Origin of the sequence: Micromonospora sp. CPCC 205561 (assembly GCF_036906775.1) — a bacterium.
Taxonomy (GTDB): Bacteria; Actinomycetota; Actinomycetes; order Mycobacteriales; family Micromonosporaceae; genus Micromonospora.
The window spans coordinates 1-56,805 of sequence record NZ_JBAKHV010000020.1 but is presented as its reverse complement, the minus strand read 5'-3'; the positions used below and the strand labels follow the sequence as shown (position 1 = coordinate 56,805).

The 56,805-nt window shown below is 74.3% G+C and carries 53 protein-coding genes and 2 pseudogenes (1 of these 55 only partly in view); 36 read left to right on the top strand and 19 right to left on the bottom strand.

What is annotated here, in order from left to right; all coding sequences use genetic code 11:
• Positions 1-315: the beginning of a RecB family exonuclease gene (locus V6V16_RS13320; RefSeq protein WP_334562316.1), read on the bottom strand. The gene continues 600 nt to the left of window position 1, outside the view; only the first 315 of its 915 coding nucleotides appear in the window; its start codon is at positions 313-315; its stop codon lies beyond the left edge, outside the window.
• Between the two features lie 177 nt (positions 316-492).
• On the opposite strand from V6V16_RS13320, the gene V6V16_RS13315 reads away from it, so the two are divergent.
• The 3 genes from V6V16_RS13315 (at position 493) to V6V16_RS13305 (ending at position 3,206) form a co-directional block, all read left to right on the top strand.
• Positions 493-1,548 (top strand): M50 family metallopeptidase, encoded by a 1,056-nt coding sequence (locus tag V6V16_RS13315; RefSeq protein ID WP_442934081.1) that lies wholly within the window; start codon positions 493-495, stop codon positions 1,546-1,548.
• Positions 1,545-2,552 (top strand): tRNA (adenine-N1)-methyltransferase, encoded by a 1,008-nt coding sequence (locus V6V16_RS13310; protein WP_334562315.1) that lies wholly within the window; start codon positions 1,545-1,547, stop codon positions 2,550-2,552. The genes V6V16_RS13315 and V6V16_RS13310 overlap by 4 nt, the downstream gene beginning before the upstream one ends.
• A gap of 81 nt (positions 2,553-2,633) precedes the next feature.
• Positions 2,634-3,206: a hypothetical protein gene (locus V6V16_RS13305; RefSeq protein ID WP_334562314.1), complete on the top strand. Its 573-nt coding sequence runs from the start codon at positions 2,634-2,636 to the stop codon at positions 3,204-3,206.
• 70 nt (positions 3,207-3,276) lie between these two features.
• Here V6V16_RS13305 and V6V16_RS13300 read toward each other — a convergent pair whose 3' ends face one another.
• Positions 3,277-3,573, bottom strand: coding sequence for a ferredoxin (locus V6V16_RS13300; RefSeq protein ID WP_334562313.1), 297 nt, complete (start codon positions 3,571-3,573; stop codon positions 3,277-3,279).
• 177 nt (positions 3,574-3,750) lie between these two features.
• Here V6V16_RS13300 and arc point away from each other — a divergent pair, with 177 nt between their 5' ends.
• From arc to V6V16_RS13255, 9 genes are all read left to right on the top strand, one after another.
• A complete protein-coding gene (arc, locus tag V6V16_RS13295) occupies positions 3,751-5,532 on the top strand; it encodes a proteasome ATPase (protein WP_334562312.1) in 1,782 nt (593 codons plus the stop codon).
• Between the two features lie 163 nt (positions 5,533-5,695).
• On the top strand, positions 5,696-7,213 hold the full coding sequence (gene dop, locus V6V16_RS13290; RefSeq protein WP_442934080.1) for a depupylase/deamidase Dop: 1,518 nt from the start codon (positions 5,696-5,698) through the stop codon (positions 7,211-7,213).
• Between the two features lie 106 nt (positions 7,214-7,319).
• On the top strand, positions 7,320-7,535 hold the full coding sequence (locus tag V6V16_RS13285; RefSeq protein ID WP_088993750.1) for a ubiquitin-like protein Pup: 216 nt from the start codon (positions 7,320-7,322) through the stop codon (positions 7,533-7,535).
• Positions 7,536-7,541: 6 nt separating this feature from the next.
• Positions 7,542-7,958 (top strand): endonuclease domain-containing protein, encoded by a 417-nt coding sequence (locus V6V16_RS13280; RefSeq protein WP_334562311.1) that lies wholly within the window; start codon positions 7,542-7,544, stop codon positions 7,956-7,958.
• Entirely contained in the window at positions 7,877-8,716 is an 840-nt protein-coding gene (gene prcB, locus V6V16_RS13275) for a proteasome subunit beta (RefSeq protein WP_334562310.1), read from the top strand. Before V6V16_RS13280 ends, prcB begins: the two co-directional genes overlap by 82 nt.
• Positions 8,717-8,778: 62 nt before the next feature.
• Complete coding sequence (gene prcA, locus V6V16_RS13270; RefSeq protein ID WP_442934079.1) at positions 8,779-9,600, top strand: proteasome subunit alpha; 822 nt, start codon at positions 8,779-8,781, stop codon at positions 9,598-9,600.
• A 545-nt stretch (positions 9,601-10,145) separates the two neighbouring features.
• Positions 10,146-11,504, top strand: coding sequence for a Pup--protein ligase (pafA, locus tag V6V16_RS13265; protein WP_334562309.1), 1,359 nt, complete (start codon positions 10,146-10,148; stop codon positions 11,502-11,504).
• Positions 11,505-11,570: 66 nt separating this feature from the next.
• The gene (locus V6V16_RS13260) at positions 11,571-11,756 is read left to right on the top strand and encodes a hypothetical protein (protein ID WP_334562308.1); all 186 of its coding nucleotides are present in this window, start codon (positions 11,571-11,573) and stop codon (positions 11,754-11,756) included.
• Between the two features lie 267 nt (positions 11,757-12,023).
• Positions 12,024-12,572, top strand: coding sequence for a carboxymuconolactone decarboxylase family protein (locus tag V6V16_RS13255; protein WP_334562307.1), 549 nt, complete (start codon positions 12,024-12,026; stop codon positions 12,570-12,572).
• A 144-nt stretch (positions 12,573-12,716) separates the two neighbouring features.
• Here the strand turns inward: V6V16_RS13255 and V6V16_RS13250 are convergent, their stop codons facing one another.
• Together V6V16_RS13250 and V6V16_RS13245 are read right to left on the bottom strand one after the other, a co-directional pair.
• Positions 12,717-13,802, bottom strand: coding sequence for a DUF3866 family protein (locus V6V16_RS13250; protein WP_334562306.1), 1,086 nt, complete (start codon positions 13,800-13,802; stop codon positions 12,717-12,719).
• Positions 13,803-13,852: 50 nt separating this feature from the next.
• Complete coding sequence (locus V6V16_RS13245; protein WP_334562305.1) at positions 13,853-14,512, bottom strand: cation diffusion facilitator family transporter; 660 nt, start codon at positions 14,510-14,512, stop codon at positions 13,853-13,855.
• Positions 14,513-14,674: 162 nt separating this feature from the next.
• Between V6V16_RS13245 and V6V16_RS13240 the strand changes: the two genes are divergently transcribed.
• The 8 genes from V6V16_RS13240 (at position 14,675) to V6V16_RS13205 (ending at position 21,632) form a co-directional block, all read left to right on the top strand.
• Complete coding sequence (locus tag V6V16_RS13240; RefSeq protein WP_334562304.1) at positions 14,675-15,673, top strand: helix-turn-helix transcriptional regulator; 999 nt, start codon at positions 14,675-14,677, stop codon at positions 15,671-15,673.
• On the top strand, positions 15,670-16,728 hold the full coding sequence (locus tag V6V16_RS13235) for a helix-turn-helix transcriptional regulator (protein ID WP_334562303.1): 1,059 nt from the start codon (positions 15,670-15,672) through the stop codon (positions 16,726-16,728). Before V6V16_RS13240 ends, V6V16_RS13235 begins: the two co-directional genes overlap by 4 nt.
• A gap of 10 nt (positions 16,729-16,738) precedes the next feature.
• A complete protein-coding gene (locus V6V16_RS13230) occupies positions 16,739-16,987 on the top strand; it encodes a hypothetical protein (protein WP_334562302.1) in 249 nt (82 codons plus the stop codon).
• A gap of 210 nt (positions 16,988-17,197) precedes the next feature.
• Entirely contained in the window at positions 17,198-17,518 is a 321-nt protein-coding gene (gene tatA / locus V6V16_RS13225; protein WP_334562301.1) for a Sec-independent protein translocase subunit TatA, read from the top strand.
• A gap of 18 nt (positions 17,519-17,536) precedes the next feature.
• On the top strand, positions 17,537-18,493 hold the full coding sequence (gene tatC / locus V6V16_RS13220) for a twin-arginine translocase subunit TatC (protein ID WP_334562300.1): 957 nt from the start codon (positions 17,537-17,539) through the stop codon (positions 18,491-18,493).
• Positions 18,494-18,938: 445 nt separating this feature from the next.
• Complete coding sequence (locus tag V6V16_RS13215) at positions 18,939-20,066, top strand: hypothetical protein (RefSeq protein WP_334562299.1); 1,128 nt, start codon at positions 18,939-18,941, stop codon at positions 20,064-20,066.
• A gap of 209 nt (positions 20,067-20,275) precedes the next feature.
• Positions 20,276-20,866 (top strand): response regulator transcription factor, encoded by a 591-nt coding sequence (locus tag V6V16_RS13210; protein WP_334562298.1) that lies wholly within the window; start codon positions 20,276-20,278, stop codon positions 20,864-20,866.
• Between the two features lie 163 nt (positions 20,867-21,029).
• The gene (locus V6V16_RS13205; protein WP_334562297.1) at positions 21,030-21,632 is read left to right on the top strand and encodes a response regulator transcription factor; all 603 of its coding nucleotides are present in this window, start codon (positions 21,030-21,032) and stop codon (positions 21,630-21,632) included.
• Between the two features lie 114 nt (positions 21,633-21,746).
• Here V6V16_RS13205 and V6V16_RS13200 read toward each other — a convergent pair whose 3' ends face one another.
• From V6V16_RS13200 to lanKC, 5 genes are all read right to left on the bottom strand, one after another.
• Complete coding sequence (locus V6V16_RS13200; RefSeq protein ID WP_334562296.1) at positions 21,747-23,528, bottom strand: ABC transporter ATP-binding protein; 1,782 nt, start codon at positions 23,526-23,528, stop codon at positions 21,747-21,749.
• The gene (locus V6V16_RS13195) at positions 23,525-25,255 is read right to left on the bottom strand and encodes an ABC transporter ATP-binding protein (protein ID WP_334562295.1); all 1,731 of its coding nucleotides are present in this window, start codon (positions 25,253-25,255) and stop codon (positions 23,525-23,527) included. The genes V6V16_RS13200 and V6V16_RS13195 overlap by 4 nt, the downstream gene beginning before the upstream one ends.
• Before the next feature lie 72 nt (positions 25,256-25,327).
• Complete coding sequence (locus V6V16_RS13190; protein ID WP_334562294.1) at positions 25,328-25,447, bottom strand: SapB/AmfS family lanthipeptide; 120 nt, start codon at positions 25,445-25,447, stop codon at positions 25,328-25,330.
• Between the two features lie 38 nt (positions 25,448-25,485).
• On the bottom strand, positions 25,486-25,605 hold the full coding sequence (locus tag V6V16_RS13185; protein ID WP_089003486.1) for a SapB/AmfS family lanthipeptide: 120 nt from the start codon (positions 25,603-25,605) through the stop codon (positions 25,486-25,488).
• A gap of 6 nt (positions 25,606-25,611) precedes the next feature.
• Positions 25,612-28,212, bottom strand: a complete 2,601-nt coding sequence (gene lanKC / locus V6V16_RS13180) for a class III lanthionine synthetase LanKC (RefSeq protein ID WP_334562293.1) — start codon at positions 28,210-28,212, stop codon at positions 25,612-25,614.
• 213 nt (positions 28,213-28,425) lie between these two features.
• On the opposite strand from lanKC, the gene V6V16_RS13175 reads away from it, so the two are divergent.
• The gene (locus V6V16_RS13175) at positions 28,426-29,361 is read left to right on the top strand and encodes a diacylglycerol kinase (RefSeq protein WP_334562292.1); all 936 of its coding nucleotides are present in this window, start codon (positions 28,426-28,428) and stop codon (positions 29,359-29,361) included.
• A 166-nt stretch (positions 29,362-29,527) separates the two neighbouring features.
• Here V6V16_RS13175 and V6V16_RS13170 read toward each other — a convergent pair whose 3' ends face one another.
• Together V6V16_RS13170 and V6V16_RS13165 are read right to left on the bottom strand one after the other, a co-directional pair.
• Complete coding sequence (locus tag V6V16_RS13170; protein WP_334562291.1) at positions 29,528-30,238, bottom strand: TetR/AcrR family transcriptional regulator; 711 nt, start codon at positions 30,236-30,238, stop codon at positions 29,528-29,530.
• A gap of 60 nt (positions 30,239-30,298) precedes the next feature.
• Complete coding sequence (locus tag V6V16_RS13165) at positions 30,299-31,072, bottom strand: HAD family hydrolase (protein ID WP_334562290.1); 774 nt, start codon at positions 31,070-31,072, stop codon at positions 30,299-30,301.
• An 86-nt stretch (positions 31,073-31,158) separates the two neighbouring features.
• Here V6V16_RS13165 and V6V16_RS13160 point away from each other — a divergent pair, with 86 nt between their 5' ends.
• Together V6V16_RS13160 and V6V16_RS13155 are read left to right on the top strand one after the other, a co-directional pair.
• The gene (locus V6V16_RS13160) at positions 31,159-33,951 is read left to right on the top strand and encodes a DEAD/DEAH box helicase (protein WP_334562289.1); all 2,793 of its coding nucleotides are present in this window, start codon (positions 31,159-31,161) and stop codon (positions 33,949-33,951) included.
• A 164-nt stretch (positions 33,952-34,115) separates the two neighbouring features.
• Positions 34,116-34,994 carry an MHYT domain-containing protein gene (locus tag V6V16_RS13155; RefSeq protein ID WP_334562288.1) on the top strand — a complete coding sequence of 293 codons (879 nt, stop codon included), beginning with the start codon at positions 34,116-34,118 and terminating at the stop codon, positions 34,992-34,994.
• A 44-nt stretch (positions 34,995-35,038) separates the two neighbouring features.
• Here V6V16_RS13155 and V6V16_RS13150 read toward each other — a convergent pair whose 3' ends face one another.
• The 3 genes from V6V16_RS13150 to V6V16_RS13140 form a co-directional block, all read right to left on the bottom strand.
• A complete protein-coding gene (locus V6V16_RS13150) occupies positions 35,039-35,938 on the bottom strand; it encodes a 5'-3' exonuclease (RefSeq protein ID WP_334562345.1) in 900 nt (299 codons plus the stop codon).
• 73 nt (positions 35,939-36,011) lie between these two features.
• On the bottom strand, positions 36,012-36,239 hold the full coding sequence (locus V6V16_RS13145) for a hypothetical protein (RefSeq protein WP_334562287.1): 228 nt from the start codon (positions 36,237-36,239) through the stop codon (positions 36,012-36,014).
• Between the two features lie 212 nt (positions 36,240-36,451).
• Positions 36,452-37,831 (bottom strand): glycosyl hydrolase family 18 protein, encoded by a 1,380-nt coding sequence (locus V6V16_RS13140; protein ID WP_334562286.1) that lies wholly within the window; start codon positions 37,829-37,831, stop codon positions 36,452-36,454.
• Between the two features lie 234 nt (positions 37,832-38,065).
• Between V6V16_RS13140 and V6V16_RS13135 the strand changes: the two genes are divergently transcribed.
• From V6V16_RS13135 to V6V16_RS13125, 3 genes are all read left to right on the top strand, one after another.
• Positions 38,066-39,181 carry a M24 family metallopeptidase gene (locus V6V16_RS13135; protein ID WP_334562285.1) on the top strand — a complete coding sequence of 372 codons (1,116 nt, stop codon included), beginning with the start codon at positions 38,066-38,068 and terminating at the stop codon, positions 39,179-39,181.
• Positions 39,178-40,320 carry an acyl-CoA dehydrogenase family protein gene (locus tag V6V16_RS13130; RefSeq protein ID WP_334562284.1) on the top strand — a complete coding sequence of 381 codons (1,143 nt, stop codon included), beginning with the start codon at positions 39,178-39,180 and terminating at the stop codon, positions 40,318-40,320. The genes V6V16_RS13135 and V6V16_RS13130 overlap by 4 nt, the downstream gene beginning before the upstream one ends.
• Before the next feature lie 94 nt (positions 40,321-40,414).
• Positions 40,415-40,921 (top strand): Lrp/AsnC family transcriptional regulator, encoded by a 507-nt coding sequence (locus V6V16_RS13125; protein ID WP_334562283.1) that lies wholly within the window; start codon positions 40,415-40,417, stop codon positions 40,919-40,921.
• Here the strand turns inward: V6V16_RS13125 and V6V16_RS13120 are convergent.
• Together V6V16_RS13120 and V6V16_RS13115 are read right to left on the bottom strand one after the other, a co-directional pair.
• Positions 40,851-41,462: a histidine phosphatase family protein gene (locus tag V6V16_RS13120; protein WP_334562282.1), complete on the bottom strand. Its 612-nt coding sequence runs from the start codon at positions 41,460-41,462 to the stop codon at positions 40,851-40,853. The genes V6V16_RS13125 and V6V16_RS13120 overlap by 71 nt on opposite strands.
• Positions 41,463-41,652: 190 nt before the next feature.
• A complete protein-coding gene (locus tag V6V16_RS13115) occupies positions 41,653-43,062 on the bottom strand; it encodes a KamA family radical SAM protein (RefSeq protein WP_334562281.1) in 1,410 nt (469 codons plus the stop codon).
• 154 nt (positions 43,063-43,216) lie between these two features.
• On the opposite strand from V6V16_RS13115, the gene V6V16_RS13110 reads away from it, so the two are divergent.
• The 9 genes and pseudogenes from V6V16_RS13110 (at position 43,217) to V6V16_RS13070 (ending at position 53,483) form a co-directional block, all read left to right on the top strand.
• Positions 43,217-44,266 carry a zinc-binding alcohol dehydrogenase gene (locus tag V6V16_RS13110; protein ID WP_334562344.1) on the top strand — a complete coding sequence of 350 codons (1,050 nt, stop codon included), beginning with the start codon at positions 43,217-43,219 and terminating at the stop codon, positions 44,264-44,266.
• Positions 44,267-44,271: 5 nt separating this feature from the next.
• Positions 44,272-45,840, top strand: coding sequence for an amidohydrolase (locus tag V6V16_RS13105; RefSeq protein WP_334562280.1), 1,569 nt, complete (start codon positions 44,272-44,274; stop codon positions 45,838-45,840).
• Positions 45,841-45,901: 61 nt separating this feature from the next.
• Positions 45,902-47,488, top strand: a complete 1,587-nt coding sequence (locus V6V16_RS13100; protein ID WP_334562279.1) for a lysine 5,6-aminomutase subunit alpha — start codon at positions 45,902-45,904, stop codon at positions 47,486-47,488.
• A complete protein-coding gene (locus V6V16_RS13095; protein WP_334562278.1) occupies positions 47,485-48,261 on the top strand; it encodes an OAM dimerization domain-containing protein in 777 nt (258 codons plus the stop codon). The genes V6V16_RS13100 and V6V16_RS13095 overlap by 4 nt, the downstream gene beginning before the upstream one ends.
• Positions 48,258-48,650, top strand: coding sequence for a hotdog domain-containing protein (locus V6V16_RS13090; protein WP_334562277.1), 393 nt, complete (start codon positions 48,258-48,260; stop codon positions 48,648-48,650). Before V6V16_RS13095 ends, V6V16_RS13090 begins: the two co-directional genes overlap by 4 nt.
• Entirely contained in the window at positions 48,647-49,984 is a 1,338-nt protein-coding gene (locus tag V6V16_RS13085) for a glutamate mutase L (protein WP_334562276.1), read from the top strand. Before V6V16_RS13090 ends, V6V16_RS13085 begins: the two co-directional genes overlap by 4 nt.
• A 515-nt stretch (positions 49,985-50,499) precedes the next feature.
• A pseudogene (gene lnt / locus V6V16_RS13080) lies at positions 50,500-52,151 on the top strand (apolipoprotein N-acyltransferase).
• Positions 52,103-52,891 (top strand): polyprenol monophosphomannose synthase, encoded by a 789-nt coding sequence (locus V6V16_RS13075; protein ID WP_334562343.1) that lies wholly within the window; start codon positions 52,103-52,105, stop codon positions 52,889-52,891. The pseudogene lnt and the gene V6V16_RS13075 overlap by 49 nt, the downstream one beginning before the upstream one ends.
• 76 nt (positions 52,892-52,967) lie before the next feature.
• Entirely contained in the window at positions 52,968-53,483 is a 516-nt protein-coding gene (locus tag V6V16_RS13070) for an FxsA family protein (RefSeq protein ID WP_334562274.1), read from the top strand.
• Between the two features lie 69 nt (positions 53,484-53,552).
• Here the strand turns inward: V6V16_RS13070 and V6V16_RS13065 are convergent, their stop codons facing one another.
• Complete coding sequence (locus V6V16_RS13065) at positions 53,553-53,894, bottom strand: RNA polymerase-binding protein RbpA (RefSeq protein ID WP_046564157.1); 342 nt, start codon at positions 53,892-53,894, stop codon at positions 53,553-53,555.
• A 208-nt stretch (positions 53,895-54,102) separates the two neighbouring features.
• On the opposite strand from V6V16_RS13065, the gene V6V16_RS13060 reads away from it, so the two are divergent.
• Positions 54,103-55,584, top strand: a complete 1,482-nt coding sequence (locus V6V16_RS13060; RefSeq protein ID WP_334562273.1) for a peptide MFS transporter — start codon at positions 54,103-54,105, stop codon at positions 55,582-55,584.
• A gap of 70 nt (positions 55,585-55,654) precedes the next feature.
• Here the strand turns inward: V6V16_RS13060 and V6V16_RS13055 are convergent, their stop codons facing one another.
• Together V6V16_RS13055 and V6V16_RS13050 are read right to left on the bottom strand one after the other, a co-directional pair.
• Positions 55,655-56,245 (bottom strand): pyridoxamine 5'-phosphate oxidase family protein, encoded by a 591-nt coding sequence (locus tag V6V16_RS13055; RefSeq protein ID WP_334562272.1) that lies wholly within the window; start codon positions 56,243-56,245, stop codon positions 55,655-55,657.
• A 199-nt stretch (positions 56,246-56,444) separates the two neighbouring features.
• A pseudogene (locus V6V16_RS13050) lies at positions 56,445-56,805 on the bottom strand (hypothetical protein); the annotation flags it as partial.

The following is a 56,805-nucleotide window of genomic DNA, read 5'->3' as shown; positions in this document are numbered from 1 at the left end:
GGCGAAGAGCGTCGCCAGCTCCGGCTGCTCGGTGACCAGCCGGTCCCACTGCGGGGCCACCAGGTCGCCCGCCGCGGTCGGGGTGCGCCCGACGGCCGGCAGGTCGAACAGCCGCTCCAGAACGGCGTGCACCAGCGTGCCCCGGGCCTGCTCCATCGTGGGGCGTTCGGGCAGCCGGTCGATGCTGCGGAACCGGTAGAGCAGGGGGCAGGTCTTGAAGTCGGCCGCCCGCGACGGCGACAGCGAGGCCCGCACCGTCGCCGGCACCCCGGCCGCGGTCGAGGGCTGCTGCGTGCTCACCGGTTGCGCCGTCATGCCCGAAGGTTAGGACACCGGTGTGACACCGGCACGGTCGCCGCACCGGCACATGATCTCCCGCCGCGTAGCATCGAGCCGGTGGAGCAGACGAGGCGACCGCGGCGCCGGCCCGACGCGCGACCCGGCCTCACCGTGGGCCGGGTGTTCGGGGTGCCGCTGCACCTCAACGGCTCGATGCTGCTGCTCACCCTGCTGGTGACCGTGCTGTACGCCGAGTTCGCCCGCCGCCAGCTCGACCTGTCCCAGCTCGCCGGCTACCTGATCGGCTTCGGCTTCGTGGTCTCCCTGCTCGGCTCGGTGCTGCTGCACGAGCTCGGCCACGCCCTGACCGCCCGCCGGTACGGCATCGGTGTGCGCGGGATCACGCTGGAGCTGCTCGGCGGCTACACCGAGATGGACCGGGACGCCCCGACGCCCCGGATCGACCTGCTGGTGTCGCTCGCCGGCCCCGCGGTCTCCGCCGTGCTCGGCGTCGTCGCGGTCGCCGCCACCCTCGCGCTGCCCGACCGCACCCTCGCCAACCAGCTGGCGTTCCAGCTGGCGGTGAGCAACGTCATCGTGGCGCTGTTCAACCTCCTGCCCGGGCTGCCGCTCGACGGCGGCCGGGCCCTGCGGGCGGCGGTCTGGGCGGTGACCCGCGACCGGCACCGGGGCACCGAGGTCGCCGGTTGGGTGGGCCGCGCCGTCGCCGTCGGCACCGCCGCGCTGGTCGCCCTGCTCACCCTCACCCGCCACCTGGCGCCGCTGGCGTTGCCGCTGATGCTGCTCGTCGCGTTCACCCTGTGGCGCGGCGCCGGACAGTCGATCCGGATGGCCCGGATCAGCCGCCGGTTCCCGCTGATCGACCTGTCCCGGCTGGCCCGCCCCGTGCTCGCCGTGCCCACCGGCACGCCGCTGGCCGAGGCGCAGCGTCGGGCCGCCGACGCCGCCCCGGGCGTCGCGCTCCTGGTCACCGACGCCGCCGGCCGGCCGGTCGCCCTGGTCGACCCCGCCGCGGCGCAGGCCGTTCCGGTGGAGCGCCGCCCGTGGCTGGCCGTCGACGCGGTCGCCCGTTCGCTGGCCGGTCTGCCCGCGCTGCCGGTCGGGCTCGACGGGGAACGCGTGATGGAGGCGGTGCAGACCCACCCGGGCGCGCGGTACGTGGTGACGTCAGGCGAAGATGTCGTCGGCGTTCTGCACATCGCGGATCTGGCTCAGCTCCTCGAACCTCAACGGAAGATGAACACGTGACCGCAACTCCTCCCGCCGCCCCGGCCGACCAGGGCGCCCCGGCGCCCGCCGACACCCCGGCGCTGCCTCCCGTGCACCGCGGGCCGTTCCGGATCGGCGACCGGGTGCAGCTGACCGACCCCAAGGGGCGGATGCACACGGTCACCCTGGAGCCGGGCAAGGCGTTCCACACCCACCGCGGCATCCTGGAGCACGACGCGCTGATCGGCCTGCCCGACGGCAGCGTGGTGACCACCACCGGCGGCGGCACCGCGTTCCTGGCCCTGCGTCCGCTGCTGTCGGACTACGTGCTCTCCATGCCGCGCGGCGCTCAGGTGATCTACCCGAAGGACTCCGCGCAGATCGTCGCCATGGGCGACATCTTCCCCGGCGCCAAGGTCCTGGAGGCCGGCGCCGGCTCCGGCGCGCTCTCCTGCTCGCTGCTTCGCGCGGTCGGCACCGGCGGCGAGCTGCACTCGTTCGAGGTGCGCGACGACTTCGCCCAGATCGCCCGGCGCAACGTCGAGGCGTTCTTCAACGGGCCGCACCCGGCGTGGCACCTGCACGTCGGCGACGTCGCCGGGTGCGCCGAGACCGGCTTCGACCGGATCATCCTCGACATGCTGACCCCGTGGGAGACCCTCGACATGGTCGAGCGGGCCCTGGTTCCCGGGGGCGTCTTCATCGGCTACGTGGCCACCACCCCGCAGCTCTCCGAACTGGTCGAGGCCCTGCGCGAGCGCGGCGGCTGGACCGAGCCGCGGGCCTGGGAGTCGCTGGTGCGCGACTGGCACGCCGAGGGCCTGGCCGTGCGCCCGGACCACCGCATGATCGCGCACACCGCGTTCCTGGTCTCCGCGCGTAAGCTCGCCCCCGGCGTCACCGCGCCGCCGCGCCGCCGCAAGCCCAGCAAGGGCGCCGAGGCGTACGCCGAACGCCGCCAGGCGCTGCGCGAGGCGGAGGCGGCCCGGCAGGCCGCCGAGGCGGCCCGGCAGGCGGCGGCCGGAGACACGGACCAGCCGTGACGTTGCGGCGGGGCGACGAGGAGTGAACGGACGGATCCCGCCCGCCGGCACGGGCCGGCGGGACGGGCACGGGGAGGTGGCATGAGCCGGCCGGGCTTCGGCGGTGGTGACCTGCCGGCGGTGTTCCCGGACTGGTCGCCCTACCAGGATCTCGAATCGGCGGCGCGGGCGTACCTGCGGGACCCGGACGTCGCGCTGGAGGCCCTCGGCGGGGTGCTGCGCGGGGCGTCCGTGCTGGGGTTCACGCTGGAGCGCTTCGTCAACGAGGTCAACGGCGTGTGGCAGGAGGTGGTGGTCTGCGACGGCAGCCGGCTCGTCCTCTGGCACGGCGAGGACGTGCCGCCGGGGGAGGGGCCGCCCGGGTCGATGACCTCGTCGCTGCGGGTGGTGCCCGTCTCCACGGTCACCGAGGTTGGCTGCCGGCGCCGGCTGACCCGCGCCGAGGACGGTGGGATCCGCGTCGACAGCATCGACGTCTACCTGCTGCTGACGTCGCTGGACGAGGCGCCGCCCAGCGACGAGGCGGTCGGCGCGCCCCGGCACGACGCGCTGCGCTTCGGCAAGACCCTCGACGACGGCGGTGCCGGCCAGATCGCCCGGCTGGAGGAGTTCGCCCGGCTGGTCGCCTCCGTGGTCGGCCGACCGCTGCTCTGAAGCCGTACGCCCCGCGCGGGCGCACTCCCGCGGGCCGCTGCCGCACTCCCGCAGGCGGGCGTGCCGGCCGTCAGTCCTCCTCGGCCTCCGGGCCGGCCACCTCGACGCCGTCGCTGCCGCGCACGACGTGGATGCACTCGCCCGGGCACTCCCGCGCCGAGTCGATCACCTCGAGGCGCAGGTGCTCCGGCACGTCCACCCGGCTGCCCGCCGCCATCCGCAGCTCACCGTCGGGGCCCTTGACGTACGCGAGCCCGTCGACGTCGAATTCGAAGACCTCGGGCGCGTACTGCACGCAGAGCCCGTCGCCCGTGCAGAGATCCTGGTCAACCCAGACCTGCAACTGGTCCGTCACGACCTCCGCCACGGCGCACCCCCCATGTTCTCCCGTCCCACGCCCCGACGGTACCCGAACGCCCGGACCTCCCCCCGGGGCCACCCTTCGCGATCAAGGTTCGGTGACGAGCGCGTTGCGTGGGACCGAATCGGCCTCATAGCGGCTAGTGTTAGGGCAGAACGTTCAAGCCCCCCGGGGAGGTGGGACGTGGCACGCAGCGACGACGCGGACTCGCGCGCCGCACGGTGGGAGAAGGAGGCCCACGATCTCTCCACGCAGGTCGCGTTCCTTCAAGAGGAACTCGCCCTGGTGCGGCGCAAGTTGACCGAAAGCCCCCGACACGTCCGGCAGCTCGAAGAGCGGCTGGCGGCCACCCAGGCACAGTTGGCGCGGCTGACCGAGAACAACGACCGGCTCGTGAGCACCCTCAAGGAGGCTCGCGCGCAGATCGTGACGCTCAAGGAGGAGATCGACCGCCTCGCACAGCCACCGAGTGGCTATGGCGTCTTCCTCGCGGGGCACGACGACGGCACGGTGGACGTCTTCACCGGCGGGCGCAAGCTCCGCGTCGCCGTCTCGCCCTCGCTGGACGTCGCCGAGTTGCGGCGCGGTCAGGAGGTCCTGCTCAACGACGCGCTCAACATCGTCGACGCGTTCGGCTACGAGCGGGTCGGCGAGGTGGTGATGCTCAAGGAGATCCTGGCGGGCCCCGACGACGGGCCGGGTGACCGGGCCCTGGTGGTCTCGCACTCCGACGAGGAGCGCATCGTGCACCTGGCCGAAACCCTGATCGGCTCGCCGATCAGGGCCGGCGACTCGCTCATGATCGAGCCCCGTTCGGCGTACGCGTACGAGCGGATCCCGAAGAGCGAGGTCGAGGAACTGGTCCTGGAGGAGGTGCCCGACGTCGACTACACCGACATCGGTGGCCTCCACTCGCAGATCGAGCAGATCCGCGACGCGGTGGAGCTGCCCTTCCTGCACGCCGACCTGTTCCGCGAGCACCAGCTCCGCCCGCCGAAGGGCATCCTGCTCTACGGTCCGCCCGGGTGCGGCAAGACGCTGATCGCCAAGGCGGTGGCCAACTCGCTGGCGAAGAAGATCGCCGAGCGGGAGGGCAAGGAGAAGCACACCAGCTTCTTCCTCAACATCAAGGGTCCCGAGCTGCTCAACAAGTACGTCGGCGAGACCGAGCGGCACATCCGGCTGATCTTCCAGCGGGCCCGTGAGAAGGCCGGCGAGGGCACCCCGGTCATCGTGTTCTTCGACGAGATGGACTCGATCTTCCGGACCCGTGGCTCCGGCGTCTCCTCCGACGTGGAGAACACCATCGTTCCGCAGCTGCTCAGCGAGATCGACGGTGTGGAGGGGCTGGAGAACGTCATCGTCATCGGCGCCTCCAACCGGGAGGACATGATCGACCCGGCGATCCTGCGCCCCGGCCGGCTCGACGTGAAGATCAAGATCGAGCGGCCGGACGCCGAGGCGGCCAAGGACATCTTCTCCAAGTACATCCTCTCCGGGCTGCCCCTGCACCCGGACGACCTGGCCGAGCACGGCGGCGACCCCCAGGCCACCGTCGCGGCGATGATCGACGCGGTCGTGCTGCGGATGTACTCGGAGACCGAGGAGAACCGCTTCCTCGAGGTCACCTACGCCAACGGCGACAAGGAAGTCCTCTACTTCAAGGACTTCAACTCCGGTGCGATGATCCAGAACATCGTCGACCGGGGCAAGAAGATGGCCATCAAGGAGTTCCTCACCTCCGGCCGCAAGGGCCTGCGCCTGCAGCACCTCCTCGACGCCTGCGTCGACGAGTTCCGCGAGAACGAGGACCTGCCCAACACCACCAACCCCGACGACTGGGCCCGCATCTCCGGCAAGAAGGGCGAGCGGATCGTCTACATCCGCACGCTCGTCTCCGGCGGCAAGGGCACGGAGGCCGGGCGGTCCATCGAGACCGCCAGCAACACCGGCCAGTACCTCTGACGGAAACCGCGGGGCCCGTGGCGCGTGCGCGCCACGGGCCCCGTGCCGTCCGCGCCCGCCCGGCCGCTCCGCCGCCCGGTCCGGCGCGTCCCCCTTCCGGCGCGTGGCGGACTACGCTCGACGTGACGGGGGACCGGGTCGGGCGAGCGAAGCGGGTAGGTCGATGAGCGTAAGACGGATCATGGGCACCGAGGTCGAGTACGGCATCTCCGTTCCCGGCCAGGCCGGGGCCAACCCCATGGTCACCTCCTCCCAGGTGGTCAACGCCTACGGGGCACGCCCGGAACTCAACCGCGGCGGCCGCGCCCGCTGGGACTACGAGGAGGAGTCGCCGCTGCGGGACGCGCGCGGCTTCACCTACTCGGGTGCCGCGTACGACCCGGCCGAGGCCCTCGCCGACGAGGACCTGGGCCTGGCCAACGTGATACTCACCAACGGCGCGCGGCTCTACGTCGACCACGCACACCCGGAATACTCCACTCCCGAGGTGACCAACCCGCTGGACGTGGTGCGCTGGGACAAGGCGGGGGAGCGGGTGATGGCCGAGGCGGCCCGCCGCGCCGCCAGCATCCCCGGCACCCAGCCGATCCACCTCTACAAGAACAACACCGACAACAAGGGCGCCAGCTACGGTTCCCACGAGAACTACCTGATGCGCCGGCAGACGGCCTTCGCCGATATCGTCGCGTACCTGACGCCGTTCTTCGTGACCCGGCAGATCGTCTGCGGCGCCGGCCGGGTCGGCATCGGCCAGGACGGCGGGCAGAGCGGCTTCCAGATCTCCCAGCGCGCGGACTTCTTCGAGGTCGAGGTCGGCCTGGAGACCACCCTCAAGCGACCGATCATCAACACCCGCGACGAGCCGCACGCGGACGCCGACAAGTACCGGCGGCTGCACGTCATCATCGGCGACGCGAACCTCTCGGAGATCTCCACGTACCTCAAGGTCGGCACCACGGCGCTGATCCTCACGATGATCGAGGAGAAGGCGCTCGGCCCCGACCTCGGCATCGCCGACCCGGTGAGCGAGCTGCGCGCCGTCAGCCACGACCCGACCCTGACGCACCGGATGAGGCTGCGCGACGGGCGGCGGCTGACCGCCCTGGACGTGCAGTGGGCTTACTACGAGCGGGTCCGCTCCTTCGTGGAGGGGCGCTACGGCGCCGACGCAGACGAGCAGACCCTGGACGTGCTGGACCGCTGGGAGGGCGTTCTGGACCGGCTCGGTCGCGACGTCATGCTCTGCGCCGACGAGCTGGACTGGGTGGCCAAGCTGCGGCTGCTGGAGGGCTACCGGGATCGCGAGCAGCTCGGTTGGGGCTCGCACAAGCTCCAGCTGGTCGACCTGCAGTACTCCGACGTGCGCCCCGAGAAGGGCCTCTACCACCGGCTGGTCTCCCGGGGCGCGATGAAGACGCTGCTCGACGACGAGCAGACCCGTACCGCCATGACTGAGCCGCCGGAGGACACCCGGGCCTACTTCCGCGGTCGCTGCCTGGCCCAGTACGCCTCCGAGGTCGTCGCCGCCAGCTGGGACTCGGTCATCTTCGACGTGGGCCGCGAGTCGTTGGTGCGGGTGCCGATGATGGAGCCCGAGCGGGGCACCCGCAAGCACGTGGGCGCGCTCTTCGACCGCTGCCCGAGCGCGAAGGACCTGTTGGAGACCCTCACCGGCGGCTGACCCGTCCCGGCGGCCGGCCCGTCGCGTGCCGAAGGCGGCGCGCGACGGGCTTTTCGTCGTCCGCGCGAGGTAAGTTGATCGCAGGGCGATCGTGGAGGAGGCAGCAATGGCCACTCGTGACAGCGGCGGGCAGTCGCAGTCGGGCAAGTCGCGGCAGGGCGAGGAAATCGAGGACGTCACTACGGAGGCGAACCCGGAGGTCGCGGAGCGGCACGCCGAGATCACCGAGGACGTCGACGACCTGCTCGACGAGATCGACTCCGTCCTCGAGGAGAACGCCGAGGAGTTCGTGCGCGGCTATGTCCAGAAAGGGGGGGAGTGATACTTCATGCCCGGTTCGCCTCAAGCGTCGGGCAAGGTACGCCCCCAGTGTGACCGATTGCTGCCCGCCGCCGAGTTCCACCGCAACCGGCGACGGGCGGACGGGCTCGCCTGTTACTGCAGGTCGTGTGCGGCGGCTCGCTCGACGGCGAGCCGCCGCAGGCGTGGCATCGGGCCGCCGAAGCGGTCGGCCACCCCTGTCGGCGAAGGGCTTCTCGACCACGACCATCGCACCGGGTGGGTGCGCGGGATATTGTGCTTCAACTGCAACGGTGGTCTCGGCCAGTTCCGTGACGATCAGTCGCGGCTGGCCGGGGCGATCACATATCTGAGAGGAACCACGTGGCAGCGGGTTTTGATCCATCCGGGCGTCTACCAGATGTGTTCACCAACGCGGGGACGTCCTCCTTCACCTCGTTCCTGAGCAAGGTGGCCCCCGAGATGCTGCCGGGCCGACGGCCGCTGCCGCCGGGGATGGCCGCCGACATGGCGCCGCACGCGACGACCATCGTGGCCATCTCGGCCGTCGGCGGTGTCGTGCTGGCCGGCGACCGGCGCGCCACCATGGGCAACCTGATCGCCCAGCGCGACATCGAGAAGGTCCACCCGGCCGACGCGTACTCCCTGGTCGGCATCGCCGGCACGGCGGGCATCGGCATCGAGCTGATGCGACTGTTCCAGGTGGAGCTGGAGCACTACGAGAAGATCGAGGGCGCGATGCTCTCGCTCGACGGCAAGGCCAACCGGCTCGCCTCGATGATCCGCGGCAACCTGGGCGCCGCCATGCAGGGGCTCGCGGTGATCCCGCTCTTCGCCGGCTACGACCTGGCCGCGAAGGACCCGGCCCGGGCCGGTCGCATCTTCAGCTTCGACGTCACCGGCGGCCCCTACGAGGAGACCGGCTACGACGCGATCGGCTCCGGTTCGCTCTTCGCCCGTTCGGCGCTGAAGAAGCGCTTCCAGCCGGGGCTCTCCATCGACGAGGCGGTCCGGCTCGCGGTCGAGGCGCTCTACGACGCGGCCGACGACGACACCGCGACCGGGGGCCCGGACCTGATCCGGCGGATCTACCCGGTGGTGATGACGGCGACGGCGGAGGGCACCCACCGGCTCACCGAGCAGGAGATGTCGGTGATCGCCGAGAGCGTGGTCTCCGGCCGGATGGAGAACCCGGGCGGTTGACCCGCTCCCGCCCGCACCAGTCAGCAGTCGCCAGCACAGCGCCCTGAAGGAGAACCGCCGCCGTGGCCATGCAGTTCTACGCCTCCCCCGAACAGATCATGCGCGACCGCTCGGAGTTGGCCCGCAAGGGCATCGCCCGGGGGCGCAGCGCGGTGGTCCTGAGCTACGAGGGCGGGGTGCTCTTCGTCGCGGAGAACCTCTCCAGCGCCCTGCACAAGGTCAGCGAGATCTACGACCGGATCGGCTTCGCGGCCGTCGGCCGCTACAACGAGTTCGAGAACCTGCGCCGGGCCGGGGTGCGGATGGCGGACCTCAACGGCCTGAGCTACGACCGGCGCGACGTCACGGGCCGCGCCCTCGCCAACGCGTTCGCGCAGACCCTGGGCGCCATCTTCACCGAGCAGTCGAAGCCGTTCGAGGTGGAGATCTGCGTGGCGGAGGTGGGCACCACCTCCGAGGACGACGAACTCTACCGGCTCACCTACGACGGCTCCGTCAACGACGAGCCGGGCCGGATGGCGATGGGCGGGCAGGCCGAGGCGATCACCGGCGTGCTGAAGTCCCACCACCGCCCCGACATGTCGCTGGGCGAGGCGGTGAAGGTCGCGATGCAGGCGCTGAGCAGCGTCGGGGGAGAGGGCGGTGCCGCGCGTACCATCGCCGCCAACCAGTTGGAGGTGGCGGTCCTGGACCGGCGTCGGGTGGGGCGGACGTTCCGTCGCATCACCGGGGCCGCGCTGACCGCGCTGCTCGACGGCGACAAGGTCGAGGAGGCGGTGCCGGCCCGCCCGGAGACGCCGAGTTCGCCGACCGAAGAGGCGAAGAAGCCCACCACGTCGGCGGGCTCCGCGGACCTGGAGGGCCAGGAGACCCCCGAGGCGTAGCGGACGCGCGTCCTCCCCGGGCACGCCGCGGGCGTCGGCCCGGGGAGGTTACGGCGTGCCGGCCGTCCGCGGCCGTCGCGGGCGAGGCGTGCCGGGAAAGCGGAGGCGACGATCAACGCCCGACGGCGCACCGCCCGGCCGTCGCACCGCCCGAGGCGCGGCACGCGACACGGCGCGCCCCGCGCGCCCGCCCGCCGCGCCGTTCCGGGTGCGCCACGCGGATCGGCGGCCGGCTCCCGACGCCGTCCTGGCGTCGCCGTGCGCCCCGCGCCGGCCGCCGGTTCCCGCCGGCCGCCGGTTCCCGCCGGCCGCCGGTTCCCGCCGGCCGCCGGCCGGATCCGCCGGGACCTGTCCGGGCACCCGTCCACCCGGGACAGCCGTGGCCGGCGACGCCCGACGGCCGCGTACGCAGGGCCGGAGCGTCCCACGACGGCGAGCGGCCGTCGGGCCCGCCCGGGTGGTGCGGCGTCCTCGCCGGGCGTCCCCGGGTGAGACGCCACCGTGTGCGCTGCCCATCTGGGGCCTCGGGCGGCTAATGTCTCATCATGGAGCGGCGAATCTTCGGCCTCGAGACCGAGTACGGCGTCACCTGCACCTACCGCGGGCAGCGGAGGCTGTCCCCCGACGAGGTCGCCCGGTACCTGTTCCGCCGCGTGGTGTCGTGGGGCCGGTCGAGCAACGTGTTCCTGCGCAACGGCGCCCGGCTCTATCTGGACGTCGGATCGCACCCCGAGTACGCCACCCCCGAGTGCGACTCGGTGGTGGACCTGGTCGCGCACGACCGGGCCGGCGAGCGGATCCTGGAGGGTCTGCTCATCGACGCGGAGAAGCGCCTGCACGACGAGGGCATCGCGGGCGAGATCTACCTGTTCAAGAACAACACCGACTCGGCCGGCAACTCGTACGGCTGCCACGAGAACTACCTGGTCTCGCGGCACGGGGAGTTCGGCCGGCTGGCGGACGTGCTCATTCCCTTCCTGGTGACCCGGCAGTTGATCTGCGGGGCGGGCAAGGTGCTGCAGACCCCGCGCGGGGCGGTCTACTGCCTCTCGCAGCGGGCCGAGCACATCTGGGAGGGGGTGTCGTCGGCGACGACCCGGAGCCGGCCGATCATCAACACCCGCGACGAGCCGCACGCCGACGCGGAGCGCTACCGCCGGCTGCACGTCATCGTCGGCGATTCCAACATGAACGAGGTCACCACGCTGCTCAAGGTCGGTACCGCCGACATCGTGCTGCGGATGATCGAGGCCGGCGTGGTGATGCGCGACCTGACGCTGGAGAACCCGATCCGGGCGATCCGCGAGGTCTCGCACGACATCACGGGGCGGCGCAAGGTGCGGCTCTCCTCCGGCAAGGAGGTGAGCGCGCTGGAGATCCAGCAGGAATACCTGGCCAAGGCGACGGAGTTCGTGGAGCGGCGCGGCGGGGACCAGACCGCCAAGCGGGTGGTGGAGCTCTGGGGCCGGGTGCTGCGCGCGGTGGAGACCGGCGACCTGGAGCCGGTGTCCCGGGAGATCGACTGGGTGACCAAGCTGCGGCTGATCGAGCGCTACCAGCGCAAGCACGACCTGCCGCTGTCGCACCCGCGGGTGGCGCAGATGGACCTCGCCTATCACGACCTGCGTCGCGGCCGGGGCCTCTACGGGCTGCTGGAGCGGCGCGGCGCCGTCGACCGGGTGACGACCGATCCCGAGATCTTCGAGGCCAAGGAGACCCCGCCGCAGACGACCCGGGCCCGGCTGCGCGGGGAGTTCATCCGGCACGCGCAGGAGAAGCGGCGCGACTTCACCGTCGACTGGGTGCACCTCAAGCTCAACGACCAGGCGCAGCGCACGGTGCTCTGCAAGGACCCGTTCCGGGCGTACGACGAGCGGGTCGAGCGGCTGATCGCCAGCATGTGACGGCAGGGCCCGGTGCGGTGCCGCCGCCGCCCGGGCCGGCCGGCCGGCCGGTAGGCTGACCGCGCGATGACGACTTCCGAACCTCCCGAGAGCGGCCGGCAGCGGCAGAACTGGGCCGAGCGCCGCCGCGAGAAGATCCGTGCCGAGATCGAGCGCAACCGGCGTGGGGAGTACACGGTGCCCACCTGGGTGCTGGGGCTCGCGCTGGTGCTGATAGTGGGCGCCTGGCTCGCCCTGATCTTCCTGTCCTGAGCCACCCGGCGGCGCCGCCGCTCCGAGGCGGTGCGGCTCCGCGCGGTCGCTGCGCGGCGGGTGCCGGCACGGCCCGCCAGCACCTTCCCGAGGTGGTGCCCGCCCCGCCGGTCTCTGTGCCCGCCGATGCCCGCCCGCGGGCGGTGCCGGTCCGCGATGCGCATTTTCGAAGTTGTCCCAGCCGCGCGCGGCTGGGACTGTGATGCCGTCCGGCGTTTCCGGTGACCGGCCGCGTACTCTGCGCGGTCGCGGCAGGAGGGTGACCGCGTGGCACACATCGACCTCGGCCTCGACGAGCGGGCGCATCCGGGCATCAACGGCCCGATGCTGTTCCGCCCCGAGACGGCGAAGCCGCTCAACGACCTGGCGGAGACGCTGCTGCGCGCGCCGCATCCCACCCTGACCCCCGGCGAGCGGGAGCTGATCGCGGCGTACGTGTCGGGGCTGAACGAGTGCCGGTTCTGCTGCGCCTCGCACTCGGCGTTCGCGGCGGCGCAGCTCCCGACGGGTATGCGGCTGGTCGACCAGGTCCGCGCCGATCTGGCCACCGCCGAGGTGAGCGACAAGCTGCGGGCGCTACTGGACATCGCCGGCGCGGTGCGGCGCAGCGGACGCGACGTCACGGAAGAGCTGGTCAAAGCCGCCCGTGGTGCCGGCGCGACGGATCTGGAGATCCACGACGCGGTCCTGATCGCGGCGGCGTTCTGCATGTACAACCGCTACGTGGACGGGCTGGGCACCCTGGCCCCCGAGGACCCGGCGGTGTACGAGAGGTCCGCCGAGCACATCGTGCGGCACGGCTACGGGGCCAGCTGACGACGGGACGTCGTCGAGGCGACGTGCCGGCCGCTCCACCGGACGCGGGCCGGGGGCCGGCGTCCCGGCCGTCAGCCCGGCAGCCGCGTGGCGGGTCGGGACCGGCCGCGCGGCGTCGCGGGCCAGGTCGGCGGCCCGGCCGGGTCAGCTCAGCAGCCGCGCGGCGTGCCGGCCGGCCGCGGCGGCGGCCAGGAAGTACGCGTGGTCGGCGTCGAGGCCCCGGCCCATGGTGGAGAGCGGCACCGGGGCGGCCCGCAGGGCGGCGTCGAGGCCGTCGGTCGGCACCCGGACGACGGTGTGCCGGGCCGCGAGGGGCGCCAGCGCCGCGTCGACCTCGGCGGCCAGCGCCGGGGCCAGGCCGTCGGGCACGACCAGCTCGGCCGGGGCGAGGGCCACCCGGCCGTACGCGGTGAGACTGTGGTGCGACACCCCCCGGTGGCGGGGCCGTGGGTCGGCGTCGGAGATCCGCAGCGACCCGACCGGGCGTCCGCCCAGCGTGGCCACGGCGTTGACGGCCTCGCCGACGGCCACCCCGGAGAAGCCCCAGCGGGTGCCGGTGCCGAGGTTGCCCGGTCCCTGGGCGACGATCGCCACGTCGGCGCGGAGCACGTGCCGGGCGGCCAGCAGCCCACTGTGCAGGGTGCTGGCCTCCAGTTCCCCGCCGAACGCCTGGCCGACGGTGACCGTGCCCACGAGGTGGTCGCGCAGCCCGGCGAGGGTGCGGGAGAACCAGGCCGGCAGCGCCCCGCCGTCGGTCAACAGGTAGGCCACCCGGGCGTCGGGGGCGTCGGCCCGCACGCCGGCCAGGATCGCCGGCAGCGCCGAGTGCAGGTCGGCGGTGACCACCGGCAGGCCGGCCAGGTCATCGGCGGCGGCCAGCACCTCCCGGTGCGGGGACGCCTCCTCGTCGACGCCCAGCATGATCGGCTGAAGCGGGGTGTAGCGGGCCTTGACGAGGTGGCCGGCGTCGCGGCTGTCGAGGGCCTGCGGCGGGTCGGGCGGCAGCCGGTCGGGCAGCGCCACGACCAGGGCGTAACCGCCGGTGCCCAGGCCCATCAGCAGCGCACCGGCGTTGAGCAGCACCCGGTCGCCGGGCTCGGGTCGCCCGACCAGCTCGGGATAGGCCAGGGCGCGTACGGTGCCGCCGACGGTCAGGTCGACGTCCAGCTCCACCGCCCCGGTCCACTGTCGCCGCAGCGCCGTCACCGTCCCCGACCGCCATCGCACCATGTCCGGCACGCTAGCGTCGCCGCCCCGACCGCCCGCGCCCGGGGCGCCGCTCAGTCGCCAGCCGCTGCCCCGGGGCCACCGGGTCGACCGGGGCCGCCGGGCTCGGTGGGTCCCGGGGTGCCCGTCGGGTCGAGGAAGACGTACCGGACGTGCGGGTGGTGGGCGGTGAGCCGCCGCTCGGCCTGGTCGGCGGCGGCCTCGATGGCGGCGCCGCTGGCCTCGTCGTCGAAGTCCACCTTCGCGGCGACCAGGACGTCGCCCGGTCCGAGCTGCATGGTCAGCAGCGTGTCGACGCGTCGCACGGCGGGCAGGCCGGCGAGTTCGTCGGCGATCTCGCCGCGCAGCCGCTCGGGCACCGACCGGCCGACCAGCAGCGAGATGTTGCTGCGGCCCAGGATGGTGGCCACCACGAGCAGCAGCACGCCGATCAGGACGGAGGCGACGCCGTCCCACAACTCGTCCCCGGTGAGCTGGGAGAGCGCCACCCCGGCGGCGGCCAGCACCAGCCCGACCAGGGCCGCGCCGTCCTGCAGGGTGTCGGGCGTCGGCGGCCGCGCCCCGCGACGCAGCGCGAGGTAGAGCAGCACCTCGGTGGTGGTGTCGGCGACGGAGTGCACGGCCTCGGAGAGCATCGCCGCGCAGCCGGAGATGAGTCCGGCGACGAGCTTGGCCACCGCGATGGCGAGGTTGGCGGCCCCGGCGACCACCACGGTGCCGACGCTCTCGGCCCTGACCTCCGGCTGCGCCAGCAGGCAACTGTACGGTCGGCGGGCGGGCTGCCGGCGGACGTCGGCCGGGCGGACGCGACTTCGGCGCGCGTCGTGCCCGCGTGGGTGCACGGCCGCGACGAGCGGGCTGCTAGCGTCTACCGGGTGTCGCGGACCCGCACCGAACGCCTGGTCAACCTGGTTATCTGCCTGCTGTCCACGCGACGGTTCCTGACCGCCGCGCAGATCGCCGCGACCGTGCCCGGCTACGAGCACGATCCGGACGACGCACGCGACCACGAGGCGTTCCAACGCAAGTTCGAGCGCGACAAGGCCGAGCTGCGCGAGCTGGGCGTGCCGCTGGAGACCGGCACGGCGAGCGTCTTCGACGCGGAGCCGGGCTACCGGATCGCCCACCGGGAGTACGCGCTGCCGGACATCCCGCTGGAACCGGACGAGGCCGCCGCCGTGGGCATCGCCGCCCGGCTCTGGCAGCACGCCGGCCTGGCCGCCGCCGCCTCCTCCGGGCTGGCGAAGCTGCGCGCCGCCGGCGTCGACGTGGACCCGCAGGCCACGCTGGGTATGGAGCCGATGGTCACGGTGGATCCGTCCTTCGCGCCGTTGACCGCCGCGGCCCGGGACCGGCGGGAGGTCAGCTTCGACTATCGGGTGCCGGACCGCGACGACTCCACCCGCCGGCGGCTCCAGCCGTGGGGCGTGGTCTGCTGGCGGGGCCGGTGGTACGTGGTCGGGCACGATCTCGACCGCCGGGCGACCCGCTGCTTCCGGCTTTCCCGGGTGGTCGGCGCGGTCCGGGTGGCCGGCGCCCCCGGCGGCTACGAGCCACCCCCGGGCGTCGACCTGATCAGCCACGTGGCGCGTGCGAGCGGGCCGACGGAGCGCACCGGGCGGGCCACGGTGCTGGTCGCGGCGGGCCGCGCAGCCGGCCTGCGGCGTTGGGCGGTGGGCGTCACCGCCGGGCCCGACGGTGACCGGCTCGTCCTGCCCTACGGCGACGCGGACCAGCTCGCCGGCCAGCTCGTGGGCTACGGCCCGGACGTGCGGGTGCTCGACCCGCCCGAGGTGCGCGACGCGGTGATCCAGCGGCTCAAGGAGATCGCCACCCGGCACGACGACCTGGCCGTCGCCGGGGGTGTCCGGTGACCCGGCCGGCCACCCGGGGCGGTTCCCGCGCCTCGGCGGACCGGCTGGCCCGGCTGCTGAACCTGGTGCCCTACCTGCTGGCCCGGCCCGGCATCGAGCTGGCCGAGGCGGCGGGCGATCTCGGCGTCACCGAGCGTCAGCTGCGTGAGGACCTGGAGCTGCTGTGGGTGTGCGGGTTGCCCGGCTACGGCCCGGGTGACCTGATCGACATGGCCTTCGACGGCGACCGGGTGACCATCACCTACGACGCCGGCATCGACCGGCCGCTACGACTCACCCCGGACGAGGCCCTCGCGCTGGTGGTGGCGCTGCGGATGCTCGCCGAGACGCCCGGGGTGACCAACCGGGAGGCCGTCGAGCGGGCGCTCGCGAAGATCGAGCATGCGGCCGGCGACCTGGTGGCCGCGCCCGTGGAGGTCCGGCTGCCCGCCGACACCCGCCGCGTGGCGGAGCTGCGGGCGGCCGTCGAGAGCGGTCAGGCGCTGCGCATCACCTACTACACGGCGGCGCGGGACGAGACCACCGACCGCGTCGTCGACCCGCTGCGGATGCTGATGGTCGGTGGGCGGGCCTACGTGGAGGCGTGGTGCCGCCGGGCGGAGGCGGTACGGCTGTTCCGGGCCGACCGCATCGACGCGGTGACCGAGCTGGACGAGCGCGCGGCCGTGCCGCCGCAGGCCCGCCCGCACGACCTCACCGAGGGCGTGTTCCGCCCGTCGCCCGACCTGCCGCTGATCACGCTGCGGATCGGCCGGGGCGAGCGGTGGCTCACCGAGTACTACCCGTGCGAGCGGATCGAGGCAGGCGACGGCGACCACTGGCTGGTCTCGCTGCGGGTCACCGACCTGGGCTGGGCCCGCCGGTTCGTGCTGGGGCTCGGGCCCGACGTCGCCGTGGTCGCGCCGGTCGAGCTGGCCGAGCAGGTCCGGGCCGCGGCGGTCGCCGCCCTCGACGCGTACGCGACGCCCGGCGCGCTCCCGGTGCCGCCGATCGGGCCGCACGCGTCACGGGCGGTCCCCTCGGCCGACCCGGCGGTGCCCGCCGGCACCCAGTAGGCTGGCCGCCGTGGTGAAGTGGATCGTGCTCGCGGTGGTGCTGTTCGCGCTCGTCGTGTTCGTGCTGGCTCTGCGGCCGGTGCTGGCGCGGCTGCCCCGGCTGCGTCGTGCCGCCCTGACCCTGCAACGGCGGGCGACGGAGGCGGAGGCGCTGCGGGAGGGTGCCGAGGCTCTCCAGACGCGGGCCGAGGCTCTCCAAGAGCAGCTCGACACGACCCAGCGCCGGCTCGCCGTGATCAGGGCCAGGCGCGACGGCTGATCGGTCGATGCCCGGTACCTGCGCGAACCGGTCCGGTTCCGCGCAGGAACGATCCTTCGGTGGGTGGTTGACGGGACGTCCCGCGTTGGTCAAGACTTCACCCGCCGGGACGTACCACCATCACCCCGGCGGGTGGCAACGGCCGTCGACGCACGTACGATGGGCTGCGGTACACCCCCTCACGACGACACAGAGCGACTGGAGCTTCCCATGGGTGCCCTCAAGCCGTGGCACATCGCCGTACTCGTGGTCGTGCTGATCCTGCTCTTCGGTGCGAAGCGGCTCCCCGACGCGGCCCGTTCGCTGGGCCGTTCGCTGCGGATCATCAAGGCCGAAACCAAGAGCCTGCACGACGACGACCGCGACCTCGCCGAGAAGGCCGACGCGCAGTCCGGCTACCAGCCGCTCCCGCCGCAGGGGCAGCCGTACGCGCCCCCGCCCGCCGGACAGCAGCCGTACGCCGCCCCGGCCCCGCAGCAGCCGTACGCACCTCCGGTCACCGACCCGGTGCAGCGCGTCCGCGACAACTGACCGAAGGGCCCGAGACCCGTGGCCTTCGCCCTCAAGAAGCGCGGCCCGAGCAGTTTCCAGCGGGCCGCCGACGGTTCGATGACGCTGATCGAGCACATCCGCGAGCTGCGCAACCGGCTGTTCAAGGCGTCCCTGGCGATCCTGGTCGGCTTCGGCGTCGGCATCTGGCTCGCCGGGCCGGTCCGGATCCTGCTCTCGAAGCCGTACTGCGACCTGCCGGCGTCGATCGATCTCGCCAGCGGCAAGTGCAAGTTCGTGCAGCTCGGTGTCGCGGACGTCTTCCTGCTCAACCTGAAGATCGGGCTCTGGGTGGGGTTGATCGTCGCGGCCCCGGTCTGGCTCTACCAGCTCTGGGCGTTCATCGCACCCGGCCTGCACCGGCAGGAGCGTCGCTACGCCTACGTCTTCACCGCGCTGGCCGCGCCGCTGTTCGCGGCGGGTGCCCTGCTGGCGTTCTTCGTCACCGCCAAGGGCTTGGAGTTCCTGCTCAACATCTCCGGTGACGACATCGCCACGAACCTCGAGGTCACCCGCTACATCTCGTTCGTCACGAACCTGATCCTGCTGTTCGGAGTGGCGTTCGAGTTCCCGCTGCTGGTGTTGATGCTGAACTTCGTCGGCATCGCCAGCGCGAAGCGGCTGCTCAGCTGGTGGCGGATCGCGGTCTTCGTCTTCTTCGCGTTCTCCGCCGTGGTCACGCCGACACCCGACCCGTTCGGGATGACGGCGCTGGCGCTCTGTCTCTGCGCGCTCTACTTCGCGGCGGTCGGGGTCGCGTTCCTCAACGACAGGCGAAAGGGACGCGGCAAGGAGGTCTACGCCGGCATCGGCGACGACGAGGTCTCGCCGCTGGAGTTCGACCCCGAACCGGTGGAGGCCGGGCAGCGGGTCGATGCCGCCCCGGAGCCGCTCGTCGCCCCGGAGCCGGTGCCGGCACCGGCACCGATCGACCGCCGTTACGACGACATGACCTGACCGGTCCGCCGTCCGGGTCCGTACGGAAAGAGCCCTCTTCACGGGGGCTCTTTCCGTTTGTCGACGGCGTCCCGACCTGGGCCGGCAGCCGTCCCGGCGTTCCTCCACGCCGTCCTCGCGCCGGCCGTCGGAAGCGCGGGCGGGTTCCGCGGTGGACAGGTCGGTGTCCGAGCTCCCGCGCCGGCGAGCTACGCGGGGGCGGGCGCGCCTAGCGCACGACGCGCCCGCCGTCAGCACGCAGTCGGCAATCCGTCAGGAGGCATCCAGGAGCTGCGTTCGGGTAATCAGATCTTTACGATGTGTCGACGTGCCCGACGATGGAGGTCGCTGCCCAGTGCATCGCCCGACGTTCCGCCGTCCGCCCGTCGCCGCGCCGGAGGCCACCTCCCCGCCGCGACGGGGCAGGGCGTCCGTCGCCCGGTCCGCCGTGCTGTGGGGAGCCGCCGTGGGTGTCGGCTTCCTGGCCGCGGCCCTGGCCGGCGAACCCGCCGCCGCGACCGACCGGTCCGGCGCCACCGTGACCGCGTCGAGCAGCGCCGCGGCCGCCCGTCACCCGGCGGGTTCCCCGAGCGCCGCGCCGCCGGGCGGCGACGCGACGGCTTCCCCCCGAAGGGGCGACGGCCGGCTGCCGCGCCTGCCCCCGCCCGTCGCCGGGCCGGGGTCGCCGGCCGGCGACCTCCTCTCCGGCGAGCCCCGGCGGGCGACGGCCGCGTCCCCGAAGCCGGAGCGACCCCGCCCCGGCGAGCGGGGCCGGGCACGGGACGAACGCCGGGACGCGGAGCCGAACCGCCCCCGGGACGGCGAGGCGGAGCGGGCGAGTGGTCGCCCCGTTCCGCCCGGACCGTCCGCCGTACCCGGGCGCTCCGGCGGCCGGGCCGCACCTCGGCCCGGCGTTCCGGTGTCCGCCGCCGGCCGGCCGGCCGGTGCCACGCTGCTTCCCCGGGTCGCCGGGACGGTGCCGGCCGTCGTGCGGCCGGTGGCCACCGCCGGGCTCTCCCGGGTGTCCCGGGGCGTCCCGACCGCGTCGGCGGTGCTGACGCCGGTCGCCCGGGCGGCCCGCTCCACCGCCGACGTGGTGCTGGGCCGCGCGGTCGGGTTGCCGGGCGCGGTCGTCCCGGCGCCGCCCGTCATGCCGGTACCCCCGATCTCCCCCTCGCCGTCTTTCGCTGGTGCTCCGGGCACCTCGCCGGTGGGCGGCGGGGGAGTGTCGTCCCCGACCGCCCCGGCGGCGCCGCTGCCGGCGGTGGAGCCCGCGCCGCCGGCAGCGGCGGAACCCGGGCCGCGGGCCGTGGGGGCGCGGTTCGCCGACGCGACGGCCATCGGGGGAGCCGCCCGGCGCCCAGTAGGGGACGGCGATCCGGCCGCCGGGCCGCCGGCCGGGGCGACCCGGGTGCCGAGCGCCCCGGTCGGGCCCGGTGAGGGCGAGGCGGTGGCCACGAAGGACGGCGGCGTCCCGGCGGCGGCCGGGCCGTCCCTCGACATGTACGTGTCGGCCGGGGCCGGGGGTGGGGCGCTCCCGTCGCCGGCCGCGCCCGGCGACCGGTGCCCCGGGGTGAGCGCGCGCCCCGGCTGAGTCGCGACCGACCAGCCGCGAGGTCGTCCGGCCTCTCCGGACGTACCGCTCGGCGGCTGGCACACGGTCGCCCGCGAGCGTCGCGTCGTCGACACGTCCCGGGCCCTGACCCAGTCCGTCCGCGCGGTCGACCCGCGCGGTCCCGTCTACGGGACCCGCCCGCCGCCGCGCACCCCCAGATCGGAGCCAACGCGTTGATCCGCGTCGTCGTGTTTGAGGAAATGGGCCTGCTGCGAACCGCGCTCTGCGCCGCGCTCGCAAGCGAGCGGGACATCGAGGTCGCCGCCGAGGTGACCGGGGTGGCGGAGCTGCCCGCCCTGGTGCGCCGGCACCGTCCGGACGTGGTGCTGGTGGACCTGGCGTCCGACGTGCCGCATCCCGTCAAGGTGGTCGCCGAGATCATCGGGGCGGCCCCGGACACGGCGGTGCTGGCCATGGGCCGCCGGTGGAGCCAGTCGGTGGTGGCGGAGCTGCTGGCCGCCGGCGTGCGGGGCCTGGTCGGCAAGGACACCTCGCTGGAGGCGCTGGTCGGAGCGGTCCGGGAGGTCGCCGCCGGGGGACAGGTGATCGAGGCCGCCGCCGCGGTGACGGCGCTGCGCCCGCCGTCGAGCCCGCTGACCCGCCGGGAGGTGGAGGTGCTGCGGGTGGCCGCGGAGGGGCTGCCGCTCAAGGAGATCGCCCGCCGCCTGTACCTGGCGCACGGGACGGTACGCAACCACCTGTCGACGATCATGCGCAAGACCGGCGCCCGCAACCGGATGGAGGCGGTGTGGCGCGCCCGGCGGGACGGCTGGATGTAGCCGCCCGGGTCCCCGCCGCCCGGCCGGCGGTGGCGCCCCGGGCGGTGGTACGTGGTCGCGCCGGGCCGGCGGGCCCGCGAGGTCGGGCGGGGGTGGCGCGGGCCGCTCGCCGAGCGGGATCCGTGGTGACGTGTTTGAATGCTAACGGCCCGTGATCTGTCTGATGACGCTCCCGGAGGGATCGACGGTGATCCGTACCCTGCTCGCCCTGGACGGCGCCCTGGTTCGTGGTGCCCTGTCGCTCGTCCTCGCCGCCGAGGCGGACATCAGCGTGGTGGCGGCGCTGGACCGGGGCGACGCGCTCCCGCCGGCGGTCCGGGCACAGCGTCCCGACGTGGCGGTCGTCGATCTCGACATCCTGGACGAGGAGGGCGCGGCGGGGCAGTGCCCGCTGCTGGTCCTCGCCGACCGGCGCCGGGCGGGCAGGCTGCACCGGTTCTTCGTGCCGGGGCGCACCGTCGGCATCCTCGGCAGCGACGTCCCCCCGCAGCGGGTGGTGGACGGCATCCGGCGGTTGGCCCGGCACGAGTCGGTGGTCGACGCGGACCTGGTGATGGCGGCGCTCAGCCGGGACAGCCCGCTCACCTCGCGGGAGACGGAGATCCTCGACCTGACCGCGGCCGGGGCGCCGGTCGTGGAGGTCGCCCGGGCGCTCGGGCTCGCCCCCGGGACGGTGCGGAACCACCTCGGGCGGATCGCCCGCAAGGCGGGCGCGCGGACCCGGGTGGAGGCGGTGCGGGTCGCCCGCGACGCCGGCTGGATCTGACGCCGCCCCGATCCCGCCGCTGCGGCGACCGCCCGCCGCCCCGAACCGGTTCGTCCGGCCGCCGGCGGGTCACGCCGGAGCGGTCCGGAGCGGTCGCCGACGGCCGCCGGGCGGTCACGGGTGGGCGACCGGCACGCCCGGCGACGGTGCGACGTCCTCCCAGTGCCCGACCAGTTCCCGGTAGGTGGGCGAGCGGGTCATCAGGTCGTCGTGGGTCCCGACGAGCGGCCGGTCGCCGTCGAAGACCAGCACCCGGCGGGCCCGCGTCGCCGAGCTGATCCGGTGCGCGATCACCACCAGGGTGCCGGGCCGGCGGGCGAAGGCGTACTCGACCGTCGCCTCCAGCGTCGGGTCGAGGTGGCACGTCGCCTCGTCGAGGATCACCAGCGGCACCGGGGCGAGGTAGGCACGGACGGCGGCGACGAGTTGGCGCTCCCCGGCGGAGAGGGCGCCGGGGTCGATCTCGACGTCGAGGCCCCCGAGGCGGTCCACCAGGGGGCCGGCGCCGAGGGCGTCGACGGCCGCCCGGACGGTCGCGTCGTCGGCGTCGGGGTGCAGGTAGCGGAGGTTGTCACCGAGGGACCCGCTGCGCACGTACGCCTCCTGCGGCACCAGCACCCGCAGCCGGGCCAGCGCGCCGGGGGCGGTGCCGGCGACCGGCGTACCGGCCAGGTGGACGGTGCCGGCCTCCGGTGGGACCAGCCCGGCGACCAGCGCGGCCAGGGTCGACTTGCCCGCGCCGCTCGGCCCCACCACGGCCAGGTGCTCGCCGGCGGCCACCGTCAGGGTGAGGTCGGCCAGGACGGGCCGGGCGTGCGGGCCGTACCGGAAGGTGAGCCCACGCACCCGGACCGCCGGCGGCGCGCTGCCGTCGGCGGTGGCGGTGCCGTCGGGAACGGCGGGTGGCGTGGCGGCGGCCGGTGACCCGCAGCCGGGGCCCGGCTGCGGGCTGGTGCGCAGGATCCGGCCCAGGGTGACGGCGTAGCGCAGGCCGCCGCCGCCGACGCCCTGCACGACCGCGTGCAGCGCGGGTTGCAGGCCGGTGGTGACGTAGACCAGCGCGCCCAGCACCGCCCCCGTGCTCAGCCCCCGGCGGACCAGCCAGGGCGCGGCCAGCAGCAGCACCACCACGGGCAGCCAGCCGCCCAGGCCGAGGCTGAGGCTGCGCAGCGCCGCCATCCGGGCCAGCGTCCGCTCGGCGTCGGCCTGCGCCGTGACCCGCCTGTCCACCTCGGACACCACGCGCCGCTGCGCCCCGCTGGCCACCACGTCGCGGTGCCCGGCCAGCGCGGACGCCGCCGACCTGCCCAGCCGCTCACCCGCGGCCACCTGGGCCCGCTGGTGCGCCACCATGGCCGGCAGCGACGCGCCGAACACGGCCAGCCCCACCACCAGCGGGGCGGCCACCGCACCCGCCAGCGGCGGCGCCAGGGCGAGCAGACCGAGCAGCGCCGCACCGGCGGTGAACAGGAAGCCGCGCACCACCAGCAGCAGCCCGCCGAAGGTGTCGCGGACCACCTCGACCTGGTGGGTCAGCCGGGCCACGGCGGCGCTGTCGGCCCGGCCGCCGGCCCGGGTCGCGTCGCGCAGCGCCCCGTGCACCACCCGGGCCGCCAACTCGTCGCGGAACGGTTCCACCACCGCGCCGAGGCTGCGGTACACCTGCCCGGTGGCCGCCGCGCCGAGCAGCACGGCCACGGCGAGCCCACCCAGCCAGGCCAGCCCCGTGCCGAGCTGGCCGGCGAGGAAGCCCCGGTCGACCGCGCGGGCCACGAGGACCCCGCCGAGCAGCGCGGGCAGGGCCTCGACCGCGGACCAGGCGGCCAGCCGGCCCAGCGCCCGGCGGCGGGCGCGCAGCGCCGTCCAGGTGGTCCGGCGTACGCCGGGGCCGCTCACCGGGGCTCCCCGTCGGGCGCGAAGACCGCCCGGTAGTCCGGGTCGGCCCAGAGCCGCCGGTGCGGCGCGACCGCCCGCAGCCGGCCGCCGTCGAGCCACGCCACCAGGTCCGCCGCCGCCGCCGTCGTCGCGCGGTGGGTCACCACGAGCCGGGTACGCCCACCGGCGCCGGCCGCCACCGCCCGGCTGATCCGGTGCTCGGTGGCGGTGTCCAGGCTGGACGTGGCGTCGTCCAGGATGAGCAGCCGCTCGGCGGGGAACGCGCGGGCCAGCCCGAGGCGCTGTGCCTCGCCGCCGGAGAGCGGCGCGTCCGCCAGTGGGGTGCGGAAGCCCTCGGGCAGCCGGGCGACGACGTCGGCGACCTGTGCCGCCCGTGCCGCGGCCAGCACCCGCGCGGTGGCGGGGGTGTCGCCGTCGGGCGGTCGCGCCGAGTCGGCGGGCAGTGCGAGGCCGATCGCCTCGTGCACCGTCTCACCCACCAGCACCGGCCGGTCGAAGGCGTGCCCGACGGCCCGGCGCAGCGCGGCCGGGCTGAGCCGGCGCAGCGGCACCCCGTCGAGCAGCACCTCGCCGGCGTCCGGGTCGTGCAGCCGGCCGGCCACGGCGGCGAGGGTCGACTTGCCGGCGCCGGAGCGCCCGACGACGGCCACCGTGGCACCGGCCGGGACGGTCAGGTCGATCCCGTCGAGGACCGGCCGCCCGTCCTCGGTGCGGACGCCCACCCCGCGCAGGCGCAGCTCGCCTCGGCCGGACGGCAGCGCCTCGGTGCCCTCGGGGCGCACCGGGTGGGCCAGCGGCTCGGCGATGCGGCCGGCCGCGGCGCGGCTGCGTACCAGCCGGTTCAGCGTGGCCAGCACCGCGCCGAGTCCGGCGCCGAGGGCCGCGTACTGCACGGCGGCCACGAGTTGGCCGGGGGTCAGCCAGCCGAGGGTGAGGGCGTACCCGCCGACGGCCACGACGGCCACCTGGAGCAGCGGGCCGACGGCGGCCGTGCGGGCGCTCGCCCGGGCCAGCAGCCGCCAGCTGAGCTGGCCGTACCCGCGCAGTTCCGGCAGGGCGGCCAGCACCCGGTCGCGTTCCCGGTCGACGGTCGCGGCGGCGGCGATGGTGCGGGCGCCGCCGAGCGCCTCCAGTAGGCGGCCGGCGATGGTACCCAGCACCCGCTGGTAGCCGCCGACGGCGGCGGAGGCGTCGGTGACGAAGGCGCGCATGAGCACCGCGAGCAGGACCAGTCCGCCGAGCAGGGTGACGCCGAGCAGCGGTTCGAGCAGGGTGAGCGCCACGACGCTGCCGACCGGGGGGAGCAGCGCGACGATGCCGAGCACCACGGCGGTGCCGGCCTGACCGGCGTCGGCGGCCTGACCGACGAGCCGGCCGACCAGGTCTCCCACCGGATAGCGGCGGACGGTGCGCACGTCGCAGGCGAACAGGTGGCGCAGCAGGCGCCGGCGCAGCCGCCCGGTGGCCCGGGCCGCGCCGTACCCGCTTGCCACGTCGGCGAGGATGTCGGTGACCACCAGGACGGCGATCAGGGCGCAGGCGACGGCCGGCCACCAGGCGGAGCCGCGGGCGCCGACGGTGGCGTCCACCGCCAGCCCGAGCGCGGCGGGCAGGGCGAGTTCGGCGGCCGCGCCGACGAGCGCGACCGCGACGAGCAGGACCGTCCAGCCGCCGCCGTCGCGGACCACCCGCCGCAGCAGCCGGTCGGAGCCGGTCGGCGTCCGCATTGGCCCTCCCACAAAGACGTGCGGCCCTGGGCGGATACGTCTACCCGCCCAGGGCCTCGCGTGTCTATCTGATCAGTCGCAGGTCGTCACAGACAGCGAGCTGTCGCCGCAGAGCAGCAGGCTCGCCCGGCTGCCACCGCCGGTACGGTCGGCGGGGGCCATCTCCATGCCCTGGAGGTCGAGAAGCGCCATGTCGAGTCATCTCCTTCTGTGCTGGTCGGAAGAGCGGATCAGTTGCAGGTCGTGACGGACAGCGAGCTGTCGCCGCAGAGCAGCAGGCTCGCCCGGCTGCCACCGCCGGTACGGTCGGCGGGGGCCATCTCCATGCCCTGGAGGTCGAGAAGCGCCATGTCGTGTCACCTCCTTCCGTGCTGGTCGGTCTGATCGGTGGCCCTCGCCGAGGCGAGGGAGTCGGGGGCGCCCGTCAGGGGCGCGAGGAACGGCAGGCCCACCGGGGCGTCGGGCCGCGCGGCGGCCAGGGCCAGCAGCACGCCGGCGGTGCCGGTGCCGAGGTCCATGGAGAGCCGCAGCAGCTGCTCGCCGGGGAAGGCGGTGCCGCCGCCGTAGGGCAGCGCGTGCCACGCCAGCCGGGCCACCTGGGCGTCCCGCTCGCGGGACCGCTGCGGGTCGTCCGGGTACGCCGCGAGGTAGGCCACGATGCCGGCGCGTCCGGCGAAGAGGCCCGACTGGGCGTAGAACGGGGACCGGGCGGCGCGGCGTACCCCGGCGCTGGCCTCGGCGAACCGCTCGTCCTCGCGGTGGCGCAGGTACTGGTCGAGCACCAGGCCGATGCCCACGCTGCCCTGCCCGAGATAGGGCATCGTGCGCCAGCCCTCGTTGACCTCCAGCGCGCCGTCGGGGCGGACCACGCAGCGGCGCAGGTCCTGCCGCAGGGCGGTGGCGGCGTGGTCCAGCAGGGACTGCTCGCCGGTCAGCTCGTGCAGCCGCACCAGCAGCAGCGCCGGCCCGGTCCGGCCGCGCAGCAGCCCGGCGTACGGGTGCCGCCCGCCGCTGACGTCCGGCCCCGGGTCGTCGCCGAGCTGGTCGACGACCCGCTCGGCGGCCCGGTGGGCCGCGTCGCGCAGCGCCGTCTCGCCGGTGCGTCCGGCCAGTTCGGCCAGGTTCAGCGCGATCCCGGACAGGCCGCCCGAGAGGCTGTGGTCCAGGCCGTCGAGCGGCTGGCGCAGGCAGATGTCGAGCACGTCGAGGGCGTCCTGCCGGCGGCCGAGCAGCTCCAGGGCGTACGCGACGCCGTGCAGGCCGTCGTAGAAGCCGCAGCGGGTGCCGGAGGGGGGCGCCGTGGCCCGGCGGACGAGCCACTGTTCGTGTTCGGGCCAGCGGCCGGCGCCGCTGACGTGCAGGGCGTACAGGACGCCGGCGGCGCCGTGGGCGAGGTTGAGCCCGCCGCTGCGGAACTGCTCGATGTCGCCGGGGAAGAGCCGGTCGTCCCGGTCGGGCGTCGCGCTCGCCAGGATCGCCCGGGCCAGCCGGTCGCGGTGTGCCGCTGCGACGTCGACGGTGAGGTCGGGTGCCGGTTCGGCGTCCGCCGGGGCGGTGCCGGTGATCTCCCGTACGGCGGCGTCGAGGAGTTCCCTCGGCACCGGGAAGTGCGCGGCGACCACGTCGGCGAGGTGCGCGGCCTTGTCCGGCCCGAGGCGGACCAGCTGGGTCAGCGGCAGGAACAGCGCCAGCCGCAGGCAGGCCAGGGCGTACCGGTCGACGGCGGGACCGGTGCGGTCCCGGGGGGCGGCGAAGCCCTGGTTGCGCAGGCCCGGCCGGCGGTGCCCGTCGATCGGGGCCGCGACCTCGAAGTCCACCAGCGCGATCCGGTCGTCCGGGCGGACCATGACGTTGAACAGGTGCAGGTCGCCGTAGACCAGGCCGCGCTCGTGGATGGCCGTGACGACCTGCTCGACCTGCCGGTGCACGTCCAGCGCCCACCGGGTGTAGTCGGCGCGGTCGGCGTCCGTGGCGTCGGCGTCGATCAGCGGGTACCGCTCGACCAGCACCTTGTTCAGCGAGCGGCCCTCGATGAACTCCAGCGCGAGGAACCGGTGCTCGCCGATGCCGAACTCGTCGTGCACCCGGGGCACCTGCGGCAGGTCGGCGAGGCGGCGCAGCGCGTCGGCCTCGCGGGCCAGCCGGGCGACCGCGTCGGTGCCGTCGGCGTCGAGCCCGGCGTGCGGCCGGGCCTCCTTCAGCACCACCTGGGTGTCGGTCCGCACGTCCCGGCCGACGTAGAGGCCGCCGCCGTTGGAGAAGTGGATGACCTTCTCGATCCGGTACGGCACCTCGTCGGTGCTGGTGGCGTTGCGGGCGGCCAGGTGCGGGCCGAGGAAGTCGGGCAGCGTGACCCAGGACGGCACGTGGAAGACGGGATCGCGGCGGTCGGGCACCAGCGTGCCGGTGTCGTCCTCGATCGCCGGGACCACCTGGCCGTCGGGGGAGTGGCAGTAGCGGGCGGCGAAGCCTCCGTAGCGCACGTGCACCGGGCCCGCGCCGTGGCGCAGGTCGCTGAGGATGTACGGCCCCTGCTCGCCGGCGAGCAGCTCGTCGAGCTCCTTGCAGACCAGCTCCAGCTCCGCGTCGTCGCGGGGGTAGACGGTGACGAACTTGCCGCTGGCGGCCCGGGAGGCGTACTTGGAGTTGCGCAGCAGCAGGGTGCGCGGGCCGCGGAGGAACTTGAAGGAGAGGCCGCGTGGGACGCAGTAGTCCCAGACGGTGTCGAGCACCCGCTCCGCGTTCGCCAGCGTCGCCGACACGTGGATCTTCCAGCCCTGCTGGGGCAGCGTGCCGCCCTCCGGGGCGTAGATGAGCCAGTCGTCGAGCGGCTCGGAGCGCCAGCCCTGCGGTACGGGACGCCGCGCCGCGGCGAAGGTGGGCTGCTCGACCGCGCTGCCGAGCGAGTCGTAGAACAGTCGGTCGGCGGCGCAGTAGCTGTCGTAGCGCTCGTCCATGATGACCACCCCCTCCGCTGTTCGGTCGATGCTTTTGCCCTGCTGATGGATACGAGTCTGTCCGTTCGGTCTATGGCGTTCACAGTGTGTTGAGTCATGGCGACGAATGCGTGCCGCACGGTCGGGCGTGACAAATGTCAGTTGCGCCCGGGCGGCGCGGGGTGCGTCGGCGACGGGGCCGGGCGGCGCGCGGCCCGCCCCGGTGGCGGTACGGTGCTCGCCGTGACCGCAGACGATCACCCCTGCGTCGCCCCCGGCGGGCCCGTCGCCGTGCTGGCCAACCCGACCGCGGGCCGGGGCCGGCACCGTGGGCTGCTGCCGCAGGTCCTGCACCGGCTGGCGGCGGCCGGCCGGCCCGTACGCGTGCTCGCCGCCCACACCGCCGACGAGGCCGAGACCGCCTGCCGCCGGGCGGTGGCCGACGGCGCGGCGGCCCTGGTCGCGGTCGGCGGCGACGGCACCGTGCACCGCGCCCTGCAGGCGGTCGCGGGCACGCCGGTCCCGTTCGGTCCGGTCCCGGCCGGCACCGGCAACGACTTCGCCGCCGACACCGGCTTCCCGGCCGACCCGCTCGCCGCCGTCGACGTCATCGCCGCGGCGCTGCGCGACGGCCGCAGCCGCCCGGTGGACCTGGCGCGGATGACGGGGGCCGACGGCGAGAGCCGCTGGTACGGCGCGGTGCTCGCGGCCGGCTTCGACGCGATCGTCAACGAGCGGGCCAACCGGATGCGCTGGCCGCGCGGGCCCCGCCGCTACGACCTGGCGATCCTGGTGGAGCTGGCCCGGCTGCGCCCGCGCCGCTACACGCTGCGCCTCGACGGGGTCGCGCACCAGGTCGACGCGGTGCTGGTCGCGGTCGGCAACTGCGCCAGCTACGGCGGCGGCATGCGGATCTGCCCGGCCGCGGACCCGACCGACGGCCTGCTCGACGTGGTGGTGGGCGGCCGGTTCGACCGGCGCACCCTGATGCGGGTCAAGCCGCGCATCTACCGGGGCACCCACGTGGCCCACCCGCTGGTGCGCAGCTACCGCGCCCGCACCGTCGAGCTGGACGCCGAGAGCATCACCGGCTACGCCGACGGCGAGCGGGCCCTGCGCCTGCCGCTGACCGTCACCGCCGTGCCCGCCGCCCTGCGCCTGCTGCGCTGAGCGGCGCGGCGACCGCCGCCACGCGTCTCCCGCCGGCCGTCACCGTGGCCGCCGCGCTCCCTGCGCCGAAGGTCCCCGACCGTCACCGCCACCCGCGCCGGCCCCCGGTGCCGTGCCGCGTCCCGGCGGGGCCCGGCCGACGCCGGCCGGGTCGGCGGGGCGTAAGTCAGGCGCCGCCGCGGGCGACGCGGTCGAGCCACTCGGCGAGCAGTGCGCGCTCGGCGGCGGTGAGGTCGGTGGCCAGGTCGTCGAGGGAGGCCCGCAGCGCCACCGCGTGCCGCACCGGCCGGTCGGCCCGGTAGGTGGCGCGGGCGGCGGCCGAGTCGGTGACCAGGGCGGCGAGCACCGCCTCGCGGGTCCGGGTGGACAGGGCGGGGTCGCGGTCCTCGGGCGCCGCCCGGATCAGGGCGAGGGTCACCCCGCACCCGGCGGCGTGCAGCATCCCGGTCGCCTCGTCGACACCCGTGCGCAGCCGGCCCGCCTCGGCGACCCGCTGTACGAGCTGGCGCAGGATGTCGGCCGCGACCCGGGCCGCCGTGGGGGTCTCGCCGGGGCGCGGGTCGCCGTACATGAGCGCGTGGAAGGCCGGGTTGGCCACCCCGAAGTCGACCTGCATGTCCCAGCCCCGGCGCAGGTCGTCGACCGGGTCGCCGGCGAGGTCCCGGGCCGCCGCGGCGTGCAGGTACGCGGCGAACCCGTAGCTGGCCGCGGCGTCCAACAGGCCGCGCATGTCGCCGAACTGCCGGTAGATGGTGGGCGCCTGCACCCCCGCGGCCCGGCCGACCGCGCGGGTCGAGACCGCGTCCCGGCCGCCCTCGGCGAGCAGCGCGGCGGCGGCCCGGACGATCCGGTCCCGGGGCGACGTCTCCGTGATCATGACAACGACGATAACGTCCTCGCGTTAGCGCTGGTGGTTAGCGTCGCTGTCGACATCTCGTTAGCGCTTGCCGTCCACCCGGGCGAGGTCCAGCACCGCGCCCAGCCCGTTGGGTCGCCCCGCCTCGGCGGCCGGCAGCACCAGCACCGCGCACCCGGCCGCGACGGCCCCGGCGTCCGCCGGCGTGTCGCCCACCATCAGGGCGCGCTCCGGGTCGACGCCGAGCATCCCGCAGGCGCGCAGGAAGATCCCGGGGTCCGGCTTGCAGCGCCCCACCTCGTACGACAGGACGAACGCGTCGACCAGGTCGGCGCACCCCCACGCCTCGAACATCGGCCGGATGTCGAAGCCGATGTTGCTGACCACCGCCACCCGGACGCCCGCCGCCCGCAGCGCGGCGAGGGTCGCGACGGTGTCGGGGTAGGGCACCCAGCCCTCGGGCACCAGCACCCGCTCGTAGAGCGCCTCGGCGAAGCCCTCGATGCCCGCGTCGACCAGCTCGGCCAGCCCCGTGTAGGCCCCCCGGTGGGCGTGCGGGTAGAGGTCCCGGTCGGCCCAGAGCTCCGCCAGCCGGGGCGGCACCCGGGTCGGCGGCGGCCCGCCCGCCCGGCCCGCCGTCAGCAGCCGGTCGGCCAGCGCGGTGGCGCGCATCCGCTCCAGCGTCACCCCGCAGGAGGCCGCGGCGGCCAGCACCCACTCGCGGGGCTCCTCCACCTGCGCCAGGGTGCCGTGGAAGTCGAGCAGGACCGCCTCCACCGGCCGACGGGACGGATCCGGGCGGACGGCGTCGTCGGCGCCGCGCGAGGCGTGGGGCGTTTCGGCATGGTCCGGCACGTCGTGCACCCTACCGACCGCCCCCGACCGCGCTGCCGGACGGCCTTGTCCGGTGCTCGTCGGTGGCACGCATTAATCTTGGAGGCATGTCGAGCCCCGCCGAGCGGTACGCCGCGGCGCGCCGCCGGGCCGCGCAGGCCACACAGTTCCCGGCGCTGGACGAGTTCGCCCTCGATCTGGGGTTCGATCTCGACGACTTCCAGCGGGAGGCGTGCCAGGCGCTGGAGCGGGGCAGCGGCGTGCTGGTCTGCGCCCCGACCGGCGCCGGCAAGACGGTGGTCGGCGAGTTCGCCGTGCACATGGCGCTGCGCGGCGGGCCGGCGCCCGCCGGCGGCGAGGCCGGCCCGCCGCCGCGACGCAAGTGCTTCTACACCACCCCGATCAAGGCCCTGTCGAACCAGAAGTACCACGACCTGGTCGACCGCTACGGCGCCGCCCAGGTCGGGCTGCTCACCGGCGACAACGCGATCAACGGCGACGCCCCGGTGGTGGTGATGACCACCGAGGTGCTGCGCAACATGCTCTACGCCGGCTCGACCACCCTCGACGGCCTGGCGTACGTGGTGATGGACGAGGTGCACTACCTCGCCGACCGCTTCCGCGGCGGGGTGTGGGAAGAGGTGATCATCCACCTGCCCGCCTCGGTCACCCTGGTCTCGCTCTCGGCGACCGTGTCCAACGCCGAGGAGTTCGCCGACTGGTTGGTCACCGTGCGCGGCGAGACCGCCGTGGTGGTCAGCGAGCACCGCCCGGTGCCGCTGTGGCAGCACATGCTGGTCGGCAAGCGGATGTTCGACCTGTTCCACGACGCCGACGCCGCCCGCAAGCACGACGTGCACCCCGAGCTGCTGCGCTACACCCGCGACACGATGCGCCGGCTGGAACTCGGCGAGGGGCGCAGCGCCGGCCCCGGCGCGGGTCGGCGCGGGCCCCGCTGGCGCGGCCCGATGCGCCCCGACATCGTCGACCGGCTCGACCGGGAGGGTCTGCTGCCGGCGATCCTGTTCATCTTCAGCCGCGCCGGCTGCGCCGCCGCCGTGCAGCAGTGCCTCGCCGCGGGCCTGCGGCTCACCTCGGCGGAGGAGCGGGCGGAGATCCGCCAGATCGTCGAGTCGCGGGTCACCGCCATCCCGGGCGAGGACCTGACCGTCCTGGGCTACTGGGAGTGGCTCGACGGCCTGGAGCGCGGCCTGGCCGCCCACCACGCCGGCATGCTGCCGGTCTTCAAGGAGGTCGTGGAGGAGCTCTTCGTCCGGGGCCTGGTCAAGGCGGTCTTCGCCACCGAGACGCTCGCCCTGGGCATCAACATGCCGGCCCGCTGCGTGGTGCTGGAGCGCCTGGTGAAGTACAACGGCGAGGCGCACGTCGACCTGACCCCGGGGGAGTACACCCAGCTCACCGGCCGCGCCGGCCGGCGCGGCATCGACGTCGAGGGGCACGCGGTCGTCGTCTGGTCCCCCGAGACCGACCCGCGGCACGTGGCCGGGCTCGCCTCCACCCGCACCTACCCGCTGCGGTCCAGCTTCCGGCCGTCGTACAACATGGCGGTCAACCTGGTCAGCACGGTCGGCGCCGAGCCGGCCCGGGCGCTGCTGGAGTCGTCGTTCGCCCAGTTCCAGGCCGACCGGTCGGTGGTCGGCCTCGCCCGCCAGGTGCAGCGCAACACCGAGACCGTGGAGGCGTACGGCGCGGAGGCGGCCTGCCACCACGGCGACTTCGACGAGTACTTCGCGCTGCGGGTGGCCATCGCCGACCGGGAGCGCTCCGTGGCCCGGCAGGGGCAGAGCCAGCGCAAGGCCGCCGCGGTGGCCTCGCTGGAGCGGCTGCGGGTCGGCGACGTGATCCGGGTGCCGTCGGGTCGCCGGGCCGGCCTGGCCGTCGTGCTCGACCCGGCCACCGGCGGCTTCGGCGAGCCCCGGCCGTTGGTGCTCACCCAGGACCGCTGGGCGGGTCGGGTCAGCCCGGGGGACTTCACCACCCCGGCGGAGGTGCTGGCCCGCATCCGGGTGCCCAAGCACTTCAACCACCGCTCGCCGGCGGCCCGGCGTGACCTGGCCGCCGAGGTCAGCGGCACCGGGCTGGACCGGCACGGCGGCCGTCGTGGCGGGCGGTCCCGGCAGGCGGTGGGCGACGACCACCAGCTCAGCCAGCTCCGCACCGAGCTGCGTCGGCACCCCTGCCACGCCTGCCCCGACCGCGAGGAGCACGCCCGCTGGGCCGAGCGGCGCCGTCGCCTGGAGAAGGACACCGAGGAGCTGCGCCAGCGGGTGGCTGGCCGGACGGGCTCGCTGGCCCGGACGTTCGACCGGATCGTGGCGCTGCTCACCGACCGCGGCTACCTCGCGCCGGACGGCGCGGTGACCGACGCCGGCCGGATGCTCGGCCGGATCTGGACGGAGGCCGACCTGCTGGTCGCCGAGTGCCTGCGGCGCGGGGTGTGGGACGGGCTCTCCCCGGCCGAACTGGCGGCGGCGGTCTCCGTGGTCGTCTTCGAGGCCCGCCGCGACGTCGACGAGCGGGCGTCGCTGCCGCGCGGCACGGTGGCCGAGGCGGTCGACGAGACGCTCAAGCTGTGGGGCGAGATCGAGGCCGACGAGGCGGCCCGGGGGCTCACGGTCACCCGGGAGCCCGACCTCGGCTTCGCCTGGCCGATCTACCGCTGGGCCCGGGGCGAGGCCCTGGCGAAGGTCCTCGGCAGCGGCCACGAGATCGACGGCGAGATGCCGGCCGGGGACTTCGTGCGGTGGGCCCGGCAGGTGGTCGACCTGCTCGGTCAGCTCGCCGACTCCGGCGGCGCCTCGACGGAGCTCAGGTCGACGGCCCGGCAGGCGATCGCCGCCGTGAACCGGGGCGTGCTGGCCTACCACGCCCCCGCCTGATCATCACCCTCGGTGATCGTTCATCGAGTTCGATGCGTCATGGAGTCATCGCGACGGCACCCCCCGAATTGTTCGGGGGGTGCCGTCTTGCCTGGTGAGGGCATCCTCGATCATTGCTGCGGCGCGATGCTGCGCGCCGCTTGTCGATCCGAGGGAAGGCCGCCGTGGCGGAGATCAATCACTTTGAGTACGGGTGGATCACCCCCGCGCTCAGCTACGCGCTGTCGGTGCTGGGCTCGGCGCTGGGCCTGATCTGTGCCGGCCGGATCCGCATCGCGGGCAGCGCCGGCCAGCGCGCCTGGTGGGGCACTCTGGCGGCGTGGGCGATCGGCGGCACCGCCATCTGGACCATGCACTTCATGGCGATGCTCGGTTTCGCCGTCGAGGGCACCCGGATCCGCTACGACGTGACCGTCACCGTGGCCAGCGCGCTCATCGCGGTGATCGCCGTCGGCATCGGCCTTGCCATCGTCGGCACCGGGCGGTTCTCCACCGTGCGGCTGCTGGCCGGTGGCCTGTTCACCGGTGCCGGGGTGGCCGCTATGCACTACACCGGCATGGCGGCGATGCGGCTCAACGGCCGCATCGGCTACGAGCCGACCCGCGTCGTGCTGTCGATCCTGATCGCGGTCGTCGCGGCCACGGTGGCGCTCTGGCTGGCGGTGACCGTACGCCGGGGGCTGGCGATCGTCGGCGCGGCCCTGCTGATGGGCGTCGCGGTCAACGGCATGCACTTCACCGGCATGAGCGCCATGTCGGTGCACCCGCACGCGCGGCAGGGCGAGGTGTCCGGCGCCGGGGTGAGCACCCTGCTGGTGCCGATCATCCTCGCGGTGGTGTTCGGGGTGGTCGGGCTGGTCTACGCGCTGCTCGCCGCCCCCACCGACGAGGACCGGGCCGCGGCGGCGTACTTCGACGCGCGCCGGGTGCCGGAGCCGGCAGCCGCGCCGGCCGAGCCCGACCCGGTGGGGCTGCGCGCCCGCTCCACGCTCGGTACGCCCGGCTCCTCGTTTCCGTCCCGCCGGGACACCCCGCCGCGCTGACCGTCGGCCGCGGCGCTCCGCCGCCCGCCCCGCGCGGCAGGCCGTCAGGGCCGCTCGGCGAGGGCGTCGACCAGGCGGCGCACGGAGCCGGCCAGGTTCCACTCGCCGGCCAGCGCCAGCAGCCGGTCGGGGTCGGCGGGGGCGGTCGGCAGCTCGGTGACCAGCTCCGGCAGCGGCACGTCGAGGGCGACCTGGACGACCTTCGGCGCGACGGCCAGGTAGTCGCGCGCGGCGGCCAGCTTGGTGCGCAGGCCGGGGGCGAAGCCGGAGCCCGGCTCGTCCAGCGCGGCCAGGATGCCCGCGATGTCGCCGTACCGCTCGACCAGCCGGGCCGCCGTCTTCTCCCCGACGCCCGGCACCCCGGGCAGCCCGTCGCTGGGGTCGCCCCGCAGGGCGGCGAAGTCGGCGTACCGGTTCGCGGGCACCCCGTAGCGGGCGCGTACGGCGGCGTCGTCGCAGTCGTCCAGCTTGGCGACCCCCCGGCCGACGTAGAGCAGCCGGACGGGGCGGGCGTCGTCGACGAGCTGGAACAGGTCCCGGTCGCCGGAGACCACCTCGACCGGCGCCGGCTGGGTCACCGAGAGGGTGCCGAGCACGTCGTCGGCCTCGTAGCCGGTCGCGCCGAGGTGGGTGATGCCCACGGCGTCGAGCACCTCGAGGATCAGCGGCACCTGCGGGCTGAGCGTGTCGGGCACGACCTCGCCACCCTCGGGGGCGAGCCGGTGGGCCTTGTAGGACGGCAGCAGCGCCACCCGCCACTCGGGGCGCCAGTCGTGGTCCATCGCGCAGACCATCCGGTCCGGCCGGCGGGTGCGGATGAGGCTCGCCAGCATGTCGAGGAAGCCGCGCACCGCGTTGACCGGGCTGCCGTCGGCGGCCCGGGCGGCGGATTCGGGGACGCCGAAGTAGGCCCGGAAGTAGAGGCTGGGCGCGTCGATGAGCATGATCGGAGGTCGCTGTGCCACGACAGACAGCCTGGCACACCCCACCGACGATCGGGGGGCGCGGCGCGGCCGGTCAGGGGCGCTCGTCGTCGGCGTAGAGGGTCTCGCGCCGGGCCACGTACTGCACCGCGTAGCTGGTGAGCAGCAGCAGGATCGCGACCGCCACCTCGATCCAGGCCGCCGTGCCGTCGGCGATGGTCAGGCCCACGGCCAGCGTCGCCAGGCCCGCCACCGCCAGGATGCCCGACCAGAGCAGCCGGCGTCGCCGCGTCGCCGCGCGCTCCGGGTCCGTCGGTGCCATGGCTGTCGGCCCTCCCCGTCGGTGGCGCCTGCGCACCCAGCCTATCGACGGGTGCGGCCGCCGGCGGCGGAACCGGGCGGCGAGCCCGCGCCGCGTCGGCGGCGGACGCGGCAGAACCGACGGCGCCCGGTGGCGGCCGGACGGGACTCGCCGTCGGCCCGGGCGCGAGCGGGCCCCGTCACCGCCTCGGCGGTGACGGGGCCCGGCGGCGCTCAGGCGGGCAGGCGCCAGACCTGGTTGGCGCCGCCGAAGCAGTCCCAGATCTGCAACCGGGTGCCGTCGGCGGAGCTGTTGCCGGTGGCGTCGAGGCACCTGTTGGACTGCGGGTTGCGCAGTGTGCCGTTGGACTGGGCCTGCCAGACCTGGGCGCCGCTGCCGTTGCAGTCCCACAGCTGCACCTTCGCCCCGTTGGCGGTGGAGGCGCTGGTCACGTCGGCGCACTTGCCGAGGGCGCGCAGCGTGCCGTCGGTGCCCACCGTCCAGTTCTGCGCGTTGGTGCCGTTGCAGGCGTAGAGCTGCACCGCGGTGCCGTTGGCGGTGCCGGCGGCGGCCACGTCGACGCACTTGCCGCCGATGCCGGTGATCGGGCCGGTCCGCCCGACGGGCGGCGGGGTGGTGCCGCCGGTGGCGGTGTCGTAGATGGCGCTGACCAGGGAGGTGGCGCCGCGGGTGTCCTGGCTGAGTTCCCAGTTCATCATCCCGCCGGCGTTGGCCATGGCCCACTGGGTCTTGCGCTTCACCGTCGGGATGCCGTTGTAGCACTGCTGGGTGCCGCCGACGGTGGTGCAGTCCCGGTTGGCGTTGGCCGGGTCGAGGGCGACCAGCGAGGCGTACGTGTGGTAGCCGGGCCGGCTGTAGAACGGCACGCCGAGCACGGCCTTGCGGGCGGGCAGGCCCCGGGACTTCCAGAAGTTCACGGAGTTGATCGACCAGTCGTAGTTGGCGTGCGGGCTGCCGCCGTCGTACGCCATGATGTTGAGCCAGTCGACGTGGCCGAAGACGGCGGGTTGGACGCCCTCGGCGTACCAGCCCTCGGAGACGACGGCGGCGGTGAGCAGCTTGCCGCGGCTGTGCAGCGCGCCGCCGAGCTGCTGCATGAGCGCCGTGTAGTTGGTGGCGGAGGCGCCCGGGTCCGGGTACTCCCAGTCCATGTCGACGCCGTCGAGGTTGTACTGGTTGACGAAGTTGACGACGTTGTTGACGAACGCGGTGCGGCTGCCGGCGTTGGCGGCGAGCGCCTCGAAGGCGGAGTCGTCGCCGTTGTTCCAGCCGCCGATCGCGATCGACACCTTGACGTTGTTGGCGCGCCCGAGGGAGACCAGCTGGGAGAGCTTGCCCGGGTTCTCCACGGCGCGCAGGCTGCCGTCGGCGTTCGGCAGCACGAACGCGTAGTTGACGTGGGTGAGCTTGTCGTACTGCACGGCGTTGACGTCGCCGGTCCAGGACGGCAGGTAGCCGACGCTGCGGAAGCCGTTCGGCAGGACGGCGGCCGCCGCGGGGGCGGGCGCCAGGACCAGGGTGGCGGCGGCGGTGGCCAGGGCGAGCAGGCCGGCGGCGAGGGCCGACCTGGGACGGGACTGCGGTGCGGACATCGAGGGCCTTCCCGTGGGCGGATGGCGGTGGCCCGGACGCGCGGCCCGGCGCCCTGAAGGGGCGGGCGCCGGATGCGGGCGTACGGGCGGAGAACGGGTGGAGATCCTCGAGGCAGCCCAAATCCTAAAGAGTGTTAACTGTGCACGTCAACGACGATCCTCGATGCGTCGGCGCTGGCTCCGGATCGCCCGGGCGGGCTGGGTGTGTTCCCGAACGAGCGTTAAGCTGACGGGGTGGGATCCGAGGAGCTGTACCCGCCGCGGCGGCTGGCCGAGGCCCGGCGTGCCACCGCCGCCGCCGGGCTGGACGCGCTGCTGCTCACGCCCGGCTCCGACCTGCGCTACCTGACCGGCTACGACGCGCACGAAGGGGAGCGGCTCACCTGCCTGGTGCTGCCCGCGCGGGGCGAGCCGACGCTGATCGTGCCCACGCTGGAGCGGCCGGCCGCCGAGGCGTCCCCGGCCCCGGCGACGGGCGTACGCATCGTCGACCACGCCGACGGCACCGACCCGTACCCGCTGCTCGTCGCCGCGCTCGGCGGCCCGGCGGCGGCGGTCGGGCTGGCCGACCGGATGTGGGCCGAGCAGGTCCTCGCCCTGCGCGCGGCGCTGCCCGGCACGGCCCAGCGGCTCGCCTCGGAGGTGCTGCGCGAGATGCGCCTGCGCAAGTCCCCGGCCGAGGTCGCGGCGCTGGCCGAGGCGGGCGCCGCGATCGACGCGGTCCACGCGCGGATGGGGGAGTGGCTGCGACCGGGGCGCACCGAGGCGGAGGTGGGTGCCGACATCGCCGCGGCGATCCGGGCCGCCGGCCACGTGAGCGTGGACTTCGTGATCGTCGCCGCCGGCCCGAACGGCGCCAGCCCGCACCACGGCACCTCCGACCGGCCGATCGGCGCCGGCGAGCCGGTCGTCGTGGACATCGGCGGCACCATGCCCTCGGGCTACCGTTCCGACTGCACCCGCACCTACGTCGCGGGCGGCCCGGCGCCGGCCGAGTTCGTCGACTACTACGCCGTCCTGCACGCCGCCCAGCGGGCGGCGGTGGCCGCGGTCCGCCCCGGGGTGACGGCCGAGGCCGTCGACGCCGCCGCCCGGGAGCCGATCGCCGCCGCCGGCTTCGGCGCGGCGTTCCTGCACCGCACCGGCCACGGGATCGGCCTCGACGGCCACGAGGAGCCCTACGTGGTGGCCGGCAACGCCCGCCCCCTGGAAGCGGGGATGGCCTTCTCCGTCGAACCGGGCATCTACCTGGCGGGCCGGCACGGCGCCCGCATCGAGGACATCGTCGTCTGCGCCACGGACGGCGTGCAACGGCTCAACACCACCCCCACGGAGCTCATCGCGCTATGACTGTCGACCGGATCCTCCCCACCGACGAGGCCCACGACCTGCTCGACCTCGCCACCGAACTCGCCGACCGGGAGCTGGCGCCGCGGGCGGCCGGGTTCGAGGAGCGCGGGGAGTTCCCCCGCGAGGTGCTGCGCACCCTCGGCCGGGCCGGCCTGCTCGGCCTGCCCTACCCCGAGGAGCACGGCGGCGCCGACCAGCCCTACGAGGTCTACCTCCAGGTGCTGGAGATCCTGGCCGGCCGCTGGCTCGCGGTCGCCGAGGCGGTCAGCGTGCACACCCTCTCCTGCTACCCGGTCGCCCAGTTCGGCACCGACCAGCAGCGCAAGCTGCTGCCCGACATGATCGGCGGGGAACTGCTGGGGGCGTACTGCCTCTCCGAGCCCCAGGGCGGTTCGGACGCCGCCGCGCTGACCACGAGGGCCGTGCGCGACGGCGACTCGTACGTGGTGGACGGCACCAAGGCGTGGATCACCCACGCCCAGGTGGCGGACTTCTACGACATCTTCTGCCGCACCGGCGGCCCCGGCCCGAAGGGCATCTCCTGCCTGCTGGCCGACCGCGACACGCCCGGCATCGCGCCGCAGGCCGCCGAGCGGACGATGGGGCTGCGTTCCTCCCCGGTGGCGCAGATCGCCTTCGACTCGGCCCGGGTGCCCGCCGAGCGGCTGATCGGCGGGGAGGGGGCGGGCTTCACCATCGCCATGTCCGCCCTGGACTCGGGTCGCCTGGGCATCGCCGCCTGTGCGGTCGGGCTGGCCCAGGCGGCGCTGGACTACGCGGTCGGCTACGCCCGGGAGCGGCGGCAGTTCGGCAGGGCGATCATCGACTTCCAGGGGCTGGGCTTCACGCTCGCCGACCTGGCCACCCAGATCGCCGCGGCCCGGGCACTGACGCTGGCCGCGGCCCGGCTGCGCGACGCCGGCCGGCCGTACTCGATCGAGGCGGCGAAGGCGAAGCTCTTCGCCACCGACGTGGCGATGCGGGTGACGACCGACGCGGTGCAGGTGCTCGGCGGGGCCGGCTACGTGGCCGACCACCCGGTGGAGCGGTACATGCGCGAGGCCAAGGTGTTGCAGATCGTCGAGGGCACCAACCAGATCCAGCGGCTGGTCATCTCGCGGGCGCTCGCCAAGGGCTGACGGGTGGCGCCTCCCGTCGGCGCGGCAGGTGCGCCGCGTCGCGCCGACGGGGCGCTCGTCGCCGGGAAGCGGTTTTCCCGGTAGGTTGCACGCCGTGGAGGAGATCGACCGCGCCATCATCGCCGCGCTGACCGCTGACGGTCGGCTGTCGTACACGGACCTCGCCGAACGGGTGGGCCTGTCGGTCTCCGCCGTGCACCAGCGGGTGCGCCGCCTGGAGCAGCGTGGCGTGATCAAGGGCTACACCGCCAGGGTCTCCTTCGAGGCCCTCGACCTGCCGCTGACCGCGTTCGTGGCGATCCGTCCGTTCGACCCGTCGCAGCCCGACGACGCCCCCGAGCGGCTGGCGCACCTGCCGGAGATCGACTCCTGCTACTCGGTGGCGGGGGAGGACTTCTACCTCCTGCTGGTGCGGGTGGCCAGCCCGGCCGACCTGGAGCGGCTGCTCCAGGAGATCCGTACGGCGGCGAACGTGACCACCCGCACGACCGTGGTGCTGTCCACGCCGTACGAGACCCGGCCGCCCAAGATCAGTGGCGAGCCCCCGACCCGGGTGCGTACCCGGCCGCCGGGGGAGCCGGCTGGTTCCAGCGCAGGATGACCCGCCGGCCGTGCTCGTGGCCGAGCACGCTGACCGTGGCGGTGTCCAGGCGCAGCAGCCCGCCCGCGGACGCCGGCAGGCCGATCCAGCGGGCACCCAGCACGCGCAGGCTGTGCGCGTGCCCGACGAGGGCGACGGTGCCCCGGTCGAGCAGCGGCCCGATCCGGGCGAGCACCCGGTCGAGCCGCTGGCCGACCTGGTCGGGGGACTCCCCGCCGGGGCAGCCGTCGGTCCAGATGGACCAGTGCGGGCGGTCGTCGCGGATGTCCGCGGTGGTGCGCCCCTCGTAGTCGCCGTAGTTCCACTCGGCGAGACCGTCGTCGCGCCCGGCGACGGTCAGGCCGGCGAGCTGCGCGGTGCGTAGCGCCCGGGTGCGCGGGCTGGACAGGACCCTGGCGAGGCTCCGGTCGGCCAGGAACCGGGCGAGCGCGCGGGCCTGTCGCTCCCCGTCGGGGGTCAGCGGGAGGTCGGTGTACGAGGTGTGCCGGCGGCTGGCGCTCCATTCGGTCTCGCCGTGCCGGATCAGCAGGAGTTCTCCCATCGGTCCAGTCAACCAGACGACCGTTTCCCCCGTTCACCTAGTGTCCTAGGATGCCTTAGCGGGTGTGCGGGCCGCCACCCGACACGAAAGGAGGCCGGCAGCGGTGAAACGCGGGGGAGGACCTGGAAAGCACGTCACCCCCGGGGCCGGTGGTCGGCTCCGGGGGTGACAGGTATGCGGGTGTGCCGGATCAGTCGTCGAGGCGGTGGTCGGCCCACCAGCGCCGCCCGGCCTCGGGCAGGGTGTCGATCGGGTCGTAGTAGGCGAAGCGCTTGTTCAGCGCCTCGGCGTCGGCGGACTCGATGGAGGTGCGGTAGTTCTTCGTCCAGTAGGAGATGCCGCGTTCGCGGTCGTACTCGGTGAGCATGTGCACCCAGCGCTTGCCGACGAAGGGCACGTCGCAGACGATGCGCGGGGTGGCGTAGCCGGGCAGGTAGCCCATGATGTCGTGCTGGAGCTGCTGGGCGTGCCAGACCGGGACCCGCCAGTGCTCGGCGTTGGGGATCATGTCGCACATGTAGAAGTAGTACGGCAGGATGCCCGCCTCGCCCTGCAGGGCGAAGCAGAGGTCGAGCAGCTCGGGGGCGGTGGCGTTGACGCCGCGCATGAGCACGCCCTGGTTGCGTACGTCGCGGACACCGACGTCGAGGGCGGTCTGGGCGGCCCTGGCGACCAGCGGGGTGAGCGACTGCGCGTGGTTGACGTGGGTGTGGATGGCGAGGTTGACGCCGCGGCGGGCCGCGGTGCGCGCGACCCGTTCGAGGCCCTCGACGACGTCGGGCTGAAGCCAGTGCTGGGGCAGGCCCATGAGGGCCTTGGTGGCGAGCCGGATGTCGCGGATGGTCTCGATCTCCAGCAGCCGCATCAGGTAGGACTCGAGGTTCTTCCACGGGACGTTGGCGACGTCGCCGCCGGAGACGACGACGTCCCGGACGCCGGGGTGGGCCTTGAGGTAGCCGATGTGGGCGTCGTAGCGGTCGACGGGCTTGAGGGTGAGCTTGAGCTTGTCGACGGCGGGGGTGGAGTTGCCGACGAGGTCCATCCGGGTGCAGTGCCCGCAGTACTGCGGGCAGGTGGAGAGCAGCTCGGCGAGGACCTTGGTGGGGTAGCGGTGGGTGAGGCCCTCGGCGACCCACATGTCGTGTTCGTGCAGGGAGTCGCGGCTGGCGTACGGGTGGGAGGGCCAGTCGGTGCGCCGGTCGGAGGCGACCGGGATCATGTAGCGCCGGATGGGGTCGGCGAGGAACGCCTCGGTGGTCATCGGCGCGAACGGGACCATGGTGTTGAGCATCTGGGGCGGCACCAGCATGGACATGGTGGCCAGGGCGCCCTGGTCGGCGGTGAGGTCGGCGTAGAAGCTCTCGTCGACCAGGTCGCCGAGGACGGTGCGCAGCTGCTTGATGTTCTTGACGCAGTTGACGCGCTGCCACTGGGCGTTCTCCCACTGGTCGCGGGTGATGTGGCGCCAGCCGGGGAAGCGGGTCCAGTCGGGTTCGACGAGGGGCGCGCGGCGGTATTCGTAGGGCTGTCCGGCGGTGGGGACGGCGACCGGCGCGGGGTGGGGCGCGGGGATGGTCTCCACCGGTTGGGTCTGGGTCACGGCCCCTCCTCGAAGTGGTGTGTCTTGGCCAGCGGCCCGAAGGCTACTGGAAAATATCCGGCGAAGAAATTAGTCTGCCGGAAGTTTTCCCGCTACGCGAGTCCTGGTCGGGGCTTCGAGCGGCGTGACAGGGGAGGTCGGCGTGACGTCACCGGTGGGTCTGCACCGCGTTGTCGAACCGGCGGGGGTGCTGCCGCAGGCGGCGTGGCGGCTGGACGCGAGTCCGCGGATCGCGCCGAACGAGGTGCGGATCCGGGTGGAGCGGTTGAACCTGGACGCGGCGAGTTTCCGGCAGCTGTGGGAGAAGCACGGCGGCGACGGCGACGCGGTGCGCGCCGAGGTGCTCGGGATCGTGTCGACCCGGGGCAAGATGCAGAATCCGGTGACCGGGTCGGGCGGGATGCTGATCGGCACGGTGGAGGAGGCGGGGCGGCGGTCTCCGCTGGGGCTGCGGGCGGGGCAGCGGGTGGCGACGCTGGTGTCGCTGACGTTGACGCCGTTGACGATCCTCGACGGGTTGGCCCGCTGGGACGGGCGCAGCGAGCAGGTGCCGTGCGACGGGTACGCGATCCTGTTCGCCCGGTCGATCGCGGCGGTGCTGCCGGCGGATCTCGACGCGCAGTTGTCGCTGGCGGTGCTGGACGTGTGCGGGGCGCCGGCGTTGACGGCGCGGGTGGTGTCGCGGTACGTGGCGGAGCGGGAGCGGGCGGGGGATCCGGCGCCGGTGCGGGTGGCGGTGATCGGCGGTGCGGGCAAGAGCGGGTCGTTGTCGTTGGCGGCGGCGCGGGGGGCGGGTGCCGCCCGTACGGTCGGGGTGGTGCCGGTGGTCGCGGAGCGCGACGCGCTGGCGGCGGTGGGTCTGGCGGACGCGGTGGCGTTGGCGGACGCGCGGGATCCGGTGGCGTTGTCGACGGCGGTGACGACGGCGTTGGGTGCGCCGGCGGACGTGACGGTGGTCTGCGTGGACGTGCCGGGCTGCGAGCACGGGGCGGTGCTGGCGACGGCGGACGGCGGCACGGTGGTGTTCTTCTCGATGGCGACCAGTTTCGCGGCGGCGGCGTTGGGGGCGGAGGGCCTGGCGGCGGACGTGACGATGCTGGTGGGCAACGGTTACGTGCCGGGGCACGCGGAGTTCGCGCTGGGGTTGTTGCGGTCGCAGCCGGGGGTGCGGGCATTGTTCGAGGTTCGTCTGGCGGCAGACTGATGGTCATGACGAACCCCTCGACTCTGTACCGCGGCGGGACGCTGCACTGCCCGGCCGATCCGAGCGCGACGGCGATGTTGGTGAGCGACGGCAGGATCTCCTGGCTGGGGGTGGACGCGGACGCGCCGGCCGCCGACCGGGTGGTGGATCTGGACGGGGCGTTGGTGACGCCGGCGTTCGTCGACGCGCACGTGCACGCCACGGACACGGGGTTGGCGTTGTCGGGGCTGGACGTGTCGGGGGTGCGCTCGGCGGCGGAGCTGCTGGACGCGGTGGCGGGGTTCGCGGCGGGGTTGCCGTCGGACGCGGTGGTGCTGGGGCACGGCTGGGACGAGTCGAGCTGGGCGGTGCCGGAGCTGCCGGACGCGGCGACGCTGGATCGGGCGGCCGGGGGGCGGCGGCTGTATCTGTCGCAGGCGTCGATCCATTCGGCGTTGGTGTCGGCGGCGTTGCTGGCGGCGTGTCCGCGGGTGGTGTCGGCGGTGGGGTACGACGCGTCGGGTTGGTTGCGGCGCGACGCGCACCATGTGGTGCGGGCGGCGGCGTTCGCGTCGGTGACGCGGGCGCAGCGGGCGGCGGCGCAGCGGGCGGCGTTGGCGCACGCGGCGTCGTTGGGTGTCGCGGCGGTGCACGAGTGTGGTGGTCCGGGGATCTCGGACGAGGAGGACTTCACGGGTCTGTTGGCGCTGTCGGGTGACGGTGTGGCGGAGGTGTACGGGTACTGGGGTGAGCTGATGGGTGCGGCGCGGGCCCGGGAGCTGGGTGCGGTGGGGGCCGGGGGTGACCTGTTCGCCGACGGGGCGTTGGGGTCGCGTACGGCGCACGTGTCGCGGGAGTACCTGGACGGCGAGGGTGGTTGCGGGCACGGTTATCTGAGTGCGGGGCAGGTGCGGGAGCATCTGCTGGACTGCGCGGCGCACGGTGTGCAGGGCGGGTTCCACGCGATCGGTGACGCGGCGATCTCGACGGTGCTGGAGGGCTTCGCGGGGGCGGCGGAGAGGTTGGGCACGGATCGGGTGCGGGCGGCCCGGCACCGCATCGAGCATGCGGAGATCATGAACAAGCGGTTGATCGCGGGGTTCGTGGAGTACGGGATCGTGGCGAGCATGCAGCCGGCGTTCGACCGGTTGTGGGGCGGCGCGGGTCGGATGTACGAGTCGCGGCTGGGGTTGGACCGGTCGTTGGAGTCGAATCCGATGGGGGCGATGCACGGCGTGGGGGTGGCGTTGGCGTTCGGGTCGGATTCGCCGGTGACACCGCTGGATCCGTGGGGTTCGGTGCGGGCGGCGGTGTGGCACCACAATCCGACGCAGCGGATGAGTGTGCGGGCGGCGTTCGCGGCGCACACCCGTGGCGGGTGGCGGGCGGTGCGGCTGGACAGCGAGGGTGTGCTGGCGTTGGGGGCGCCGGCGACGTTCGCGGTGTGGTCGACGCCGGCGGGGGTGGAGCGGGGTCTGCCGGTGTTGTTGGCGGCGGACGTGGAGGCGCGGGGTCCGCAGGATCCGACGCCGTTGCCGGTGTGTCGGCGCACGGTGCTGCGCGGTGACGTGATCTTCGAGGAAGGGTCTTCGTGAGCGAGCGAGCCATGGTCTGGGCTGGGGGGCGCGTGGCGCCGTCGCCGGGTGGGGTGAGGGTGTGACGGGGAAGCTGGATCTGGATCCGCGGTTGGTGTCGCGGGCGCGGGAGTTGGCGCGTCGGGCGGGGCGGCCGGTGGTGGATCTGGCGCGTAGCCACACGACGGTGTCGGTGGAGCGGGCGGTGCTGCGGCTGGCCGGGGTGGCCGGGGCCGATCCGGACGGTATTCCGTGGGTGAACCGGCTCGTGGACGCGGTGGTCGCGGACGTGGGGTTGGGGCACGGGGTGGCGGTGCCGGTGTTCGACGCGCTGTTGCGGGAGCAGCTCGGTGACGTGACGTTGCTGGCGCAGAAGGCGGCGGCGGGGTCGGTTCGTTTCGAGGTGCCCACGGGGAGAGCGGCGACGGCGTCGCGCAGGGCCGCCCGTAGGGCGGTCGGGGCGGGGATCCGGGCGATCGACCGGCGGCGGGCGGAGCGGGACCGGTTGGTGAGGCGGTTCGGGGATCCGAAGCAGCGGCCGTGGATCTATCTGATCGTGGCGACGGGGGACATCTACGAGGACATTCCGCAGGCGCAGGCAGCGGCGCGGGCGGGTGCGGACGTGATCGCGGTGATCCGGTCGACGGGGCAGTCGTTGTTGGACTACGTGCCGGAGGGGGCGACTCGGGAGGGCTTCGCGGGCACGTACGCGACGCAGGAGAACTTCCGGTTGATGCGGGCGGCGCTGGACGAGTCGTCGAGGGAGTTGGGCCGGTACGTGCGGCTGACGAACTACGCGTCGGGGCTGTGCATGCCGGAGATGGCGACGTTGGCCGGCCTGGAGCGGCTGGACATGATGTTGAACGACTCGATGTACGGGATCCTGTTCCGCGACATCAATCCGATCCGTACGTTCGTCGACCAGCGGTTCTCGCGGCAGGTGCACGCGCGGGCGGGCATCATCATCAACACCGGTGAGGACAACTACCTGACCACCGCGGACGCGGTGGACGAGGCGCACACGGTGACGGTGTCGCAGTTGCTCAACGAGTTCTTCGCGCACGAGGCGGGGTTGGCGGACTGGCAGTTGGGGTTGGGGCACGCGTTCGAGATCAACCCGGACGTGCCGGAGTCGTTGCGGTTGGAGTTGGCCCACGCGTTGCTGGCGCGGGAGTTGTTCCCGGACGCGCCGTTGAAGTGGATGCCGCCGACGAAGCACATGACCGGTGACGTGTTCCGCGGCAACCTGCTCGACGGGTTCTTCAACCTGGTCGGGACGATGACCGGGCAGGGGATCCTGCTGGTGGGGATGATGACCGAGGCGGTGGTGACGCCGTGGTTGTCGGACCGGGACATCGCCCTGCAGAACGTGCGGTACGTGCTGGGTGCGGCCGGTGGGTTGCACGAGGACTTCGTGCCGGCGCCGGGCGGGTTCATCCAGCAGCGGGCCAACCGGGTGCTGGGTGAGGCGGTCGAGTTGCTGGAGCGCATCGGTGAGCAGTCGCTGTTGACGGCGATCGCCGAGGGCACGTTCGGGATCATGAAGCGGCCGGCGGACCGGGGCAAGGGCCTGGCGGGGGTGGCGGCGCACGAGGGTGACTACTTCAATCCGGCGACGGAGATCCTGGAGGCGCCGGCGGCCGTGGGTGGAGAGGTGGCAGGGGCGTGAGCGCCGTCGAGGCCGGCGGGGACGCCGGGAAGAGGATCGTGCGGCCGTACGGGGACACCACGGGCGACGGCATGGTGCAGGTGTCGTTCACGTTGCCGGTGCCGCACGACAAGCGGGCCGAGGGTGCGGCGGTGCAGTTGGCGAACAAGATGGGCATCGATCCGGCGATGCTGGTGCACGCGAAGCCGATGAGTGACGGGTTCACGTTCTTCGTGGTGTACGGGCGGGTGAACCATCTGGTGGACCTGTCGGCGGTGCGGGTGGTGGAGCGTGACTTCCCGCTGCTGAGCGCCAAGGAGGTCAACGCGGTGGTGAAGCGGCGGTTGCGGCGCAAGTTGTCGGTGGTGGGGGCGTGCATCGGCACGGACGCGCACACGGTCGGCATCGACGCGATCCTCAACGTCAAGGGCATCGCCGGGGAGAAGGGCCTGGAGTACTACCGGGAGTTGAAGGTCACCAACATGGGTGCGCAGGTGAGCGTGCCGGAGTTGGTGGAGGCGGCGCGGGTGGAGCGGGCGGATGCGGTGTTGGTGTCGCAGGTGGTGACGCAGCGCGACGCGCACCTGCACAACACGCGGGAGATGTCGGCGGCGTTCCGGGAGGCGATGCCGGCGGGGCGGCGACCGCTGTTGATCGTGGGTGGGCCGCGGTTCGACGAGTCGATGGCCGGTGAGTTGGGCGTGGATCGGATCTTCGGCCGGGGCACCACGCCGGGTGAGGTGGCGAGTTTCCTGGTGCACGCGTTGGTCACGGACAGGAAGGCGAAGGTATGAGTGACTCCCGGGTGGGGCTGAGCGTCGTGCACCGGCGGTATGTGCCGTACTCGCACGCGCACTACGCGGGCAACCTGGTCGACGGGGCGTACGCGTTGGGGTTGTTCGGGGACGTGGCGACGGAGGTGTGTATCCGTACCGACGGCGACGAGGGGTTGTTCGCGTCGTACTCGGACGTGCAGTTCCGGGCGCCGATGAGGGCGGGCGACGTGTTGGAGGTGACGGCGACGGTGACCCGGGTGGGTACCCGCAGCCGCACGATCGACTTCGTCGCGGCGGTGGTGTGCCGGGGCCGCGCGGATCGGGGCGAGTCGGCGGCGGAGGTGCTCGCCGAGCCGGTCGTGGCGGTCACGGCGACCGGCACGGTGGTCGTCCCGCCGTCGGCGTGAGGTACGCGGTCTGCGCGGACGTGGGGTCCACGTACACGAAGGTGGCGGTGGTGGATCTCGACGCGGGCGCGTTGGTGGCGTCGTCGTCGGCGCCGACGACGGTGGGCACGGATGTGCTGCGCGGCCTGGACGCGGCGGTGGCTGCGGCCACGGCGGGCCGGTCGGTGGGTCAGGTGCCGTGGTACGTGTGTTCGTCGGCCGGTGGTGGGTTGCGGCTGGCGGTCGTCGGTTACGAGCCTCTGGTGACCGCTCAGGCGGGGCGGCGGGTGGGGTTGTCGGCGGGCGCGAACGTGGTGCACGTGGCGGCGGGCCGGCTGGGCGCGGCGGAGCTGGCGGGGTTGCGTGCGGCGCGTCCGGACGTGGTGTTGCTGGTGGGGGGCACCGACGGTGGTGACGCGGAGACGTTGACGCACAACGCGACGCGGTTGGCGCGGGCCCGTTGGCGGGTGCCGGTGGTGTTGGCCGGCAACGCCGACGTCCGCGACGACCTGCGGGAGCTGCTGGTGGCGGCGGGGGTGCCGGTGACGGTGGCCGACAACGTGCTGCCGCGCATCGGGGTGCTGGCGCCGGCGTCGGCGCGCGCGGCGATCCGGGAGGTGTTCCTGCGGCACGTGATCGGCGGGAAGCGGCTGTCGCGGGGGTCGCGGTTCGCGCGGCTGGTGCGGGCGGCTACCCCCGACGCGGTGCTGACCGGCGTGGAGGTGCTGGCCGACTCGCTGGGTGGTGATCTGGTGGTGGTGGACGTGGGTGGCGCCACCACGGACGTGTATTCGGTGCTCACGCCGGACGAGCGGGCCACGGGGCCGGGGCGGGAGGTGGCGGGTTCGCTGTGGCGGGCCCGTACCGTCGAGGGTGACCTGGGTATGCGGTGGAGCGCGCCGGGGGTGGTGCGGGCGGCCGTGGAGGAGCGGCTGCTGGGCGACGCGCAGCGCGACGACCTGGCGGCGGGGGCGGCGGTGCGCGCCGCCGATCCGGGGTTTCTGCCGGTGGGGGACGCGGAGCGTGCGGTGGACGCGCGGATCGCGGCCTTGGCGGCGACGGTGGCGTTGCGTCGGCACGCGCGGGGGGCGGCCACGGGTGAGCGGGCCGGGCGGGACCTGCGTGACGTGCGGCTGCTGGTGGGCTCCGGTGGGGTGCTGCGGCACGCCGCGCCGGCGGAGGCGGCGGGGGTGCTGGGTGCGGTGCTGGGCGACCACGCGGGTGGGTGGGCGCTGCCGCGCGCGGCGCGGCCGGTGGTCGACGTGGACTACGTGCTGGCCGCCGGAGGGCTGTTGGCCGCCGAGCATCCGGAGGCGGCGGGGGCCCTGCTGCGTCGGCATCTGGCGACGCATTGAGACTCGCCGACGCGACACGCCGTGGCGCATCACACGACAGGCCCGGGCGGGTTGACAGCGGCGGGGGTCCACGCCGTACCGTCTTTGAGTCCTACTACGGGAAGCGGCTGTTGTTCGCTTCGTCCCTTCGTCCGCTGGCCGAGCGACATGTGAGCAGTGCGTCGCGGCGGCCAGGTCCAGCGGGCGGGGGTCGGCGGGGCGGCGCGAACCGGCCGCGGTTACCGGTGTACGGGCAGGGTGAGGTGCACGGCCAGTAGACAACGGCCAGGCGGGGGCAGCCAGTCCACGTCGGGTCGGTCCGAAGGTCGGCGCAGCTCATTCTCGCCCCACCGGCCGGGGAGGGCCTGGGAGCATCGGGGCGCGGCGCGAGCCGCGCCCCGATTTGTGTCCCCGGGGGGTGTCGCGGGGTTGCCGGGTGGGTGGTGGCGCGGGCGGAACCGCCCGGATGTGTCGTGCCGGGACGCGGCGGACCGCCCGGCGGGGCGGCGACCGCGCGGGCGGGTAGCCTTCGGCCCGTGATCGAGGGGAAGACGCGGGCGTTGCCGTTGCCGTTGGCCGCGCCGATGGCGGTGGTGGCCGGCCTGGCGTTGCTGGCGGCGTTTCCTCCGTACGGGCTGTGGCCGCTGGCGCCGCTGGGGGTGGCGTTGCTGGCCGTGGTGACGCACGGCCGCCGGGTGCGCGCGGGCGCGGGGCTGGGTCTGCTGACCGGTGTGGCGTTGTTTGCGCCGTTGTTGAGCTGGACGAATCTGCACACCGGCTATCTGCCGTGGGTGTTGTTGTCGCTGTTGCAGGCGGGCTACCTGGCGCTGCTGGGCGCGGCGGGGGCGTTCGTGTCGCCGCTGGTGGACCGGTGGCGGTGGAGTTGGCCGGCGGTGACCGGGGTGTTGTGGGTGGGGCAGGAGGCGCTGCGCGACCGCACCCCGTTCGGCGGGTTCCCGTGGGGGAGGCTGGCGTTCAGCCAGGGCGACTCGCCGCTGCTGCGGCTGGCCGCGCTGGGTGGCGCGCCGCTGGTGACGTTCGCGGTGGCGTTGGTCGGTGGGCTGGTGGGCGCGGCGCTGTGGCGGGCGTGGCAGGCGCCGCGGCGGCGGGCGCCGATCGTCGCGCTGGGCGCCGCGGCGGTCGCGGTGCCCCTGGCGGGGCTGCTGGTGCCGGTGGCGGCCACCGGAGACGGCGACGCGGTCACGGTGGCGATCGTGCAGGGCAACGTGCCGCGTCTCGGCCTGGACTTCAACGCCCAGCGGCAGGCGGTGCTCAACAACCACGTCGACGCCACGATCGAGCTGGCCGGGCAGGTGGCCGCCGGCAACCAGGAGCGTCCCGAGCTGGTGGTGTGGCCGGAGAACTCCAGCGACATCGACCCGCTGCGTGACCCGCGGGCCGGGGCGCGCATCTCGCAGGCCGCCGACGCGGTCGGCGCGCCGATCCTGGTGGGTGCGGTGCTGCGCGGCCCGGGTGACGGCGAGGTCCGCAACGCCGGGATCCTGTGGCGGCCGGGCAGCGGCGCGGACCTGGGGCAGCTGTACACGAAGCGGCATCCGGTGCCGTTCGCCGAGTACGTGCCGATGCGGGATGTCGCCCGGATGGTCAGCAAGCAGGTCGACCGGGTGCGCGCCGATTTCGTGCCCGGCAGCGAGCCGGGCGTGCTGCGTACCGGGGCGGCGGTGCTCGGCGACGTGATCTGCTTCGAGGTCGCCTACGACGAGGTGGTGCGCGACACGGTCGTCGGTGGGGCGCAGCTGCTGGTGGTGCAGACCAACAACGCCACGTTCGACGTGGCGGAGGCGCGCCAGCAGTTGGCCATGGTGCGGCTGCGGGCGGTCGAGCACGGCCGGCCGGCGTTGATGGCCTCCACGGTCGGGGTGTCCGGGTTCGTTGCCCCGGACGGGCGGGTAAGCGACGCCACCGGGTTCAACACCCGAGCGGTCGTGGTGCGGCAGCTGCGGCTGGACGACGGGCGCACCCTGGCCACCCGGGTCGGGCTGTGGCCCGAGGTGGCGCTGGCCACCCTGGCCGTGGCGGCCCTGGTCGGCGCGGGTGTGCTGCGCCGCCGGCACCACGGCCGCTGACACCAGCCGGTACGCCGGCGGAGGGGAAGCGACGGTGGGCGAGACGACCGCCATCCGGCCGGAGACCGGTCATCCGGGCGTGGGTCGGGTGCTCGTGGTGATCCCGACCTACAACGAGGCCGACAACGTGGCGCGGATCGTGGCGCGGGTGCGTCGGGCCGCGCCGACGGTCGACGTCCTCGTCGCCGACGACAACAGCCCCGACGGCACCGGTGCGCTCGCCGACGCCCTGGCCGGTGGTGATCCGCGGGTGCACGTGCTGCACCGCGAGGGCAAGCAGGGGCTCGGCGCGGCGTACCTGGCGGGCTTCGCGTGGGCGCGTGAGCGCGGCTTCGACGCGGTGGTGGAGATGGACGCCGACGGCTCGCATGCCCCGGAGGACCTGCCGGCGCTGCTGGCGGCGGCCCGCGACGCCGACGTGGTGATCGGTTCGCGGTGGACCAGCGGCGCGCGGCTGGTGAACTGGCCGCTGCGGCGGTTGCTGCTGTCGCGGTGCGGCAACCTGTACGCGCGCCTGGCGTTGGGTATGCCGCTGGCCGACGCGACCGGCGGGTACCGGGTGTACCGGTTGGCGGCCCTGGAGCGGATCGACCTGGGTTCGGTGTGCTCGCAGGGTTACTCGTTCCAGGTGGAGTTGTCCCGGCTGGCGCACCGGGCGGGGGCACGCATCGTGGAGGTGCCGATCACGTTCGCCGAGCGGGAGCGGGGCAGCAGCAAGATGAGCCCGCTGATCGTGGCGGAGGCGCTGTGGCGGATCACCGCGTGGGGTGTGCAGGATCGGCGGTTGGCGGTGCGGCGGGGCGTGCACGGTACCCCCAGCGGTCAGGTGCGGTGGCCCTGAGTGGGGGCGTGTCATGCTGGAGGGGACGCCGGCGCCCGCGCGGGTGGCGGGTGCCGCGGATGGCGAATGGGGTGAGATGCGCCGAGGGTTGAGGTTCGTGCCGTTGGGCCTGTTGGCGGCGGTGCTGCTGGAGCTGCTGGTGTTCGTCGCGGTGGGTCGGGCGGTCGGGTTCGGTGCCACGCTGCTGGCCGTGTTCGCGATGTCGCTGCTCGGGTTGGTGCTGTTGCGCCGCGAGGGCATGCGCGCGTGGCGGGGCTTCCGCGCCGCGGCGCAGGCCGGTGAGCGGCCGGGACGGCACGTCGTCGACGGTCTCGTCGGGCTGCTCGGCGCGCTGCTGCTGGCCGTGCCGGGTCTGCTCAGCGGTGTGGTGGGGGTGTCGCTGCTGGTGCCGCCGGTGCGTCGGCTGGCCCGCGCCGGGGTGCGGCGGGCGGCGGAGCGGCGGGTGTCGTCGATGGTCGCCGGTGACCTGTTCGGTCCCCGCACGGTGCGGGTGCGCCAGGGCGCGCCGCAGGCGCAGCCGACGGCCGAGGCGCGCATCGTGGACGAGGGCCGGGCCATCGAGGGTGAGATCGTCGAGCCCGGCCGGAACTGAGGGCATCGACCGGACACGACGGCGCCCCGGGAGCGGATGCCCCCGGGGCGCCGTGGCGTCCGGTGCGGCTCAGGCGCGGCCGCGGCGGGTGCGGACCTCCTGCAGCCGCTCGGCCAGGATGTCCTCCAGTTCGGCGATGGAACGCCGCTCCAGCAGCATGTCCCAGTGGGTACGCGGCGGCTTGGCCTTCTTCTGCTCCGGCTCGCTGCCGTCGACCAGCCGGGCGACGCTGCCGTCGAACTTGCACTCCCAGGTCGTGGGGACCTCGGCGTCGACGGCGAACGGCACCTCGAACTGGTGGCCCTTGGCGCAGAGGTACTCGCGGGTCTGACGCGGCGCGAGCTCCGTGTTGCGGTCGGATTCGTAGCTGACCGCGCCCAGACGGCTGCCACGCAGCATACGCTCGCCCATGATCGACTTCCCCTCGTTCGTGGTGCTGGTCTTCTCGGTGTAACGGTCCGTTCCCGCCGGGCCATTCCCGCCCGGCACCCGCGGGAGCCCGCACCAGGGTAGCCGGCCGGAGCGGCCGCCCGGCGCGGTCGCCCCGAGCCGGGCCGTACGGGTGGAGTGTTTCTGCTGCCAACGGGCATGTTAGCCGCCCGAGTCAGCGGAGGTTGCGATGGCCAGTGACGCGCCGGTCGGATCCCGGCCGCCCGCGGGGCGGACGTTCCTCGGTCACCCGTGGGCCCTGTCCACGCTCTTCCTCACCGAGATGTGGGAACGGTTCAGCTTCTACGGGATGCGGGCCATCCTGGTGCTGTACCTGACGGCGTCGGTGGCCGACGGCGGGCAGGCGATGGGGGAGTCCAGCGCCAGCGCCGTCTACGGCACCTACAACGCGATGGTGTACCTGATGGCCCTGCCGGGCGGCTGGGTCGCCGACCGGCTCATCGGCGCGCGGCGCAGCGTGCTCTGGGGCGGGGTCGTCATCGCCGCCGGGCACTACGTGATGGCGGTCCCGGTGCGCTGGAGCGTGTTCGCCGGGATGGCCCTGATCGTGGTCGGTACGGGGCTGCTCAAACCCAACATCTCCAGCATGGTCGGCGACCTGTACGACCGCGACTCCCCGCGCCGCGACGCCGGCTTCTCGATCTTCTACATGGGCATCAACCTGGGTGGCTTCATCGCGCCGCTGGTCACCGGCTTCCTCGGCGAGAAGATCAACTGGCATCTGGGGTTCGGGGCGGCAGCCATCGGCATGACCTTCGGCGTCGCGCAGTACGTGCTGGGCCGGCGCAACCTCGGCGACGCCGGGGCGCGCCCGGCCGACCCGCTGCTCGGGGCGGACCGCCGGCGGGCACTGACCCGGGCGGGCGTTCTCGGCGCCGGGCTCGTACTCGCCGTCGTCGTACTCGCCGTGGCCGGGGCGTTCACCGTCGACACCGTGGTCAACCTGCTCACCGCCGCCACCGTGCTGATCACCATCGGCTACTTCGCGCGGATCATGACCGACCGGGAGTTGAGCGCCACCGAACGCAGCCGCATGAAGGCGTACGTGTGGCTGTTCGTCTTCGCCGCAGCGTTCTGGTTGATCTACGACCAGGCCGGGTCGGTGCTGAACATCTTCGCCGCCGACAACACCGACCGCGACGTCGCCGGGTTCACGTTCCCCGCGTCCTGGCTCCAGTCGGTCAACCCCATCCTGATCATCATCGGGGCGCCGCTGTTCGCCCTGCTGTGGCTTCGGCTGGGCCACCGGGTGTCCACCCCGACGAAGTTCGCCGTGGGCCTGGTGCTCAACGGCCTGTCGTTCGTGCTGATGGCCGCCGCCGCGCAGGCCGCGGTCGGCGGGGGCCTGGTCTCGCCGTGGTGGCTGGTGGCCGTCTACGCCATCCAGGTCGCCGGCGAGCTGTCACTGAGCCCCGTCGGGCTGTCGGCCACCACCAGGCTCGCCCCGGTGAAGTACGCCAGCCAGATGATGGGGCTGTGGTTCCTCGCCACCGCCGTCGGTGACGCCATCGGCGGGCAGGTGGCGCGCCTCGCCGACACGTGGCCCGCGCCCACGTACTTCCTCACCTTCGGCCTCGCCTCGGTGGCCCTGGGGCTCGGCGCGGTGATGTTCGCCCGCCACATCCGGGCCCTGATGGCCGGTATCCACTGACCCGCGCCCCCAACGACCGGCCGGCAGTGCTGCCGACGCCGGCGCGCCCGGCGCGGCGCGGCACCCGGGCTCAGGTGGCCGGGGTGGGCGGCAGCGGCAGCGGCAGACCGGGCAGCCCGTCGATGCTGACGGCCACGTGCTCCTTGCCGGCGAAGTACTCGCTCAGCGACTCGTCGTCCTCCCGGGCGAACCGCTTGCCGTGCAGGTCGCGGTCGGCGTCGTAGGACATGAACGGCACCGCGTAGCCGCAGGTGTCGCGGATCAGTTCGGCTCGCACCACGATGATCGCCCGCAGGCCGTGCGCGCTCGTGTCGATGTCCGGGAACCAGCCGATCAGCTCTGCCCAGCGGGGATCGTCGCGGAACACCGCCTCGCCGCGCCCGTGCACCCGCACGATGTTCGGCGGGCCCTGGAACGCGCACCACATAAGCGTGATGCGGCCGTTCTCCCGCAGGTGCGCGATCGTCTCGGCGTTGCTGCCCGCGAAGTCCAGGTAGGCCACGGTGTGCGCGTCGAGGACCGCCCACGAGCCGCGCAGCCCCTTCGGCGACAGGTTGATGGTGCCGTCGCCCGACAGGGGGGCGGTGGCGGTGAAGAACAGCGGCTGCTCCTCGACGAAGGCGCGCAGCCGCCCCTCGATGCGTTCGTGTGTCTTTCCCACCCGTACATCATCGCCGCGCCGGGGCCGCGCCGCCGCCCCGCCCGGCCGGCGTCGCGCACCCCGGAGGCGCCCGGCGCCGCAGCCGCGATGCCGACCCAGCCCTGCCGCGGGTCCGAAGCCGGTCCGCGCCCCGCGCGTCCCCGGCGTCACCGACGCGCAACGGACGGCCGGGCGCGGGCGGCCGGTGCCCGGGCGCGGCTCAGCCGGCCGGGCGTGCGCCGTCCCGGGGACCGAGGTGGGCCAGGGCGGCGGCCAGGTGACTGACCTGGTCGGCGAGCTGCCCGGTGCGCCGCAGCGCGTCGTCGCGGTCGGTCTCCGCGGCGCGCAGCCGTACCGTCAGCTCTTCGGCACGGGCCTCGGCGGCGGTCGCCGCGTCGCGCGCGGCGGCCAGCTGCGCGCGCAGCGTGTCGTACCGGCCGGCCACGGTGGTCAGCTCCGCGCGGGCCTGCTCGGCGTCCGCCTCGGCACGCCGCCGGGCGGCCTCGGCCTCGAAGCGGTCGGCCTCGGCCCGCTGCCGGGCCTGGTCGGCCTCCGCGGCGGCCGCGCCGGCGGCTTCGGCC

Bases quoted from the DNA above. Each gene is read 5' to 3' on its own strand.
- V6V16_RS13065 (WP_046564157.1), bottom strand. From the start codon at position 53,894: ATGGGCGAGCGTATGCTGCGTGGCAGCCGTCTGGGCGCGGTCAGCTAC.
- V6V16_RS13280 (WP_334562311.1), top strand. From the start codon at position 7,542: ATGCCCGGTTCGCCTCAAGCGTCGGGCAAGGTACGCCCCCAGTGTGAC.
- V6V16_RS13160 (WP_334562289.1), top strand. From the start codon at position 31,159: ATGTCGAGCCCCGCCGAGCGGTACGCCGCGGCGCGCCGCCGGGCCGCG.
- V6V16_RS13105 (WP_334562280.1), top strand. From the start codon at position 44,272: ATGACGAACCCCTCGACTCTGTACCGCGGCGGGACGCTGCACTGCCCG.
- V6V16_RS13195 (WP_334562295.1), bottom strand. From the start codon at position 25,255: ATGCGGACGCCGACCGGCTCCGACCGGCTGCTGCGGCGGGTGGTCCGC.
- V6V16_RS13285 (WP_088993750.1), top strand. From the start codon at position 7,320: ATGGCCACTCGTGACAGCGGCGGGCAGTCGCAGTCGGGCAAGTCGCGG.
- V6V16_RS13250 (WP_334562306.1), bottom strand. From the start codon at position 13,802: ATGGTGCGATGGCGGTCGGGGACGGTGACGGCGCTGCGGCGACAGTGG.
- V6V16_RS13185 (WP_089003486.1), bottom strand. From the start codon at position 25,605: ATGGCGCTTCTCGACCTCCAGGGCATGGAGATGGCCCCCGCCGACCGT.
- lanKC (WP_334562293.1), bottom strand. From the start codon at position 28,212: ATGGACGAGCGCTACGACAGCTACTGCGCCGCCGACCGACTGTTCTAC.
- V6V16_RS13145 (WP_334562287.1), bottom strand. From the start codon at position 36,239: ATGGCACCGACGGACCCGGAGCGCGCGGCGACGCGGCGACGCCGGCTG.
- V6V16_RS13170 (WP_334562291.1), bottom strand. From the start codon at position 30,238: ATGATCACGGAGACGTCGCCCCGGGACCGGATCGTCCGGGCCGCCGCC.
- V6V16_RS13260 (WP_334562308.1), top strand. From the start codon at position 11,571: ATGACGACTTCCGAACCTCCCGAGAGCGGCCGGCAGCGGCAGAACTGG.
- V6V16_RS13150 (WP_334562345.1), bottom strand. From the start codon at position 35,938: ATGCTCATCGACGCGCCCAGCCTCTACTTCCGGGCCTACTTCGGCGTC.
- V6V16_RS13305 (WP_334562314.1), top strand. From the start codon at position 2,634: ATGAGCCGGCCGGGCTTCGGCGGTGGTGACCTGCCGGCGGTGTTCCCG.
- V6V16_RS13120 (WP_334562282.1), bottom strand. From the start codon at position 41,462: ATGGGAGAACTCCTGCTGATCCGGCACGGCGAGACCGAATGGAGCGCC.
- V6V16_RS13190 (WP_334562294.1), bottom strand. From the start codon at position 25,447: ATGGCGCTTCTCGACCTCCAGGGCATGGAGATGGCCCCCGCCGACCGT.
- V6V16_RS13140 (WP_334562286.1), bottom strand. From the start codon at position 37,831: ATGTCCGCACCGCAGTCCCGTCCCAGGTCGGCCCTCGCCGCCGGCCTG.
- dop (WP_442934080.1), top strand. From the start codon at position 5,696: ATGAGCGTAAGACGGATCATGGGCACCGAGGTCGAGTACGGCATCTCC.
- pafA (WP_334562309.1), top strand. From the start codon at position 10,146: ATGGAGCGGCGAATCTTCGGCCTCGAGACCGAGTACGGCGTCACCTGC.
- V6V16_RS13315 (WP_442934081.1), top strand. From the start codon at position 493: ATGCTGCTGCTCACCCTGCTGGTGACCGTGCTGTACGCCGAGTTCGCC.
- V6V16_RS13130 (WP_334562284.1), top strand. From the start codon at position 39,178: ATGACTGTCGACCGGATCCTCCCCACCGACGAGGCCCACGACCTGCTC.
- V6V16_RS13205 (WP_334562297.1), top strand. From the start codon at position 21,030: ATGACGCTCCCGGAGGGATCGACGGTGATCCGTACCCTGCTCGCCCTG.
- V6V16_RS13070 (WP_334562274.1), top strand. From the start codon at position 52,968: ATGCGCCGAGGGTTGAGGTTCGTGCCGTTGGGCCTGTTGGCGGCGGTG.
- tatA (WP_334562301.1), top strand. From the start codon at position 17,198: ATGGGTGCCCTCAAGCCGTGGCACATCGCCGTACTCGTGGTCGTGCTG.
- V6V16_RS13060 (WP_334562273.1), top strand. From the start codon at position 54,103: ATGGCCAGTGACGCGCCGGTCGGATCCCGGCCGCCCGCGGGGCGGACG.
- V6V16_RS13090 (WP_334562277.1), top strand. From the start codon at position 48,258: ATGAGTGACTCCCGGGTGGGGCTGAGCGTCGTGCACCGGCGGTATGTG.